At 58.4% G+C, this 56,163-nt stretch carries 57 protein-coding genes, 1 tRNA gene and 1 pseudogene (2 of these 59 only partly in view); 27 read left to right on the top strand and 32 right to left on the bottom strand.

Annotated elements, in window-relative coordinates; genetic code table 11:
* The 4 genes in view from MKS85_RS08985 to MKS85_RS08970 are tightly spaced (each overlapping or abutting the next) and all read left to right on the top strand, a layout consistent with a single transcriptional unit that may run on beyond the window.
* Window positions 1–71 carry the end of a metal ABC transporter substrate-binding protein gene (locus tag MKS85_RS08985; RefSeq protein ID WP_047228285.1) on the top strand. The gene continues 856 nt to the left of window position 1, outside the view, so the window shows 71 of its 927 coding nt (coding positions 857–927); its start codon lies off the left edge, out of view; the stop codon is at window positions 69–71.
* The gene (locus MKS85_RS08980; RefSeq protein ID WP_107322051.1) at window positions 68–820 is read left to right on the top strand and encodes a metal ABC transporter ATP-binding protein; all 753 of its coding nucleotides are present in this window, start codon (window positions 68–70) and stop codon (window positions 818–820) included. Before MKS85_RS08985 ends, MKS85_RS08980 begins: the two co-directional genes overlap by 4 nt.
* Window positions 820–1,719 carry a metal ABC transporter permease gene (locus MKS85_RS08975; protein WP_139049502.1) on the top strand — a complete coding sequence of 300 codons (900 nt, stop codon included), beginning with the start codon at window positions 820–822 and terminating at the stop codon, window positions 1,717–1,719. Before MKS85_RS08980 ends, MKS85_RS08975 begins: the two co-directional genes overlap by 1 nt.
* Window positions 1,720–2,619 (top strand): metal ABC transporter solute-binding protein, Zn/Mn family, encoded by a 900-nt coding sequence (locus MKS85_RS08970; protein WP_173406719.1) that lies wholly within the window; start codon window positions 1,720–1,722, stop codon window positions 2,617–2,619. It abuts the gene before it with no gap.
* A gap of 305 nt (window positions 2,620–2,924) precedes the next feature.
* Here the strand turns inward: MKS85_RS08970 and prpF are convergent, their stop codons facing one another.
* The 5 genes from prpF to MKS85_RS08945 all read right to left on the bottom strand — a co-directional run bounded on the left by prpF (window position 2,925) and on the right by MKS85_RS08945 (window position 9,714).
* Window positions 2,925–4,118, bottom strand: coding sequence for a 2-methylaconitate cis-trans isomerase PrpF (gene prpF, locus MKS85_RS08965; protein WP_076383863.1), 1,194 nt, complete (start codon window positions 4,116–4,118; stop codon window positions 2,925–2,927).
* Window positions 4,119–4,161: 43 nt separating this feature from the next.
* Window positions 4,162–6,753, bottom strand: coding sequence for a Fe/S-dependent 2-methylisocitrate dehydratase AcnD (gene acnD, locus MKS85_RS08960; protein ID WP_107322048.1), 2,592 nt, complete (start codon window positions 6,751–6,753; stop codon window positions 4,162–4,164).
* A gap of 196 nt (window positions 6,754–6,949) precedes the next feature.
* Window positions 6,950–8,077, bottom strand: a complete 1,128-nt coding sequence (prpC, locus tag MKS85_RS08955) for a 2-methylcitrate synthase (protein WP_047228279.1) — start codon at window positions 8,075–8,077, stop codon at window positions 6,950–6,952.
* A 42-nt stretch (window positions 8,078–8,119) separates the two neighbouring features.
* Entirely contained in the window at window positions 8,120–9,004 is an 885-nt protein-coding gene (gene prpB / locus MKS85_RS08950) for a methylisocitrate lyase (RefSeq protein ID WP_047228278.1), read from the bottom strand.
* Entirely contained in the window at window positions 9,001–9,714 is a 714-nt protein-coding gene (locus MKS85_RS08945; protein ID WP_139049499.1) for a GntR family transcriptional regulator, read from the bottom strand. Before MKS85_RS08945 ends, prpB begins: the two co-directional genes overlap by 4 nt.
* A gap of 284 nt (window positions 9,715–9,998) precedes the next feature.
* Between MKS85_RS08945 and MKS85_RS08940 the strand changes: the two genes are divergently transcribed.
* From MKS85_RS08940 to pabB, 4 genes are all read left to right on the top strand, one after another.
* Complete coding sequence (locus tag MKS85_RS08940; protein ID WP_047228276.1) at window positions 9,999–10,535, top strand: ATP-dependent zinc protease; 537 nt, start codon at window positions 9,999–10,001, stop codon at window positions 10,533–10,535.
* Between the two features lie 5 nt (window positions 10,536–10,540).
* Window positions 10,541–12,073: an inactive transglutaminase family protein gene (locus tag MKS85_RS08935; protein WP_047228275.1), complete on the top strand. Its 1,533-nt coding sequence runs from the start codon at window positions 10,541–10,543 to the stop codon at window positions 12,071–12,073.
* Entirely contained in the window at window positions 12,073–13,059 is a 987-nt protein-coding gene (locus MKS85_RS08930; protein ID WP_047228274.1) for an alpha-L-glutamate ligase-like protein, read from the top strand. Before MKS85_RS08935 ends, MKS85_RS08930 begins: the two co-directional genes overlap by 1 nt.
* Window positions 13,060–13,221: 162 nt before the next feature.
* The gene (gene pabB / locus MKS85_RS08925; protein WP_188252070.1) at window positions 13,222–14,565 is read left to right on the top strand and encodes an aminodeoxychorismate synthase component I; all 1,344 of its coding nucleotides are present in this window, start codon (window positions 13,222–13,224) and stop codon (window positions 14,563–14,565) included.
* Between the two features lie 138 nt (window positions 14,566–14,703).
* Here pabB and thrH read toward each other — a convergent pair whose 3' ends face one another.
* A complete protein-coding gene (gene thrH / locus MKS85_RS08920; protein ID WP_047228272.1) occupies window positions 14,704–15,321 on the bottom strand; it encodes a bifunctional phosphoserine phosphatase/homoserine phosphotransferase ThrH in 618 nt (205 codons plus the stop codon).
* A gap of 173 nt (window positions 15,322–15,494) precedes the next feature.
* On the opposite strand from thrH, the gene MKS85_RS08915 reads away from it, so the two are divergent.
* From MKS85_RS08915 to MKS85_RS08905, 3 genes are all read left to right on the top strand, one after another.
* Entirely contained in the window at window positions 15,495–16,238 is a 744-nt protein-coding gene (locus tag MKS85_RS08915; RefSeq protein WP_139049498.1) for a phosphoadenylyl-sulfate reductase, read from the top strand.
* 453 nt (window positions 16,239–16,691) lie between these two features.
* Window positions 16,692–18,221: an NCS1 family nucleobase:cation symporter-1 gene (locus MKS85_RS08910; protein WP_139049497.1), complete on the top strand. Its 1,530-nt coding sequence runs from the start codon at window positions 16,692–16,694 to the stop codon at window positions 18,219–18,221.
* 62 nt (window positions 18,222–18,283) lie between these two features.
* Window positions 18,284–19,012 carry an aspartate/glutamate racemase family protein gene (locus tag MKS85_RS08905; protein WP_139049496.1) on the top strand — a complete coding sequence of 243 codons (729 nt, stop codon included), beginning with the start codon at window positions 18,284–18,286 and terminating at the stop codon, window positions 19,010–19,012.
* A gap of 208 nt (window positions 19,013–19,220) precedes the next feature.
* Here MKS85_RS08905 and MKS85_RS08900 read toward each other — a convergent pair whose 3' ends face one another.
* The 6 genes from MKS85_RS08900 to MKS85_RS08870 form a co-directional block, all read right to left on the bottom strand.
* Window positions 19,221–19,916, bottom strand: a complete 696-nt coding sequence (locus MKS85_RS08900; protein ID WP_047228267.1) for an HAD-IA family hydrolase — start codon at window positions 19,914–19,916, stop codon at window positions 19,221–19,223.
* 196 nt (window positions 19,917–20,112) lie between these two features.
* Entirely contained in the window at window positions 20,113–20,472 is a 360-nt protein-coding gene (locus tag MKS85_RS08895; protein ID WP_139049495.1) for a hypothetical protein, read from the bottom strand.
* A 90-nt stretch (window positions 20,473–20,562) separates the two neighbouring features.
* Entirely contained in the window at window positions 20,563–20,766 is a 204-nt protein-coding gene (locus MKS85_RS08890; protein ID WP_076383858.1) for a hypothetical protein, read from the bottom strand.
* 69 nt (window positions 20,767–20,835) lie between these two features.
* Window positions 20,836–21,003 carry a hypothetical protein gene (locus tag MKS85_RS08885; RefSeq protein ID WP_171061338.1) on the bottom strand — a complete coding sequence of 56 codons (168 nt, stop codon included), beginning with the start codon at window positions 21,001–21,003 and terminating at the stop codon, window positions 20,836–20,838.
* Window positions 21,004–21,196: 193 nt separating this feature from the next.
* Window positions 21,197–21,613, bottom strand: a complete 417-nt coding sequence (locus MKS85_RS08880; protein WP_047228264.1) for a glycine zipper domain-containing protein — start codon at window positions 21,611–21,613, stop codon at window positions 21,197–21,199.
* Between the two features lie 681 nt (window positions 21,614–22,294).
* Window positions 22,295–24,487, bottom strand: a complete 2,193-nt coding sequence (locus MKS85_RS08870; RefSeq protein ID WP_310662816.1) for a response regulator — start codon at window positions 24,485–24,487, stop codon at window positions 22,295–22,297.
* 392 nt (window positions 24,488–24,879) lie between these two features.
* Between MKS85_RS08870 and MKS85_RS08865 the strand changes: the two genes are divergently transcribed.
* From MKS85_RS08865 to MKS85_RS08855, 3 genes are all read left to right on the top strand, one after another.
* Entirely contained in the window at window positions 24,880–25,140 is a 261-nt protein-coding gene (locus MKS85_RS08865) for a hypothetical protein (RefSeq protein ID WP_139049492.1), read from the top strand.
* Complete coding sequence (locus MKS85_RS08860) at window positions 25,137–25,901, top strand: Fic family protein (RefSeq protein WP_188252068.1); 765 nt, start codon at window positions 25,137–25,139, stop codon at window positions 25,899–25,901. Before MKS85_RS08865 ends, MKS85_RS08860 begins: the two co-directional genes overlap by 4 nt.
* A 264-nt stretch (window positions 25,902–26,165) precedes the next feature.
* Window positions 26,166–26,444 (top strand): short-chain dehydrogenase, encoded by a 279-nt coding sequence (locus MKS85_RS08855; protein WP_139049490.1) that lies wholly within the window; start codon window positions 26,166–26,168, stop codon window positions 26,442–26,444.
* 139 nt (window positions 26,445–26,583) lie between these two features.
* On the opposite strand, the gene MKS85_RS08850 is transcribed toward MKS85_RS08855, so the two are convergent.
* The 6 genes from MKS85_RS08850 to glcD form a co-directional block, all read right to left on the bottom strand.
* Entirely contained in the window at window positions 26,584–28,281 is a 1,698-nt protein-coding gene (locus MKS85_RS08850) for an L-lactate permease (protein WP_188252067.1), read from the bottom strand.
* Window positions 28,282–28,530: 249 nt separating this feature from the next.
* Complete coding sequence (locus MKS85_RS08845; protein WP_188252066.1) at window positions 28,531–30,708, bottom strand: malate synthase G; 2,178 nt, start codon at window positions 30,706–30,708, stop codon at window positions 28,531–28,533.
* Between the two features lie 78 nt (window positions 30,709–30,786).
* A complete protein-coding gene (locus tag MKS85_RS08840) occupies window positions 30,787–31,188 on the bottom strand; it encodes a heme-binding protein (RefSeq protein WP_047228253.1) in 402 nt (133 codons plus the stop codon).
* A 12-nt stretch (window positions 31,189–31,200) separates the two neighbouring features.
* Window positions 31,201–32,418 (bottom strand): glycolate oxidase subunit GlcF, encoded by a 1,218-nt coding sequence (gene glcF / locus MKS85_RS08835; RefSeq protein WP_047228252.1) that lies wholly within the window; start codon window positions 32,416–32,418, stop codon window positions 31,201–31,203.
* A gap of 2 nt (window positions 32,419–32,420) precedes the next feature.
* A complete protein-coding gene (gene glcE / locus MKS85_RS08830; RefSeq protein WP_047228306.1) occupies window positions 32,421–33,479 on the bottom strand; it encodes a glycolate oxidase subunit GlcE in 1,059 nt (352 codons plus the stop codon).
* Window positions 33,480–33,484: 5 nt separating this feature from the next.
* On the bottom strand, window positions 33,485–34,984 hold the full coding sequence (glcD, locus tag MKS85_RS08825) for a glycolate oxidase subunit GlcD (protein WP_188252065.1): 1,500 nt from the start codon (window positions 34,982–34,984) through the stop codon (window positions 33,485–33,487).
* Between the two features lie 251 nt (window positions 34,985–35,235).
* Here glcD and glcC point away from each other — a divergent pair, with 251 nt between their 5' ends.
* On the top strand, window positions 35,236–36,009 hold the full coding sequence (glcC, locus tag MKS85_RS08820; protein ID WP_047228250.1) for a transcriptional regulator GlcC: 774 nt from the start codon (window positions 35,236–35,238) through the stop codon (window positions 36,007–36,009).
* A gap of 101 nt (window positions 36,010–36,110) precedes the next feature.
* Window positions 36,111–36,272, top strand: coding sequence for a DUF2986 domain-containing protein (locus MKS85_RS08815; protein ID WP_076383854.1), 162 nt, complete (start codon window positions 36,111–36,113; stop codon window positions 36,270–36,272).
* 146 nt (window positions 36,273–36,418) lie between these two features.
* On the opposite strand, the gene MKS85_RS08810 is transcribed toward MKS85_RS08815, so the two are convergent.
* Entirely contained in the window at window positions 36,419–37,717 is a 1,299-nt protein-coding gene (locus MKS85_RS08810) for an SLC13 family permease (RefSeq protein WP_188252064.1), read from the bottom strand.
* Window positions 37,718–37,751: 34 nt separating this feature from the next.
* Complete coding sequence (locus MKS85_RS08805) at window positions 37,752–38,576, bottom strand: amidohydrolase (protein WP_188252063.1); 825 nt, start codon at window positions 38,574–38,576, stop codon at window positions 37,752–37,754.
* A gap of 167 nt (window positions 38,577–38,743) precedes the next feature.
* On the opposite strand from MKS85_RS08805, the gene MKS85_RS08800 reads away from it, so the two are divergent.
* On the top strand, window positions 38,744–39,481 hold the full coding sequence (locus MKS85_RS08800) for a GntR family transcriptional regulator (protein ID WP_107322040.1): 738 nt from the start codon (window positions 38,744–38,746) through the stop codon (window positions 39,479–39,481).
* Between the two features lie 56 nt (window positions 39,482–39,537).
* Here the strand turns inward: MKS85_RS08800 and MKS85_RS08795 are convergent, their stop codons facing one another.
* The 4 genes and pseudogenes from MKS85_RS08795 to MKS85_RS08780 form a co-directional block, all read right to left on the bottom strand.
* Window positions 39,538–39,903: a VOC family protein gene (locus tag MKS85_RS08795; protein WP_139049483.1), complete on the bottom strand. Its 366-nt coding sequence runs from the start codon at window positions 39,901–39,903 to the stop codon at window positions 39,538–39,540.
* Window positions 39,904–40,009: 106 nt separating this feature from the next.
* Complete coding sequence (locus MKS85_RS08790) at window positions 40,010–40,411, bottom strand: PaaI family thioesterase (protein ID WP_188252062.1); 402 nt, start codon at window positions 40,409–40,411, stop codon at window positions 40,010–40,012.
* A 75-nt stretch (window positions 40,412–40,486) separates the two neighbouring features.
* Window positions 40,487–41,062: a GNAT family N-acetyltransferase gene (locus MKS85_RS08785; RefSeq protein WP_223194535.1), complete on the bottom strand. Its 576-nt coding sequence runs from the start codon at window positions 41,060–41,062 to the stop codon at window positions 40,487–40,489.
* 48 nt (window positions 41,063–41,110) lie between these two features.
* A pseudogene (locus MKS85_RS08780) lies at window positions 41,111–41,509 on the bottom strand (GNAT family N-acetyltransferase); the annotation flags it as partial.
* A gap of 170 nt (window positions 41,510–41,679) precedes the next feature.
* On the opposite strand from MKS85_RS08780, the gene MKS85_RS08775 reads away from it, so the two are divergent.
* The 3 genes from MKS85_RS08775 (at window position 41,680) to MKS85_RS08765 (ending at window position 43,858) form a co-directional block, all read left to right on the top strand.
* On the top strand, window positions 41,680–42,030 hold the full coding sequence (locus MKS85_RS08775; RefSeq protein ID WP_047228245.1) for a hypothetical protein: 351 nt from the start codon (window positions 41,680–41,682) through the stop codon (window positions 42,028–42,030).
* A 104-nt stretch (window positions 42,031–42,134) separates the two neighbouring features.
* Window positions 42,135–42,611 carry a GNAT family N-acetyltransferase gene (locus MKS85_RS08770; protein ID WP_188252060.1) on the top strand — a complete coding sequence of 159 codons (477 nt, stop codon included), beginning with the start codon at window positions 42,135–42,137 and terminating at the stop codon, window positions 42,609–42,611.
* 179 nt (window positions 42,612–42,790) lie between these two features.
* Window positions 42,791–43,858 carry an alpha/beta fold hydrolase gene (locus tag MKS85_RS08765; protein WP_160893044.1) on the top strand — a complete coding sequence of 356 codons (1,068 nt, stop codon included), beginning with the start codon at window positions 42,791–42,793 and terminating at the stop codon, window positions 43,856–43,858.
* Between the two features lie 77 nt (window positions 43,859–43,935).
* Here MKS85_RS08765 and MKS85_RS08760 read toward each other — a convergent pair whose 3' ends face one another.
* The gene (locus MKS85_RS08760; RefSeq protein WP_223194527.1) at window positions 43,936–44,436 is read right to left on the bottom strand and encodes a nuclear transport factor 2 family protein; all 501 of its coding nucleotides are present in this window, start codon (window positions 44,434–44,436) and stop codon (window positions 43,936–43,938) included.
* Between the two features lie 395 nt (window positions 44,437–44,831).
* Between MKS85_RS08760 and MKS85_RS08755 the strand changes: the two genes are divergently transcribed.
* Together MKS85_RS08755 and MKS85_RS08750 are read left to right on the top strand one after the other, a co-directional pair.
* Entirely contained in the window at window positions 44,832–45,542 is a 711-nt protein-coding gene (locus MKS85_RS08755) for a ribonuclease T2 family protein (protein ID WP_188252059.1), read from the top strand.
* Between the two features lie 315 nt (window positions 45,543–45,857).
* Window positions 45,858–47,315 carry a site-specific integrase gene (locus tag MKS85_RS08750; protein ID WP_310662815.1) on the top strand — a complete coding sequence of 486 codons (1,458 nt, stop codon included), beginning with the start codon at window positions 45,858–45,860 and terminating at the stop codon, window positions 47,313–47,315.
* Window positions 47,316–47,482: 167 nt separating this feature from the next.
* Here MKS85_RS08750 and MKS85_RS08745 read toward each other — a convergent pair whose 3' ends face one another.
* From MKS85_RS08745 to MKS85_RS08735, 3 genes are all read right to left on the bottom strand, one after another.
* Window positions 47,483–48,100: a recombinase family protein gene (locus tag MKS85_RS08745; protein ID WP_310662814.1), complete on the bottom strand. Its 618-nt coding sequence runs from the start codon at window positions 48,098–48,100 to the stop codon at window positions 47,483–47,485.
* A gap of 242 nt (window positions 48,101–48,342) precedes the next feature.
* Complete coding sequence (locus MKS85_RS08740; protein WP_310662813.1) at window positions 48,343–48,561, bottom strand: hypothetical protein; 219 nt, start codon at window positions 48,559–48,561, stop codon at window positions 48,343–48,345.
* 32 nt (window positions 48,562–48,593) lie between these two features.
* Window positions 48,594–48,842: a helix-turn-helix transcriptional regulator gene (locus MKS85_RS08735; RefSeq protein ID WP_310662812.1), complete on the bottom strand. Its 249-nt coding sequence runs from the start codon at window positions 48,840–48,842 to the stop codon at window positions 48,594–48,596.
* 124 nt (window positions 48,843–48,966) lie between these two features.
* On the opposite strand from MKS85_RS08735, the gene MKS85_RS08730 reads away from it, so the two are divergent.
* Together MKS85_RS08730 and MKS85_RS08725 are read left to right on the top strand one after the other, a co-directional pair.
* The gene (locus MKS85_RS08730) at window positions 48,967–49,203 is read left to right on the top strand and encodes a hypothetical protein (protein WP_310662811.1); all 237 of its coding nucleotides are present in this window, start codon (window positions 48,967–48,969) and stop codon (window positions 49,201–49,203) included.
* A 2-nt stretch (window positions 49,204–49,205) separates the two neighbouring features.
* Window positions 49,206–50,063 carry a TonB family protein gene (locus tag MKS85_RS08725; RefSeq protein ID WP_310662810.1) on the top strand — a complete coding sequence of 286 codons (858 nt, stop codon included), beginning with the start codon at window positions 49,206–49,208 and terminating at the stop codon, window positions 50,061–50,063.
* 172 nt (window positions 50,064–50,235) lie between these two features.
* Here MKS85_RS08725 and MKS85_RS08720 read toward each other — a convergent pair whose 3' ends face one another.
* The 4 genes from MKS85_RS08720 to MKS85_RS08705 form a co-directional block, all read right to left on the bottom strand.
* Window positions 50,236–50,880 (bottom strand): inovirus-type Gp2 protein, encoded by a 645-nt coding sequence (locus MKS85_RS08720; RefSeq protein WP_310662809.1) that lies wholly within the window; start codon window positions 50,878–50,880, stop codon window positions 50,236–50,238.
* A 441-nt stretch (window positions 50,881–51,321) separates the two neighbouring features.
* Window positions 51,322–51,894, bottom strand: a complete 573-nt coding sequence (locus MKS85_RS08715; protein WP_310662808.1) for a hypothetical protein — start codon at window positions 51,892–51,894, stop codon at window positions 51,322–51,324.
* Window positions 51,895–53,118, bottom strand: coding sequence for a hypothetical protein (locus MKS85_RS08710; RefSeq protein WP_310662807.1), 1,224 nt, complete (start codon window positions 53,116–53,118; stop codon window positions 51,895–51,897).
* Window positions 53,119–53,446: 328 nt separating this feature from the next.
* A tRNA-Ser gene (locus tag MKS85_RS08705) sits at window positions 53,447–53,536 on the bottom strand.
* A gap of 307 nt (window positions 53,537–53,843) precedes the next feature.
* Here MKS85_RS08705 and MKS85_RS08700 point away from each other — a divergent pair.
* The 3 genes from MKS85_RS08700 to MKS85_RS08690 all read left to right on the top strand — a co-directional run.
* On the top strand, window positions 53,844–54,533 hold the full coding sequence (locus MKS85_RS08700) for a crotonase/enoyl-CoA hydratase family protein (protein ID WP_047228241.1): 690 nt from the start codon (window positions 53,844–53,846) through the stop codon (window positions 54,531–54,533).
* A gap of 214 nt (window positions 54,534–54,747) precedes the next feature.
* Window positions 54,748–55,470 carry a 1-acyl-sn-glycerol-3-phosphate acyltransferase gene (locus MKS85_RS08695; RefSeq protein WP_076383849.1) on the top strand — a complete coding sequence of 241 codons (723 nt, stop codon included), beginning with the start codon at window positions 54,748–54,750 and terminating at the stop codon, window positions 55,468–55,470.
* Between the two features lie 213 nt (window positions 55,471–55,683).
* Window positions 55,684–56,163, top strand: the 5' portion of a protein-coding gene (locus MKS85_RS08690) for a magnesium and cobalt transport protein CorA (RefSeq protein ID WP_047228239.1). It continues 492 nt past the right edge of the window; only the first 480 of its 972 coding nucleotides appear in the window; it begins with the start codon at window positions 55,684–55,686; its stop codon lies off the right edge, out of view.

The raw sequence follows: 56,163 nt of genomic DNA, 5'->3' as shown, positions 1-56,163 counted from the left end.
AGAAGTACGAAAAGGAAATGACCGGCAACCTCGACACCGTGGTCCGGGCCATTCAGGAGTCCGGCGCATGACTGTCCAGGAAACGCTCACCTTGCAACACGTCGGCCCTTTGATCGAGTTCGACGATGTCAGCCTGAACCTGGGCCGCACCACGATTCTCGACGCGGTGGCCTTCCAGGTGCAGCCGGGCAGCATTCATGCGCTGGTGGGTCCGAACGGCGGAGGCAAGAGTTCGCTGATCAAGACCTTGCTCGGGCAGATGCCCCACCAGGGACGCTTGAGCCTGCAATGGCCGGGGGAGCCCGGTGTCATCGGCTATGTGCCCCAAGCCTTGGAATTCGACCGCGGCCTGCCTATGACCGTGGATGATTTCATGGCAGCGATGTGCCAACGCCGGCCGGCCTTTCTCGGCCTGAGCAAGCATTACGTCGGCGCTATCGGCCAGGCCCTGGAACGGGTCGGCATGCAGGACAAACGCAAGCGTCGCATGGGCGCGCTGTCCGGCGGTGAACGCCAGCGGGTGTTGTTGGCCCAGGGGCTGATTCCTGCGCCGCAACTGCTGGTGCTGGATGAACCGATGTCGGCGCTGGACGAGGCCGGCATCCAGGTGTTTGAACAACTGCTGCGAGACTGGCGCCAGGCCGGCATCACGGTGCTGTGGATCGAACATGACCTGGAAGCCGTCGGGCGCCTGGCTGACCGCGTCACCGGCCTGAACCGCCGCGTGCTGTTCGATGGCCCGCCGCGTCAGACCCTGACGCCGGAGCGCTTGCTGACGCTGTTTTCCACCCATCCACGCCCGAACGGGAGCGCCGCCTGATGAGTTACGAAGCCTTTCGTTTGATGGTCCAGGGTTGGGCGTCGTCCGGCTATCTGCCCGAAGCGCTGGCTTACGGGTTTGTGGTCAATGCGTTGCTGGCCGGGCTGCTGATCGGCCCGGTGCTGGGTGGCCTCGGCACCCTGGTGGTGGTCAAGCGCTTCGCGTTTTTCTCTGAAGCCGTGGGCCACGCGGCGCTGACCGGCGTGGCGGTCGGCATCCTGCTCGGCGAACCCTACACCGGGCCCTACGGCAGCCTGTTCGGCTATTGCCTGCTGTTCGGCATCCTGCTCAATTACCTGCGCAACCGCACCGGCCTGGCACCGGACACGCTGATCGGCGTTTTCCTCTCGGTGTCCCTGGCCCTGGGCGCCAGCCTGCTGCTGATCCTGGCGGGCAAGATCAACGTGCACATCCTTGAAAACGTGCTGTTCGGCTCGGTGCTGACGGTCAATGGCAATGACCTGCTGGTGCTGGCGGTGGTCGGCTCACTGGTGATGGCTTTGGCGTTGCCGCTGTACAACCGCATCATGCTCGCCAGTTTCAACCCCCAACTGGCGGCGGTGCGCGGGGTGGCGGTCAAGACGCTGGATTACCTGTTCGTGGTGTTGGTGACGCTGATCACCGTGGCGGCGGTAAAGGTCATCGGCGCGATTCTGGTGGGGGCCTTGCTGGTGATTCCGGCAGCAGCGGCGCGTCTGCTCAGCCAGTCGTTGAAAGGTTTTTTCTGGTGCTCCGTGCTGATCGCAACCATCAGCACCCTGTGCGGGATTCTCGCACCGATTGTCTTCGACCTGCCGATCCCATCCGGTGCCGCGATCATTCTGGTGGCCGGCATCGCATTTGCCCTGGCCGCCATTGCCCGGGGTGTTGTCCCCAGCCTCAAAGGGAATCTTGGATAAATGGTTTTTTCATTGCGACAACTGGCATTGGCCGTAGCCTTGTGCGGTCTGGTAAACAGCCCTTCTTTCGCCGCCGAAGGCACACCGGTGCGCCTGCTTGCTTCGTTGCCGGTCACCTACGGCTTGGGTGAAGCGTTGCTCAAGGGCACCGATGTCAGCCTGGAGCGCGCCGCGCCGGCCAATCTGCCCGGTACGCGCCAGAATGCCTACTTCAGCGGCCGTGGCGCGCCGGCCCTGAGCAAGCTGGCCAGCGATGCCGACGCGGTGATCGGGCTGCGCTCGTTGTGGCCGGATGATCCGCTGTACCCCATGGCCCGCCGCAGCAACATCCGCATCGTCGAAGTCGATGCCGCCCGCCCGGTGGACGGCGCCCTGCCCGGTATCGCCGTGCAATCGGGATCGGCCGATGGCCTGGCGAGCCAACCGTGGATGGCCAGCCATAACCTGGGACGGATGGCCGATGTCATCGCCGCCGACCTGGTGCGCCTGGCACCGACGGCCAAACCGAAGATCGACGCCAACCTGGCGGCGCTCAAGCAGCGCCTGCTCAAGCTCAGCGCCGAGAGTGAAAAGCGCCTGGCCAGTGCCGACAACCTGAGCGTTGTCAGCCTGAGCGAGCATTTCGGCTACTTGATCAGCGGTTTGAATCTGGACGGGATCAGCACCGATGCCCGGCCCGACGCCGAATGGACACCCGAAGCCCTCAAGCAATTGACCGCCACGTTGAAAGACAACGACGTGAAGCGGGTGCTGCATCATCGTCAGCCCGCGGATGCCGTGAAAGCGGCCATCACTGAGGGCGGCAGTCAGTTACTGGTCCTGAGCACCGACGCCGCCGACCCGGTGGCGGAGCTGGAGAGCAATGTGAACCTGGTCGTCACGGCGTTGACAGGGGGCTGACTGCAGGAATGCGCGCCCCTGTGGGAGCGGGCTTGCTCGCGATAGCGGTGGATCAGGCGACATCAATGCTGACTGTGCCGGCCTCATCGCGAGCAGGCTCGCTCCCACAGGTTCAATCGCGGATGTTCGCAGATTCTGTGCTCACCACAAATCCACTGTGGGAGCGAGCCTGCTCGCGATGAGGCCGGCACATCCAACCTCTTTGCGGGCTGTACCATCGCTATCGCGAGCAGGCTCGCTCCCACAGTTTTGATCGCGGATGCTCGCAGACGCCGCGTTCACCACGGGTTTGCCTGGGTCAAGTGTCAGTTCAGAACATCCCCCGGTACCCGCACAAACCCTTCCATCAATACCCGCGCGCTGCGGCTCATGATGGCTTTTTTCACGGTCCATTCGCCATTGACCTGGCTGGCCTCAGCGCCGACGCGCAGGGTGCCGGAGGGATGGCCGAAGCGCACAGCGGTGCGGTCGATGCCGCCGGCCGCCAGGTTCACCAGCGTGCCGCTGATCGCCGCCGCCGTGCCGATGGCGACCGCCGCGGTGCCCATCATCGCGTGGTGCAGTTTGCCCATGGACAGTGCTCGCACCAGCAAGTCGACGTCCCGCGTCGTCACGGCTTTACCGCTGGAGGAGAGGTAGTCCGCCGGCGGTGCGACAAACGCCACCTTCGGCGTGTGCTGGCGCTGGGCGGCTTCGTCCAGATGCTGAATCAGGCCCATGCGCAAGGCGCCGTGGGCACGGATGGTTTCGAACATGGCCAGGGCCTTGGGATCGCCATTGATGGCGCCCTGCAATTCGGTGCCGGTATAACCAACGTCCCGGGCATTGATGAAGATCGTCGGGATGCCGGCGTTGATCAGGGTCGCCTTGAAGGTACCAACACCAGGCACCTCAAGGTCGTCCACCAGGTTGCCGGTGGGAAACATCGAGCCACCACCGCCCTCCTCCTCGGCCGCCGGGTCCATGAATTCCAGTTGCACTTCAGCCGCCGGAAAGGTCACGCCGTCGAGCTCGAAGTCACCGGTTTCCTGCACCGCGCCGTCGGTGATCGGCACATGGGCGATGATGGTCTTGCTGATATTGGCTTGCCAGATCCGCACCACGGCCACGCCGTTTTGTGGGATGCGACTGGCGTCCACCAAACCACTGCTGATGGCGAATGAACCGACCGCCGCCGACAGGTTGCCGCAGTTGCCGCTCCAGTCCACGAACGGCTTGTCGATGGACACTTGGCCGAACAGGTAATCGACATCGTGATCGGCTCGGGTGCTCTTGGACAGGATCACGGTCTTGCTGGTGCTCGACGTCGCGCCGCCCATGCCATCGATCTGCTTCTCGTATGGATCGGGGCTGCCGATCACTCGCAGCAGTAAAGCATCCCGGACCGAGCCGGGAACGCGGGCCGCTTCGGGCAGGTCCTGCAAGCTGAAGAACACGCCTTTGCTGGTGCCACCACGCATGTAAGTGGCGGGGATTCTGATTTGCGGTGCGTGAGCCATGATGCTCCTCAAGCGGGCCCGCAAGGGTGCCCGCAGCTGTGATTTAGACGGCAACCGCCGATTCCAGGAAATCCTGGGCAAAGCGCTGCAATACGCCGCCGGCTTCGTAGATCGACACTTCTTCGGCGGTATCGAGACGGCAGGTCACCGGCACTTCGACGCGCTCGCCGTTCTTGCGGGTGATGACCAGGGTCAGCGTCGCACGCGGGGTGCGCTCGCCGATCACGTCATAGACCTCGCTGCCGTCGATGCCCAGGGTCTTGCGATCGGTGCCCGGCTGGAACTCCAGCGGCAACACCCCCATCCCCACCAGATTGGTGCGGTGGATACGCTCGAAACCTTCAGCGGCAATCGCCTCGACACCGGCCAGACGCACGCCCTTGGCCGCCCAGTCCCGGGACGAACCCTGGCCGTAGTCGGCACCGGCGATGATGATCAGCGGCTGCTTGCGCTCCATGTAGGTTTCGATGGCTTCCCACATGCGCATGACCTGGCCTTCCGGCTCGACCCGGGCCAGAGAACCCTGCTTGACCTTGCCGTTTTCCTGGACCATCTCGTTGAACAGTTTCGGGTTGGCGAAGGTCGCACGCTGGGCGGTCAAATGGTCGCCCCGATGGGTTGCGTAAGAGTTGAAATCTTCTTCCGGCAGGCCCATTTTCGCCAGGTATTCGCCAGCGGCACTGTCGAGCATGATGGCGTTGGACGGCGACAGGTGGTCGGTGGTGATGTTGTCCGGCAGCACCGCCAGCGGACGCATGCCCTTGAGCGGCCGCGCACCGGCCAGCGCTCCTTCCCAATACGGCGGGCGACGGATATAGGTGCTTTGCGGGCGCCAGTCATACAGCGGCGTCACTTTTGGCCCGGTGTCCTCCTGGATGGCGAACATCGGGATGTACACCTGACGGAACTGCTCCGGCTTCACCGAGGCCTTGACCACCGCATCGATTTCTTCGTCGCTCGGCCAGATGTCCTTGAGGCGGATCTCGCGACCGTCCACCACGCCCAGCACATCCTTCTCGATGTCGAAGCGGATGGTCCCGGCGATGGCATAGGCCACCACCAGCGGCGGCGAGGCAAGGAACGCCTGTTTGGCGTACGGATGGATGCGCCCATCGAAGTTGCGGTTGCCCGATAACACAGCGGTGGCGTACAAGTCGCGGTCGATGATTTCCTGCTGGATCAGTGGGTCCAGCGCACCGGACATGCCATTGCAGGTGGTGCAGGCGAAGGCCACGACACCAAAACCCAATTGTTCCAGCTCTTTGGTCAGACCGGCTTCATCCAGGTACAGCGCCACGGTTTTCGACCCCGGCGCCAGGGACGACTTGACCCATGGCTTGCGGGTCAGGCCCAGGCGGTTGGCGTTGCGCGCCAGCAGGCCGGCAGCGATCACGTTGCGCGGGTTGCTGGTGTTGGTGCAACTGGTGATGGCGGCGATGATCACCGCGCCGTCGGGCATTTGCCCGGGCACATCGTCCCACTGACCGGAGATACCTTTGGCGGCCAGATCCGACACCGCGACGCGGGCGTGGGGGTTGCTGGGACCTGCCATGTTGCGCACCACCGACGACAGATCAAAGGTCAAGCCGCGCTCGTATTGCGCGCCCTTGAGCGTGTCGGCCCACAGGCCTGCCTGCTTGGCGTAGGTCTCGACCAGTTGAACCTGCTGGTCTTCGCGGCCGGTGAGCTTCAGGTAATCGATAGTCTGTTGGTCGATGTAGAACATCGCCGCCGTGGCGCCGTATTCCGGAGCCATGTTGGAAATGGTCGCGCGGTCGCCCAAGGTCAGGGCGCTGGCGCCTTCACCGAAAAACTCCAGCCAGGCACCGACGACTTTTTGTTTGCGCAGGAATTCGGTCAGCGCCAACACCATGTCGGTGGCGGTGATGCCCGGTTGCAGCTTGCCGGTCAGCTCGACGCCAATGATTTCCGGCAGGCGCATCCATGAGGCACGTCCCAGCATCACGCTTTCGGCTTCCAGGCCGCCAACGCCGATGGCGATCACACCCAAGGCATCGACGTGGGGGGTGTGGCTGTCAGTGCCCACGCAGGTATCGGGGAACGCCACGCCGTCACGCTGCTGGATCACCGGTGACATTTTTTCCAGGTTGATCTGGTGCATGATGCCGTTGCCCGGCGGAATCACGTCGACGTTCTTGAAGGCTTTCTTGGTCCAGTTGATGAAGTGAAAGCGGTCTTCGTTGCGCCGGTCTTCGATGGCGCGGTTCTTGGCGAACGCCTGGGGGTCGGAACCGCCGCTTTCCACCGCCAGGGAGTGGTCGACGATCAGTTGGGTCGGCACCACCGGATTGACCTGCGCCGGATCGCCGCCCTGCAGGGCAATGGCGTCGCGCAGGCCGGCCAGGTCTACCAGGGCGGTCTGGCCAAGGATGTCATGGCACACTACCCGGGCCGGAAACCATGGGAAGTCCAGATCGCGCTTGCGCTCGATCAGTTGCAGCAGCGACTCGCCCAGCGTCGCCGGATCGCAGCGACGCACCAGGTTTTCCGCCAGCACCCTGGAGGTATACGGCAGGCCATCGTAAGCGCCAGGCCGGATGGCATCCACGGCCCCGCGAACGTCGAAATAATCCAGCGAAGTGCCGGGCAGCGGTTTGCGAAATTCTGTGTTCATCGTCAGCACTCGGGTCACGGTGGTTTCAGAAGGTTGACGCCAGCCTCAAAGCCCCCCCGGCCACTGTGGGAGCGAGCTTGCTCGCGATAGCGGTGTATCCGTCCACATTAATGTTGAATATCAGTACGCAATCGCGAGCAAGCTCGCTCCCACAGGGTTTCGGGGTAATCAGTTCCGGCGGCTAAAACCCTCCAGTTCAGCGTTGTTCGATTGGCACGAACTTGCGCTGTTCGACGCCGGTGTATTCGGCGCTCGGTCGGATGATGCGGTTGTTGGCACGTTGTTCGTAGACGTGGGCGGCCCAGCCGGTCAGGCGCGAGCAAACGAAGATCGGCGTGAACAGCTTGGTCGGAATGCCCATGAAGTGGTACGCCGAGGCATGGTAGAAGTCGGCGTTGGGGAACAGTTTTTTCTGCTCCCACATGGTCTTGTCGATGGCCTCGGAAACCGGGAACAACACCGTGTCACCCACCTCGTCGGCGAGTTTTTTCGACCAACCCTTGATCACCTCGTTGCGCGGGTCGTTGTCCTTATAGATCGCGTGGCCGAAGCCCATGATCTTGTCCTTGCGCTCGAGCATCCCGAGGGTGCCCTTGATCGCCTCCTCCGGCGACTGGAAGCGTTGGATCATCTCCATCGCCGCTTCGTTGGCCCCACCATGCAACGGGCCGCGCAGCGAACCGATGGCGGCGGTGATGCAGGAAAACAGGTCAGACAGGGTCGAGGCACACACCCGTGCCGTGAAGGTCGAGGCGTTGAACTCGTGCTCGGCATACAGAATCAGCGAGACGTTCATCACCTTGACGTGCAGCTCGCTCGGCTTCTTGCCATGCAACAGGTGCAGGAAATGGCCGCCGATGGAGGTCTCGTCGGTCACACACTCGATGCGCTGGCCTTCGTGGCTGAAGCGATACCAGTAGCACATGATCGCCGGGAACGCGGCCAACAGGCGGTCGGTCTTGTCATGCTGTTCGGAGAAATTCAGCTCCGGTTCCAGGTTGCCCAGGAACGAGCAGCCGGTGCGCATCACGTCCATTGGGTGGGCGTCGGCGGGAATGCGCTCCAACACCTCTTTCAAGGCCTGGGGCAAGTCCCGCAATTGGCTCAGTTTGCCTGTGTAGGCGTCCAGTTGCGCCTGGGTCGGCAGCTCGCCGTACAGCAGCAGGTAAGCCACTTCTTCAAATTGCGCGTCAGCCGCCAGTTCGCGGACGTCGTAACCGCGATAGGTCAGGCCGGCACCTGACTGGCCTACGGTGGACAATGCGGTTTGCCCGGCCACCTGGCCACGGAGCCCGGCGCCACTGAGTACTTTTGCTTCGGCCATTTGCTGTCTCCATTTTTTAGATTTGTAGAGGCTGCGCTCTGTTCATTTTTTTGCCGCGAACAACGCATCGAGCTTTTGCTCGAAGGTGTGGTAGTCGATGCGATCGTAAAGCTCCATGCGAGTCTGCATGGTGTCGATGACGTTCTGTTGCGTACCGTCGCGGCGGATTGCGGTATAGACGTTCTCGGCCGCTTTGTTCATGGCGCGGAAGGCCGACAGGGGGTACAGCACCAGGGACACGTCGGCGCCCGCCAGTTGTTCGGTGGTGTACAGCGGTGTCGCGCCGAATTCAGTGATGTTGGCCAGAATCGGCGCTTTCACGCGGCTGGCGAACAGCTTGTACATCTCAAGTTCGGTGATGGCTTCCGGAAAGATCATGTCGGCACCGGCCTCGATGCACGCGGCGGCGCGGTCCAGGGCCGATTCCAAGCCCTCCACGGCCAGGGCGTCGGTACGGGCCATGATCACGAAGCTGTCATCGGTGCGCGCGTCGACGGCGGCTTTGATGCGGTCGACCATTTCTTGTTGCGAGACGATCTCTTTGTTCGGACGGTGGCCGCAACGCTTGGCGCCGACCTGGTCTTCAATATGAATGGCCGCCGCGCCGAACTTGATCATCGACTTGACCGTGCGGGCCACATTGAACGCCGAGGAGCCAAACCCGGTATCCACGTCCACCAGCAACGGCAGGTCGCAGACGTCGGTGATACGGCGCACATCGGTCAGCACGTCATCCAGGCCGGTGATGCCCAGGTCTGGCACGCCGAGGGAGCCGGCCGCCACGCCGCCGCCCGACAGGTAGATCGCCTTGAAACCGGCGCGTTTGGCCAGCAGCGCGTGGTTGGCGTTGATCGTGCCCACCACTTGCAGCGGATGCTCGTTGGCGACCGCATCGCGAAAACGCTGGCCTGGAGTGCTGTTGCTCATGACTCACCTCGTTCAGTGGCGGCGCTGTCCTGGAAATGACGCGCGATGTTGCGTTTGGAAGCGCCGATGTGCCGGCGCATCAATAATTCAGCCAGTTCACCGTCACGGTCGGCGATGGCATCGAGAATCCTGTGGTGCTCGGCAAAGGCCTGGCGCGGACGGTTGGGCGTGGTGGAAAACTGGATGCGGTACATGCGCACCAACTGATACAGCTCGCCGCAGAGCATTTGCGTCAGGGTGCGGTTGCCGCTGCCCTGGATGATCCGGTAATGGAAATCGAAGTCGCCTTCCTGCTGGTAATAGCCGACACCGGCCTGGAACGCCGCGTCGCGCTCATGGGTTTCCAGGACCCGGCGCAGCTCGTCGATTTCTTCCAGGGTCATGCGCTCGGCCGCCAGTCGGCAGGCCATGCCTTCCAGGGACTCGCGGATTTCATAGAGTTCCAGCAACTCGGCGTGGCTCAGGGATACCACCCTGGCGCCCACGTGAGGCACCCGCACCAGCAGGCGCTGGCCTTCCAGGCGATGGATGGCCTCGCGCAGCGGGCCGCGGCTGATGCCGTAGGTGCGTGCCAGTTCGGGCTCGGAGATCTTGCTGCCAGGCGCGATATCGCCTCGCACGATTGCGGCCTGGATACGCCGGAAGACGTTCTCGGAAAGGGTTTCCGATTCCTCTTGGGCCAAGACCGGTGATTCGAGCTGATCGAGCATATTGTCGACACCTTATAAATCTATAAGGCAAAAACTAACCAATCACTGCGCTTTCGTCAAAGTAAAATTAGATATTGTCGACAATTGTCTAATAAGGGCCTCCTCCATAACCAAGTGCGTCGGATAAGCGGTTGCGTCCGGGCGGCGGTGGCGTCAGAAAACCACCGTGCTAGAATGCCGCCGCAATTTGCCGCTCTGCATCTATTAAGAGAAGGCAACCCAGGGAGCTTGTGCAGCAATGCCAGGGCCTGAACCGACGAACGGAACACTGTGCATCAGGATTTATGACACTCAAGCCCTTAACTGCTGTCCTTTGTTTCACGTGCCTGCCGGGGCTTGTCCTGGCGGGTGAAAAGACCGTGTACGGCCTCAATGAATACGCCGCCCTGCAGGGCATCGACCTGGAGGTTGCCGCCAAGTTGGACACCGGGGCCAAAACCGCTTCGCTCAGCGCCCGGGACATCAAGCGCTTCAAACGCGATGGCGAATCCTGGGTGCGTTTTTACCTGGCCATCGACGCGGCGCATTCGCACCCTATCGAACGTCCGCTGGCCCGGGTCAGCAAGATCAAACGCCGCGCCGGTGACTATGACCCCGAAGAAGGCAAGAACTACACGGCTCGGCCGGTCATCGAGCTGGACATCTGCATGGGCTCGGCCCTGCGCAGCATCGAAGTGAACCTCACCGACCGCAGCGCTTTCCAATACCCGCTACTGATCGGCTCCGAAGCCCTCAAACGCTTCGACGCGCTGGTCGACCCCAGTCTCAAATACGCTGCCGGCAAACCCGCCTGCGCCAATGCCGCTCAAACCGCAGAGTAATTCCAATGCGCTCTCTTACCCTCCATTTGAAAATGCTGATCGCCATCCTGGTGGTGCTGGGCCTGTCGGTGACGGCCTATCAGATTTTCGTGCTCGGCATCCCGGTGACCGAAGACGCCACCGACGACTTGTGGAACATCGACGCCAAGATCGAGTTCGTCCCCAATGCCAAGGATCCGGTGAAGATCCAGATGTTCGTGCCGCCGCTGAGCATGGACTACGTCAGCCTCAACGAGAGCTTCATTTCCAATAACTACGGTGTGGCGGTGAACCGGGTGGACGGGAACCGCAAGGTCACGTGGTCGGCCCGTCGGGCCAAGGGCAACCAGACCCTGTACTACCGCCTGGTGCTGACCAAGCGCTACACCTCGGAAAAATCCAAGATCAAGGGCCCGACCTTCCGCGACAGCATCGCCGTCGAGGGCCCCGAGAAGCTGGCCGCCGAAGCCCTGCTCGCGCCGATCCGCCAGCACTCGGCCGACGTCGAGACCTTCATCAGTGAAGCGATCAAACGGGTCAACAACCCCAACGACGACAACGTCAAGTTGCTGCTGGCTGGCGATCCGTCCATAGCCAGCAAGGCCAGAGTCGTCGAACTGGTGCTGTCTATCGCCCACGTGCCGGTGGAGAAGGTCCATACCATCCGCCTGGTTGCCGACCAACCGCAGTCGCCTGAACTGTGGCTGCGCAGTTTCAACGGCACCGACTGGCTGTATTTCAACCCTGATACCGCTGAGCGGGGCCTGCCCAGCGACCGTCTGCTGTGGTGGACCGGTGATGAAAACCTGATCACCGTCGATGGCGGCAAAAAAGCCACCGTCACCTTCACCATGAACAACAGCGAAATGAACGCCATTCGCCTGGCCAAGCTGACGGACGAAAACACCGACGCCAACTTCCTCGAATACTCGCTCTACGGCCTGCCGCTGCAAACCCAGCAGACGTTCATGATCATGGTGATGATCCCGATCGGCGTGCTGGTGATTCTGGTGCTGCGCAACCTGATCGGCCTGCAGACCCTGGGCACGTTCACACCGGTGTTGATCGCCCTGGCCTTCCGCGAAACCCAGCTGGGCTTCGGCATCATCCTGTTCACGGTGATCACGACGCTGGGCCTGTCCCTGCGCTCCTATCTGGAACATCTCAAGCTGCAAATGCTGCCAAGGCTTTCGGTGGTGCTGACGTTCGTGGTGGTGCTGATCGCCGCCATCAGCCTGTTCAGCCACAAGCTGGGCCTGGAACGCGGGCTGTCGGTCGCGCTGTTCCCGATGGTGATTCTGACCATGACCATCGAACGCCTGTCCATTACCTGGGAAGAACGCGGCGCCAGCCACGCCATGAAGGTGGCCATCGGCACCCTGTTCGCCGCCGCCCTGGCGCACCTGATCATGAGCGTGCCGGAGCTGGTGTACTTCGTGTTCACCTTCCCGGCCATCCTGCTGATTCTGGTAGGTTTCATGCTGGCCATGGGTCGCTACCGCGGCTACCGCCTGACCGAGCTGGTACGGTTCAAGGCCTTCGTCAAGGCTGACTCATAATGTTCGGCCTGTGGAAGACCTGGAAGGCCCTGGAGGCCCGGGGCATCATGGGCATCAATCGGCGTAACGCCGACTATGTGCTCAAATACAACAAGCGCAGCCTGTACCCGATCGTCGATGACAAGATCATCACCAAGGAACGGGCCATCGCTGCCGGCATCCATGTACCGGAGCTATACGGGGTGATCTCCACCGAGAAGGAAATCGACAAGCTCGACGAGATCATCGGCGGGCGCACCGACTTCGTGATCAAGCCGGCCCAGGGCGCGGGTGGCGACGGCATCATCGTCATTGCCGACCGCTTCGAGGGCCGCTATCGCACGGTGTCCGGCAAGATCATCAGCCATGAAGAAATCGAACACCATGTGTCCAGCATCCTTACCGGTCTCTACTCCTTGGGTGGCCACCGGGACCGGGCGCTGATCGAATATCGCGTGACCCCGGACCAGATCTTCAAGAGCATCAGCTATGAAGGCGTACCGGACATTCGCATCATCGTCCTGATGGGCTATCCGGTGATGGCCATGCTGCGCTTGCCGACCCGCCAGTCCGGCGGCAAGGCCAACCTGCACCAGGGCGCCATCGGCGTGGGTGTCGACCTTGCCACCGGCCTGACCCTGCGCGGTACCTGGCTGAACAACATCATCACCAAACACCCTGACACCACCAACGCGGTGGACGGCGTGCAGCTGCCCTACTGGGACGGCTTCATGAAACTGGCCGCCGGTTGCTATGAACTGTGCGGGCTGGGCTACATCGGCGTGGACATGGTGCTGGACCAGGAAAAAGGTCCGTTGATCCTGGAGCTCAACGCCCGACCGGGGCTGAACATCCAGATCGCCAACGACTGCGGCCTGACCCTGCGCACCCACGCGGTGGAAGCCCGCCTGGAAGAACTCAAGGCCCGTGGCGTGGTGGAAACCGTCGAGGAACGCGTGGCGTTTGCCCAGGAGTTGTTTGGGCATATTCCGCCGGTTGAGGGTTGAATCCCCCCCTGTGGCGAGGGGACTTATCCCCTCACCACAAGGTGTTCACAGCCAAATGTTTCGATGGCCCCATACTTACTCATCTCCGACATCCCTCTAGGAGCAAATCCTACAGAGGGATTACAATCGCCACCCCGCCTGAACGGCTGACCCACCCCGCCCATGTCAACCTGCTCTGTACACCCGCTGCCTTACCGCGCCAACCCCGCCGAGTATTTCGCGGTGATCCGCCATGCCCCGGGCAGTGTGTTGCTCGACAGCGGCCGGCCGAGTGCCGAACGCGGGCGTTATGATTTGCTCAGTGCCTGGCCGCTGGAGCAGTTGGCGGTGCTGTCAGATGAGAGCGGTGCCGATTTCCTGCAACGCTTGCGTATTCATCTGACGCAACTGGGGCGAGCTGTACTGCCGGCCTCGGTGCAATTGCCTTTCGCTGGCGGCCTGATCGGCTACCTGAGCTACGACTTCGGCCGACATCTCGAAACCCTGCCGTCCCACGCCAAAGACGATCTGCACCTACCCGACGCGCGGTTCGGTGTGTACGACTGGGCGCTGGTCACCGATCATCAGGCCGGAACCAGCCAGTTGGTGTTTCACCCTCACTGCGCCGACAGCGAACGCCAACGCCTGATTGCGCTCTTCAACCAGCCGACCTCAGCGCCTGTGACCGCCTTCAGCCTCGAAGCGCCCATGGCGCCCGACCTCAATAGCGATGCCTATCGACTGGCCTTCGAGCGGATCCAGGCGTATATCCAGGCCGGCGACTGCTACCAGGTCAACTTTGCCCAGCGCTTCCGCGCCCCGTGCCAAGGCGATGCCTGGGCCGCCTATCAGGCGCTGCGGGCGGCTTGCCCGACGCCGTTTTCCGGCTTCCAGAGCTTGCCCGACGGCGGCGCGGTGCTGAGTCTGTCACCCGAGCGTTTCGTCAAGGTCAGCGAAGGTCATGTGGAGACCCGTCCGATCAAGGGCACCCGTCCACGCGGCGCAACCCCTGACGAAGACGCCGCACACGCCGCCGAGTTGCTGGCCAGCCCCAAGGACCGGGCGGAAAACCTGATGATTGTCGATCTGCTGCGCAACGACCTGGGCCGTACCTGCCGCATCGGCTCGGTGCGCGTGCCGGAGTTGTTCAGCCTGGAAAGCTACCCCAACGTCCACCATCTGGTCAGCAGCGTGACCGGCGAGCTGGCCGACGCCAAGGATGCGCTGGACTTGATCGCGGGCAGCTTCCCCGGCGGCTCGATCACCGGCGCACCGAAAATCCGCGCCATGCAGATCATCGACGAACTCGAACCGACCCGCCGCGGGCTGTATTGCGGCTCGTTGCTGTACCTGGACGTACGCGGAGAGATGGACAGTTCCATCGCCATCCGCAGCTTGCTGGTCAAGGATGGACAGGTGTGTTGCTGGGGCGGCGGCGGGATTGTCGCGGATTCGGATTGGCAGGCGGAGTATCAGGAGTCGATTACCAAGGTGCGGGTGTTGCTCGAAACTTTGCAGAACCTTTAAAAGCATCGTGGGCAAGCCCCTGACCAGGCCCAGAACCCTGTGGGAGCGAGCCTGCTCGCGATAGCGGTGTGCCAGTTGGCTCAAATGCTGCTGACCAACGCTATCGCGAGCAGGCTCGCTCCCCCAGGGGGATTGGGTTTACAAGCTTAGATTACGGTTCGAAGCCTTGATGAACTCCTGCTTCAACTCAGCAAAACTGTGCACCGCCGGGAACTGCGGGAACTCTTGAATCACATTGTCCGGCGCATGGAACAGAATCCCGGCATCGGCTTCACCCAGCATCGTGGTGTCATTGTAGGAATCCCCCGCCGCAATCACCCGGTAGTACAGGCTCTTGAAGGCCAATACCGACTGGCGCTTGGGATCTTTCTGACGCAGCTGGTATCCGGTTACCCGTCCGCTGTCATCGGTAATCAGACGATGGCAGAGCAACGTCGGGAAACCCAGCTGGCGCATCAGGGGTTGGGAGAATTCGTAGAAGGTGTCGGAAAGAATCACCACCTGGAAACGCTCGCGCAGCCAGTCGACGAACTCGATGGCGCCGTCCAGCGGCTTGAGGGTGGCGATGACTTCCTGAATATCGGAGAGCTTGAGGCCATGCTCATCGAGGATGCGCAACCGTTGTTTCATCAACACGTCGTAGTCGGGAATGTCCCGCGTGGTCGCCCTGAGGGATTCAATACCGGTTTTTTCAGCGAAGGCGATCCAGATTTCCGGGACCAGCACACCTTCCAGGTCGAGACAGGCAATTTCCACAAGACACTCCCATTTTTTTGATGTTTATCGGTTGAGCGAACAAAAGGACTGCCGACTCTAGCCATTCGCCGATGCCTGCGCAACGCACAGGAGCGCGCCAGCCCCGACAGCTTTTGTTACCATCAGCCCCATATAGAGCGCCCAGCGCCACCGACCTGTAGGAAGCCGCCCTGATGAGCCCATCGTTTGACGTCGTGGAACTCGCCACGACCTATGCCAACAAGTCCCCACAGGACATCCTCAAACTGGCCTTCGCCGAATTCGGCGATGACCTGTGGATATCTTTCAGCGGCGCCGAAGACGTGGTGCTGGTGGACATGGCCTGGAAGCTGAACAAGAACGTCAAGGTGTTCAGCCTCGACACCGGTCGCCTGCACCCGGAAACCTATCGGTTCATCGAACAGGTGCGCGAACACTACAAGATCGATATCGAACTGATCTCGCCGGACCCTGCGAAACTCGAGCCTTTCGTGAAGGAAAAAGGCCTGTTCAGCTTCTACAAGGACGGTCACGGTGAGTGCTGCGGCATTCGCAAGATCGAACCGCTGCGGCGCAAGCTGTCCGATGTCCGCGCCTGGGCCACCGGCCAGCGTCGCGATCAGAGCCCCGGCACCCGCAGCCAGGTGGCCGCACTGGAAATCGACACGGCATTTTCCACTCCAGAACGCACCCTGTACAAATTCAACCCGCTGTCGCAGATGACCAGCGAAGAAGTCTGGGGCTACATCCGCATGCTGGAATTGCCCTACAACAGCCTGCATGAACGCGGCTTCATCAGCATCGGCTGCGAACCCTGCACCCGCCCGGTGCTGCCGAACCAGCACGAACGCGAAGGCCGCTGGTGGTGGGAAGAAGCCACGCAGAAAGAATGCGGGCTGCACGCCGGCAATATCATCACTAAAACCAAGGCGCTGTAGAGCCGCCCCTGTCCTGTACACAAAAATGTCACCTCAGGTGCCATTTTTGTGTGCAGTTACTCCTCCAATGCCCTGAAAAGTTACACGCTGGTTCCCCCTCCTGCTATCCCCCTCCTTTTCAACGCCCAGCCTAAAAAATAAATACCTGTTCAAACGGTCAATTTATAACGGCGATTTTTCAGTCACTTACTAAATCCACATAACAAAAGGAAATTAGGTGCCCAGGGATTAGTTAAGAAACTGGCATAAATCTGGCTTTAGTCGACAAGTGTTTTGTATACAACCTAAATAAAACATACACACACTTTTAGATCCGCAAGCCTGAAGCGCCCTATCCCGTACAGGCTGCAGATGCCCCGTAACCAATGATGCTCACCTCGCCGCGACGAAGATTTGTCGAGCCCTTCGCTCATGCACAGTCATCGCGGCATCGAGAATCAGGAGCCTGCCGGAATGCGTACAAGTCTCTCCAATAACATTGCGCTGGATCTGCCCTCCTCACCCACTGCCGTTGATGGCGCACCCGCCGCCACGCTGACCTTGAGTCCAAGACTGCACAACAAGGACCTGGCGCCGACCAAGGCCGAGGGGCGGCGCTGGGGTCGCTACAGCATCTTTGCCCTGTGGACCAACGACGTACACAACATCGCCAACTATTCCTTTGCCATTGGCCTGTATGCCTTGGGCCTCGGTGGCTGGCAGATTCTGTTGTCCCTGGGGATCGGCGCAGCGTTGGTCTACGGCTTTATGAATCTGTCCGGCTACATGGGGCAGAAAACCGGGGTACCGTTCCCGGTGATCAGCCGGATCAGTTTCGGTATTCACGGCGCGCAGATTCCTGCATTGATCAGGGCCGTCATCGCCATCGCCTGGTTTGGCATTCAGACCTATCTGGCGTCCGTGGTTTTGCGCGTGCTGCTGATCGCGATACACCCAGGCTTCGCCGACTACGACCGCGACGCGATCCTGGGCCTGTCGAGCCTGGGCTGGGTGTGTTTCGTGGCGATCTGGTTCGTGCAACTGATGATCCTGGCCTACGGCATGGAAATGGTGCGCCGTTACGAAGGTTTTGCCGGACCGGTGATTCTGGTCACTGTCGCAGCGCTGGCCGGCTGGATGTACACCCAGGCTGGTGCAAACATCGCCTGGTCGATTCGCGAGCCACTGACCGGTGGCGAAATGTGGCGCAACATCTTTGCCGGCGGCGCGTTGTGGCTGGCGATCTACGGCACGCTGGTGCTCAACTTCTGCGACTTCGCTCGCTCCTCGCCGTGTCGCCGGACCATCGTCGTGGGCAATTTCTGGGGGCTGCCGGTCAATATTCTGGTGTTTGCCGGGATTACCATCCTGCTCTGCGGTGCGCAGTTCCAGATCAACGGGCAAATCATCGAAAGCCCGACCCAAGTCATCGCCTCGATCCCCAACACCTTTTTCCTGGTGCTTGGCTGCCTGGCATTTTTGATTGTCACGGTGGCGGTGAACATCATGGCTAATTTCGTCGCCCCAGCCTTTGTGCTCAGCAACCTGGCGCCCAAGTACCTGACCTTCCGCCGCGCCGGGTTGATCAGCGCCGCCATTGCCGTGCTGATTCTGCCGTGGAATCTCTACAACAGCCCGCTGGTGATTGTGTATTTCCTTTCCGGCCTCGGCGCCCTGCTCGGGCCCTTGTACGGCGTCATCATGGTCGACTACTGGCTGTTGCGAAAAGGTTGTATCAACGTGCCGCAGTTGTACAGCGAAGACCCTAATGGTGCGTATTACTACAGCAACGGGGTCAATCTGCGTGCCGTGGCGGCGTTTATTCCCGCAGCGCTGATCGCGATTGTCCTGGCGCTGGTGCCCGGTTTCGACAGCGTTTCCCCGTTCTCCTGGCTGATTGGCGCTTCGATTGCAGGGCTGCTGTACCTGATCATCGCCAAGCGCCAGCCCTTTTACGAAGACGTCAGCGGTGAGTCCATCGCCGTGGATAACGTCAGTCATTGATGATTCAAAACGGCCCGCCCGGTGCGGGCCGCTTATTTACTCTGCGTTAAGGAGGACAGCTCATGCGAATTCTTGTGGTCAACGTCAACACCACCGAATCCATCACCCGGGCCATCACCCAACAAGCCCAGGCCGTGGCCGCGCCGGGCACCGAGATCGTCGGGCTCACGCCGTACTTCGGCGCCGACTCCATCGAAGGCAATTTCGAAAGCTACCTGGCCGCCATCGCGGTGATGGATCGGGTGATGGCCTACGATCAGCCGTTTGATGCGGTGATCCAGGCCGGTTACGGCGAACATGGGCGCGAAGGCTTGCAGGAACTGCTCAATGTACCGGTGGTGGACATCACCGACGCGGGCGCCAGCACCGCGATGTTCCTGGGCCACGCCTATTCGGTGGTCACCACCCTGGACCGCACCGTGCCGCTGATCGAGGACCGCCTAAAGCTCTCCGGCCTGTTCGATCGCTGCGCCTCGGTACGCGCCAGTGGCCTGGCAGTGCTGGAGCTTGAGCAAGATCCGCAACGGGCGGTGGAAGCCATCGTGCAGCAGGCAGAACTGGCAGTCAGTCAGGACAAGGCCGAAGTGATCTGCCTGGGTTGCGGCGGCATGGCCGGGCTCGATGAGCAGATCCGCCAGCGCACCGGGGTGCCAGTGGTCGATGGCGTGACGGCGGCGGTGACCATTGCCGAAGCCCTGGTGCGGTTGGGCTTGTCCACCTCGAAAGTGCGCACCTATGCCACGCCTCGGCCCAAGACCATTATTGGCTGGCCGGGGCGGTTTGGGCGGTGAATTCACAGTTCTGAATCACATCGCCTCCATCGCGAGCAGGCTCGCTCCCACAGGGATTTTGGGTGGTCGCAACATGTGCGGTCGCCACAAAACCAATGTGGGAGCGAGCCTGCTCGCGATGGGGGGTTCGGCGCCTGATCCAGGCCATAAAAAAACGCCGTTCATGGGTAATACCATGAACGGCGTTCTGTTGTGCCGCGATGTGTCGTCAGGCCCACTCCAGCTCTGGCAAACCGCACAGGCCTGGCTGGAAGATCTTCAGGGAACGAATGATCGCGTCGGCATGGGCGTATTTTTCGTCGGCCATGGCCGAATCCGGAATGGCAATGGCAGTCATTCCCGCCGCTTTCGCCGCAGTCACCCCGAACGGTGAATCTTCGAACACCAGGCAATCGCGGGGTGCAACGCCCAGGCGTCGGGCGGCAGTGAGGAATATATCCGGTGCCGGTTTCGCCGCGCCGACCTCCGGATCATCCGCTGTGACGATGAAATCGAACAACGCGAACCAGTCTCGGTGCAGCGTGGTTTTCAGTGCAAACGACTGGCTCGACGAACTGGTGCCCACCGCAATCGGAACGTCATGGGCCTTCAAATGCCGCACCAGCTCTTCAGCGCCGGGCATTGCCAGGGCGTGCGGAAAGCGTTCGCGCATCAAGGGCTCGCGGATCACCAGGAATTCTTCCGGGGTGATCGGCAACTCCAGCGCCTGAACGACATAGCGGGCCAGATCCCCGGCCCCACGTCCGATGATGTTCTGCTTGACGCTCCAATCAAACGTGCGCCCGTAACGCTCGGCGATGATGGAGGTCACCTCGGTGTAAATGCCCTCGGTGTCCAGCAACAGCCCATCCATGTCGAATATCACAGCTTTGATCGGGCCAAGCTCTTGCAGCGGTGCTTTCATCGCATCTGATCCGTTATCACAAGGTTCCAGAGATGGCTCAGGTTTGGCCAGAGCAACGTGTTCACCTTAAAGGATTCAGCAGGATAACGAGAGTGGCTTGGCACAGGCAACGGGAAATCTGTGTGGGCGACTGTTGCAGCGAGGGCACTTGCCCCCTCGCCGCAACAAGGATCAGGTTCAGATGATGAGCAATGCGTTATTGGCTGGAACCACTCGAACCGCCGTCATCGGAGCTACCACCGCTGTCGCTGGTTCCGGCCCCGGTTCCACTGCTGGAGGCATCGCCCCCCATGGAACTGCCGCCGCTCATTGAGCCGCTGCCCGTACCGGGACTGGTGCTGCTGCCACTGGCGTCGCTGCCATTACCGCCCTCCACGGAACCCGGCGGCAAAGCGCCTCCCGTGCCCGATGGCGTGCCGGCTTCCATCTCGGTGGAAGGTGGCATCCCGCCCTTATCTACGGGGGGATTGCCGCCCGAAGACTGGGCGAAAACCGCCATGGAGCTGACCGACAGAATCCCGGCCAGGGTCAGCGCGGTCACATTTGATTTCATCATGGTGAGTCTCCCTTTTTAAGGTTACCTACCTGATGTGTGGCAATCGTGAATGGCCGATGGTGCCGATAAATCGACGGGCGGAACCGGCAATCAGCTCGGTTCGCCGGAGGCGTCGTTACCGGCAATGTCCGGATCGTCCGGGCTCGCCTCGATATCCTCATCCTCACTCGGCACCTGCTCTACCCCGGCGTCGTCGTCAGGCGGGCGCTGGTCCCGGCTCAGCGAGTCGGTTGGCGAGGGCAGCGGGTATTCCGGGGTTTCATCGTCGTCAGGGACAGGCGAATCGGCAGTCATGGCAACCTCCTGATGACGGGACAACACGTCATGCAGTTTTGAGAACACGGGCGGTCAGCTTGAGCGACTTCAATCGTAGGACTCGTCCTCGATCTCAGCGTCTTCCACCTCTTCACCCTCGATCAAGGGCACCTGGGCATCGTCCATCAGCGAGCCGGGGTCTTCATTGCCCGGATCATTGACGAAAGGAACGCCCGACGGGCCTTTTTCTTCCGTACCTTCGGTTTCCGGCGTCATGACGCACCTCGCAATTGCTGATGGATGTATGAGTTCGAGGTGCGCAGAGGGGAAACGTTCCGGGTAAATAACCCGGTAAAGAAAACGCCGGACAGCCCTGTGGCCAGACAACCCTGTGAGCAGATAAACCGCAAACCCATGGCGAACAAAAAACCCGGCTCACAGGCCGGGTCTTTCTCATCCAAACATGCGCTTAGCGATGTTTGTTCTTATGTTTGTGCTTGTGCTTCTTACCACCCGAATGACCATCGTTGTCATTGGACAGGTTGCTACCCAATGCACCACCCGCCGCGCCACCAATACCTGCGCCGATGGTGGAGCCCGTCGAGCCGCCCAGGCTGTTACCGACAATCGAACCGCCGGCCGACCCCAAACCACCGCCAATGGCCGCTTCCGTACGGCTGCCCTTACGCGCCCCCACCGCACTGCCGGCTGCACCACCGACACCGGCGCCAATGGCCGCGCCTGTGCTGCCGCCCATCTGTTGGCCGACTACGTTACCCAACGCACCGCCCAGACCACCGCCAACCGCAGCAGTACCGTCACCGGCAGCCATCGCGCCTTGAGCAACCACAAGCCCAAGCACCAAGGTGGATAAAGTCAAACGCATGATAGAAACCTCAAGAATGCCGCATCGGGGAAAGATGGCCGGTACGCGCGGGCGTCAGTCTACGCCAGATAGCGTCGGGCCATGTCACTTGGACAACAAACGGAGGGGTAGTTTTATGACAGGCAAAAAAAAGCCCGCTGGGGAAACGGGCAGGTACTGCGGTTACTGCTTTCTAACGGATGAGCCAAGATTACGCGTCCGCTTGTGAAAGAAACGTGAAAGAAACCGTCGTGAGAAAAAAGATGAAAAATATTTATGCCAGAGGCTGGAATGGTGTCGTGGCGGGGAGCTTGCTCCCTCGCCACGATGACAGGGCTGAATTGTAGAGTTGCAACGTTACTTCCTGACCGGGACCCTGGGCAGGAACTTGGCCTTTTCCCCTCGCGGCACTTTGGACACCTTGGTCCTGATGGATTTGATCGGTTCGTCGCCAAAGTCCGCCCTATAGGCCGATTGCCCACACTGCAAACCTTCATTGATCGGATATGCGGCTCCGTTATCCTCGCTGTACGGTGCTCCCATCGCCTTTCCCCTTTTCGTCGAGGCCCACACCGGCAACAACCCGTTGCCTGAAAAATATAGGCCTTCACGACTTTCAGACTAGTCGGTCATCAAAGGACTGATTATTCAGGCAAGCGTCTGGCCGACGAATGGAGCTGCGTGACTTGCCCACGGACCGCTTTATTCAATCCGCCCCGCCATCGCGCGGCTCAAGATCCGGGAAACCTGATCGACCGAATAGGGCTTGGATAGAAACTCGAAATCTTCATGGCCACGGTGGGCCAGCTCCTCGCTATAACCCGACGTCAGGACCACCGGCAGATCCGGGCGGCGCCGGCGCAGTGCCTTGGCCAGGGCAATGCCGCTGATGCCGGGCATGACGACGTCGGAAAATACCGCGTCGAACGCCATCGCATCCGGGCCAACCATGTCCAGAGCCTCCTCGGCGTTGGTCGCCCAGGCCGTTTCGTAGCCCAGATCCTGCAGGATCTGATTGGCAAAACGCCCGACCTCCAGGTTGTCCTCCACGATCAACACCCGACGCTTGCCCTTTTCCAGCAGCAGGGGCGTTGTTTCCTCCCGGTTGGGCTCATCAATCTCTTCGGGCTCGACTTCCGGCAGGTACAAGGTAAACACCGTCCCCTCCCCGACCACGGTCGAAACATCCACGTTGCCGCCAGACTGTTTGGCAAAGCCGAACACCTGGGACAACCCCAGCCCGGTGCCCTTGCCCACTTCCTTGGTGGTAAAGAACGGCTCGAAAATTTGCTCCAGGACTTCTGCCGCAATACCGGTGCCGGTGTCCGCCAGGGCAATGGCGGCAAAAGACTGCCCGGCTCCCGCGTGACCTCGGATCGGCGGCATGCCAGCACCGCCAATGAGCCGCAGCGACAACGTGCCTTGCCCATCCATGGCATCCCTGGCATTGAGGGCCATGTTGATCAGCGCCGTTTCAAACTGGCTCAAGTCAGCGCGGATGTAACAAGGCCGGTCGCTCAGCTCGACCTTGACCTGAATCCGCGCCCCCGTGACGGTCTGCAGCATGTCGCCGAGGCTTTGCACCTGCTTGCCCACATCGATGACTTGCGGTTTCAACGGCTGACGCCGGGCGAAGGCGAGCAACTGGCTGGTCAGCTTGGCGGCACGCTCCACCGTCTCGGAAACCGCCGTCATGTAGCGGTTGCGCCGCTCATCGGAGAGGTTAGGCATGCGCAGAAAGTCGACGGAGGAACGAATGATCGTCAGCAGGTTGTTGAAGTCGTGGGCCACCCCGCCGGTGAGCTGGCCGATGGCTTCCAATTTCTGCGACTGGCGCAGGGCCGCTTCGGTCTGTTTCAGGCGCGTGGTGCGTTCCTCGACCCGCTCCTCCAGTGTCGCGTTCAGTTCCGCCAGGGCCGCGAGCCCCTCACGCACGGCGGCGTCCGCGCGGGTCCGCTCGATGTGAGCCCAGGATCGTTCGGTCACTTCCATCAGCAGCGCCAGATCGTTGCTGGACCAGACCCGCGGCGTTTTGTCGTGGATGGCCATCAATGCGGTCAAACGTCCGTTCTTGATCAGCGGCACGCAAATGGTCGCGGCGATACCGATCGCCTGGAACGTCGCCGCTTCCTCGGGCGCCAGCTCCTTGAGGTTATCGTTGACCACCAGGGGTTTGCCAGCGCGCAGGTTGGCAACCGCCAGCCGACCGAAATCCGCCAGTCGGTAATGCCCGACAATACTGGGTGACCCCGCCCGAGCCCAATCACCGCGAATGGTGAAGCCATCCTCGTCCTCATCCATATCCGCATAGGCGCAATTGGACAGGTTCAGGTGCGCCGCCAGAATTCGCGTGGTGGTGGCCATGATGGCCTGCGGGTCGGTGGCATTCGCCACGGCATTGCCAATGGCATCCAGCACCGCCAGGCGCTGGGTCATGAACACCGTGGAAGTGGTCTCGGTGACGGTGTCCAGCATGCCCACGACCTTGCCGAACTGATCACGGATGGGGCTGTAGCAGAACGTGAAATACGCCTGTTCCAGGCCGCCGCCACGCTCGATGATCAGGGGGAAATTCTCGATATAAGTCGCCTGCCCCTCGAAGGCCGCCCGCACAATCGGGCCGATGTCGCTCCAGACTTCCTTCCACACCTCATCGAACCGCCGACCCAGCGCTTGGGGTTTATTGCCGAGGATGGGCACGAAGGCATCGTTGTACAACGTGATCAGTTCCGGCCCCCACACGATGGCCTGGGGGAAATGCGAGGCGAGGCTCAACGCTACGGTGGTCTTCAGCACATCGGGCCACTGTTTCGGCGGCCCGAGCGGGCTGGCGTCCCAATCGTGGCCGCGCACCCGTTCAGCCATCTCTCCATAGCTTTGCAGCCAGTCTGTCATTGCGATCGATCCTTCTCAGCCGCCAATACAATCAGGGGGAAGCGGTTGTGACCCCAAGCCGGGCCGTATTATCCCGCGCCGGAGGGGAATGCGCGATTGGATTGTGGGACGTGTAGGGCTGTAAATGGGGGTGGAATGGCGGAATTGGCTGATTGAGCTACGGAAATATCCCACATGTGATTGGGAAACCTCTCGCCAAGGCGCTCGCACGAATTGTGCCGGTGTCTTTCCACATGAATTCCGAGCGGTTGTGAGTGAGACGGGGCCCGGCGGATCCTCGGCAACATTAATGCAATCGACATGGCGGATTCGGTTTGATATTGGCTTGGCGGCCGGTGAAGACAGAAAAACCACTCCATGCTATGGTTTGGCTGTAAGTAGAGGACTTTCCGATGATCCAAACAACTGCTGACAGCGTCGCAAATCAGGTCCGTAGGCTTGCTAAAGCCCATAAGGTCACGACTGAAATTGATGGCATCAGTCGTATGGCCGTGACTATCACCCGCTTGGCTGGGGATGGCGTCACGCTCGACGCAATTGAACAGTTGCTCGTCAATCTAAAGAGAAAGGGTATTCTGAGCAAATCTGAGATATTGACGCTCCAAGGACGCTATCTTCAAGAGAAGAGGCGTTCCAAGAAACTGAGCGCATGAGTTTTGATCCGTTTGGCGACTTCGAAACGGCTGGATATCTGCGAAACTCGCTACAGCTCAAGGATCCCCTTGAAGTAAAAGAATCCGAACATCTTTCGTTTGAGTCGAGTATCGAAGACGCCCTTGCCTATTTGGCGAAGAAAAGGCCCATCGACTACAAGTCAGTACTCAACGTTCACAAGATCCTCTTCTCGGGCTTTTACCCGTGGGCAGGGCAAGATAGGTACGAGCTTGTACCTCACCTTGCAGTCTTCAAGGGGTCACACCACGATCCCCGCAGCACCGCCTTCGAGCGCCCGGACCTCATCAAAATGTCCGTTGACTATGCGCTGAAGCTGGCAGCCGATACAAAGCGCTTTAGAGATCGCCCTGGCGAGGTGATGGGCCAGCTGGCTTTCGCACACCCCTTCCTGGACGGCAACGGCCGCACGATTCTATTGGTCTTTATGGAACTCTCCTATCGAGCCAAATTTGCCATCGACTGGTCAAATACAAGCAAGGATGACTACCTGCGGGCACTCAGCGACGAAATTCGAGAGCCTTTCAAGGGGCATCTCGATCACTATCTGAAGCCGTTCATAATGGAAATATCCAGTCGTGATGAGTGGCCAGAAACGATCAACGGCATCAGAGGCTTGGATGGCCTGGATAAGGAAGACATCACTTACGCAAGCCTCGACAACCCGCAAGTCCAGCAGATCTACAAGACGTACCGGGCACAGCCAATCAATTCTCAGGCCTCTCCTGACTCGGATGACTGAAAAAACCGCAAACCGACTCGGGCATAGTTGCTTTCACAGATCCAGGCAGCCGGAGCGATTGCTTCGATTAGGGGCTGAGTTGTAAGACGTGTAGCCCAGACACATACAACCAAGGCACCGTCCTACAAATGATTGGGAATCCCCTTCCCTATCAATCCCTTGCGTAGTTTTTGCGGTGGCACCTATAGTCTGGGCGTCGCCCAAATGGCGACCGGGTTTGGCGACTCGATTGACACAATTCCTTCACCAACACAGGGAATTGATATGAACCAATACATGAGCCTTACCAGCAACGCCGACGACCAACCCCTCTACGTCGATACTTGCGCCCCGCTACACATCCTGCTCGATGCAGCCGCCTACCGAATCCGTGCCGCTACTCAGTTCCTTGAGAACTTTGCGATGCGCGATGAGCAGAGCGTCGACCCTGCGACTCTTCAGGATTTGGCACAGCTTTGCTGCATTCCGCTGCGTGACGGTTGCGACGTGATGGATGTGATTGCCAGGCGGCTGGATGCGGCGCCGGCGGGTACCCTTCTATAAAACGCCAGACACTACAAAGCCCCTGATCCATCACGAATCAGGGGCTTTCATTTACACCTGTCAACAGATGCGCTGGTTTAGCTCAGGCGGACTCGCCTGACCGAAGCTGCCCGCCCCATCGGCGGGCAGCCTGCAGGTTTCAGGACTTCGTCAGCGGATCGCTGATACCCAGCAGATAGAAGCCGATCATGCCGATGATACCGGCCAGGACGATGTAGTACAGCGTCGGCAGCATGGTCTTGCGCAGGGTGATGCCTTCGCGCCCCAGCAGGCCGACTGTCGCCGACGCCGCCACCACGTTGTGGATGGCGATCATGTTACCGGCCGCCGCACCTACCGATTGCAACGCCACCATCAGCGCGCCGGAGATGCCCAACAGTTGCGCGGTGTTGAACTGGAACTGCGCCAGCATCAGGTTGGACACGGTGTTGGAGCCGGCGATGAATGCGCCCAGTGCGCCCACCGCCGGGGCGAAGAACGGGTACACGCTGCCGACACTGTCTGCGACCAGACGCGCCATTGCCACCGGCATCGACACCAGGTCCGATCCGTTCACCCCTGAGTTGATCAGGATACGCACCATCGGGATGGTGAAGATCAACACGAAACCGGCGCCCAGCAAGGTTTTACTCGATTCGCTCACGGCCGCTACCAATTCGCTGGCGCGCATGCGGTGCAAGAAGAATGTCATCAGCGCAACCACGCAGAGCAAACCACCTGGCAGGTAGAGCAGTTCCAGGCTGGCGGACACGCCCGTCTCCCCCAGAATGTCTTTGGCCCCGAAGCTCAGGGACAGCAGCCAGGCCTTGAGCGGTGGAATGTTGCGCGACAGCACCAACAACACGGCCAGCAGCACATAGGGTGCCCAGGCCATGGGGACGGAAATCGCTTTTTTGCCGGCCATGTCGTCGAGCTTCATCTCGATCTTGCCCATCCACTCCGCTGGCCACTCGCTGGCCGGGGCAAAATCCCAGGTGGTCTTGGGCAACAGGAAGCGCGCTTTGGCAGCCGGGATCACAATGCTCAGGCCCACCAGGGCACCAATCATCGAGGGGAATTCCGGACCGAGAAACACCCCAGCGGCGGCGTAAGGGATGACGAAGGCGAGGCCGGTGAAGACCGCGAACGGTGCCATGACCAGGCCTTCGCGCCAGGATTGGTTCTTGCCGAAGAAGCGCGTCATGATGCTGATCATGATCAGCGGCATGAGAATCCCGCAAAGGGCATGGATGATCGCCACCCGCGAGACGATCAAATGGAAGAACACGTCCCAGTTGCTGCCCACAGCAGCCAGTTGCGCGCCAAGACCGGTCTGGTCAAGGCCGCCTGTGACCCCGACCACCATGGGCGTACCGACGGCACCAAAAGACACCGGCGTGGACTGCACCAGCATGCCGAGTACCACCGCGGCCATGGCCGGGAAGCCCAACGCGACCATCAACGGCGCGACTACCGCCGCAGGTGTGCCAAAGCCCGAAGCGCCCTCGATGAAGCAGCCGAACAGCCAGGCCACGATCAGCGCCTGGACCCGACGGTCCGGGCTGATATTGGCAAAGCCACGGCGAATGGAGCTGATGCCGCCGGAATGCTTGAGGGTGTTGAGCAACAGAATAGCACCGAAAACAATCCACAGAATCGCCGCCGTCAGGACGAGGCCCTGCAGCGAGGACGCCAGGACCCGATTCAACGTCATGTCCCAGGCCCCGAGGCCGATCAACGCCGTCAGTACGAAGACCACGGGCATGGCGTATTTGGCTGGCCAGCGAAAGCCGATCAGTAACACGCCCGCCAGTACCAGCGGCACGAAGGCCAGGATGGACAGCAGTGTTTGACTCATGGTTTTGGTTCCTTTTTATTGTTGTGAACCACAGTTTGCCGGGGGTATCCGGCGCCACGCATCCAGAGCACAGATGCTCCGCGAACCGCGTCGACAGGGGATCACCCGTCGCCGCGCTCATGCTCAAGGGCCCCGGCAGCCATGGGCTGTCGGGGCCTGTTGTATTGCGCCCCCGCTAAAGCAGGGGCTTTCGGGGTTGCGATCACGATGCACACCGCAGCCCCTCGACGATTGCAGAGCGTGTCTCCCTCAGGCCTGTTGCTTGAACCGCAGACGCCAGGCGTGCAGCAGCGGTTCGGTGTAGCCGCTGGGTTGCTCGCGGCCCTTGAACACCAGGTCGCAGGCGGCCTGGAACGCCATCGAGGCGGCATAGTCATCGGCCATGGGGCGATACAGCGGATCACCGGCGTTCTGCTGATCGACCACCTTGGCCATGCGCTCAAGGCTTGCGCGCACCTGAGCTTGGCTAACGACGTTGTGGTGCAGCCAGTTAGCAATGTGTTGGCTGGAAATACGCAGGGTGGCGCGGTCTTCCATCAGGCCGACGTTGTGGATATCCGGCACCTTGGAGCAACCCACGCCTTGCTCGACCCAGCGCACCACATAACCGAGGATGCCCTGGCAGTTGTTGTCCAGCTCTTGCTGGATCTGGCTGGCGTTCCAGTCAGGCTCGGCCACCACCGGCACGCTGAGCAGGCCATTGAGCAGGTCGTCGCGCTGACTGTTGAGGTCGATGGCTTCCAGCTCGCGCTGCACCGCCTGCACATCCACTTGGTGGTAGTGCAAGGCATGCAAGGTGGCGGCGGTCGGCGACGGGACCCAGGCCGTGTTGGCGCCGGCCTGGGGATGGGCGATCTTCTGCTCGAGCATGGCGGCCATCAGGTCCGGCATGGCCCACATCCCCTTGCCAATCTGCGCCCGACCACGCAGACCGCAGCTCAAGCCAACCAGCACGTTGTTGCGCTCGTAGGCCTGGATCCAGGCGCTGCTCTTCATGTCGCCCTTGCGCAGCATCGCGCCGGCCTCCATGGCGGTGTGCATCTCATCACCGGTGCGATCGAGGAAGCCGGTGTTGATGAAGGCCACCCGCGCCGCCGCGCTGGCGATACACGCCTTGAGGTTGATACTGGTGCGGCGCTCTTCGTCCATGATCCCCATCTTCAGGGTGTGCCGGGGCAAGTGCAGCAGGTCTTCGATGCGCGTGAACAACTGATCGGCAAAGGCCACTTCAGCCGGGCCGTGCATCTTCGGTTTGACGATATAGATACTGCCGGTACGCGAGTTACCGTGGCGCTGAAGGTCATGCAGAGCGATCAAGCTGGTCATCACCCCGTCGAGGATGCCTTCGGGGATCTCGTGGCCTTCGCCGTCGAGGATCGCCGGGTTGCTCATCAGGTGCCCGACGTTGCGCACAAACAGCAACGAACGGCCGTGCAGCTTCAAAGCACCACCAGCGGCAGCGGTGTACTCGCGGTCCGGGTTGAGACGGCGCACGATGGATTTGCCGCCCTTTTCCAGCGCTTCGCTGAGGTCGCCTTTCATCAGGCCGAGCCAGTTGCGGTAGATCAGCACTTTATCGGCCGCATCGACCGCCGCGACGGAGTCTTCGCAGTCGAGAATGGTCGACAGCGCGGACTCCACCAGCAGATCCTTGACCCCTGCGCCATCGCTGGCGCCGATCGGGCTGCCGGCATCGATCTGGATTTCCACGTGCAGGCCGTTGTTTTTCAGCAGCACCGCTGTCGGCGCGCTGGCCTGGCCCTGATAACCGACGAACTTGTCGGCCTGGGCCAAACCGGTCTGGGTGCCGTCAGCCAGGGTCACCTGCAGTTGCCCCTCACTGACTCGGTAATTGACCGAGTCGGCATGCGAGCCCATGCGTAAAGGCGCGGCCTGATCGAGAAACGCACGGGCGAAGGCGATGACTTTGTCACCACGCACCTGGTTGTAACCCGGGCCCTTTTGAGCACCACCGTCTTCAGCGATGGCATCGGTGCCGTACAACGCATCGTACAAAGAGCCCCAGCGCGCATTGGCGGCGTTCAACGCGTAGCGGGCATTCATCATCGGCACCACCAGCTGTGGACCGGCCTGGTGGGTGATCTCGCTGTCGACGTTGGCGGTGCTGACCCGCACCGTGTCTGGCTGCGGCAACAGGTAGCCGATGGACTCGAGAAAATCGCGATAGGCCGACATGTCGCTGATCGGGCCTGGGTGCGCGCGGTGCCAGCTGTCCAGCTTCGCCTGCAGCGCATCGCGCTCGGCCAGCAGCGCACGATTGTGCGGCGCCAGGTCATGCACCAGGGCGTCGAAGCCGGCCCAGAACGCCTCGCGTTCAATCCCGGTGCCGGGCAGCACTTGCTCGTCGACGAAACGTTGCAGGTTGATGGCCACTTGCAGGCGCTGGCAGTTCACGCGATCAGTCATTTTCACTCTCCAAAAAACAGTAGGTGGCCGGCGTCAGATGTCAGCGCGGCTCACTGAACAGGCGCCTAGCCCTTGTAATCAGCCCAATGCGGCGATACCGGCTTTGGCCACTTGGGCGTCCTGATCGGCCTTGACCCCGGAAACGCCCACCGCGCCAATCACCTGGCCGTCGACAATCACCGGCACACCACCTTCCAGCGAAGTCAGCAGCGGCGCGGACAGGAACGCGCTACGCCCGCCATTGACCATGTCTTCATAACCTTTGGTTTCACGACGCCCGATGGCGGCGCTGCGGGCCTTCTCGGCGGCGATGTAGGCGGCGATCGGTGAGCAGCCATCCAGGCGTTCCAGGGCCAGCGGATGCCCGCCGTCGTCGACCACGCTGATGCTCACGGCCCAGTGATTTTTCTCCGCTTCACTGCGGGCAGCGGCGAGGATTTTGCTGACTTCGGTCTGGCTCAATACGGCTTTGCTAAGCATGCTGTTCTCCGGTTAATTCAGGGCTTCTTCGACCAGTTCGATCCAATGTCGCACAGGGGTACGACCGGCGCCGTCGAGGTGGGTCTGGCAGCCGATGTTGGCGGTGACAATCGCCTGCGGCTTACCGCTTTCCAGGGCATTGAGTTTGTTGTCGCGCAACTGCCTGGACAGCTGCGGCTGGGTTAACGAATAGGTCCCGGCGGAGCCGCAACACAGGTGACTGTCGGGCACAGCCGTCAAACCGAACCCGAGGCGAGCGAGCACGCTTTCCACGGCGCCCCCCAGCTTCTGCGCATGCTGCAGAGTGCAGGGGCAATGGAAAGCCACGCGCTTGTCGGCATGCACACCCAGTTGCTCCAGAGGTTCGACGCTGAGCACTTCAACCAGGTCTTTGGCCAGCGTACTGACGCGCCTGGCTTTCTCGGCGTAGGCCGGGTCCTGCGCCAACAGATGGCCGTAATCCTTGACGAAGGCGCCGCAGCCGCTGGCGGTCTGCACAATGGCCTCGGCGCCCTGCTCGATGGCGGGCCACCAGGCATCGATGTTGCGCCGCGCACGCTGCAAGCCTTGCTCTTGGGCGTCGAGGTGGTAGTCCACTGCGCCGCAGCAACCGGCTTCATTGATCGGCGTGACGCTGATGCCGAGGCGATCGAGCACCCGCGCCGTGGCGGCATTGGTGTTAGGTGCCAGGCCAGGCTGCACACAGCCCTCAAGCATCAGCACACGGCGTGCATGGCGTGGCTCGGGGCGGGGTTTGGCGGCACTGGCGGTGCGCGGCAATTTGGCCTTGAGGCTGGCCGGCAACAGCGGACGGAAAACCTGGCCAACCTCAATCAGCCCTTTGAACAGCCGCGCATGGGGCACCACGGCACGCAGGCTTTGACGCAATACGCGCTGAGCCAGCGGGCGCGGAACGGCGGCATCGACTACCGCGCGGCCGATATCCAGCAGATTGTGGTACTGCACGCCCGACGGACAGGTGGTCTCACAGTTGCGACAGCTCAGACAGCGATCCAGGTGCAGTTGGGTCTTGGCCGTGACTTCGTTGCCTTCCAGCACTTGCTTGATCAGGTAAATGCGCCCGCGCGGGCCGTCCAGCTCATCACCGATAAGCTGGTAGGTCGGGCAGGTGGCGTTGCAAAAGCCGCAATGCACACAGCTGCGCAGGACGCGTTCGGCTTCCTCGGCGCGCGGCAGGTGCTTGGCCTGTTCACTCAGATGGGTCTGCACAACTACACCTCGCGATACATACGGCCAGGGTTGAAAATGCCCTGGGGGTCAAGCTGGGTTTTGAGCTGTCGGTGGTAGCGCAGCAACGGGGTGGCCAGCGGATGGAATGGACTGTCGCAGTGGCCGGCGGTGAAACAGGTGGCGTGGCCACCGGCTTGGGCGGCGATCTGGCGGATCAACGCGACATCGGCATCGGACTTGAGCCAGCGTTGGGCGCCTCCCCAGTCGATCAGTTGCTCACCGGGCAGCGCCAACACGCCGGTGTTGGTCGGCACCGACAATCGCCAGAGCGGGCGCGGGTCCGCGAAGAAATCCAGGCGCTGCTCGCGCAGGTCAACCCAGTACGAGCTCTCAAGCAGCTCACCGCCGAGACGCTCACGGGCCGCTGCGACCGAGCCTTCACCACCTTCCAGGCGCAGGTGCAAAGCCTGACCATCATGGCTGGCGGCGCTCAGCGAAATGGGTTGCTGACCCCACTCGGCCAGTTTGCGCAAGGCCAGCGCGGCGTCCATCTCCAGCCGCAGACTCAGGCACTGGCGCGGCTTGGGCAGCACTTTGAGCGACACCTCGGTAATCACTCCCAGGCAGCCAAAGCTCCCGGCCAGCAGCCGCGACAGGTCGTAGCCGGCGACGTTCTTCATCACCTCGCCGCCAAAGCGCAGGTGCTTGCCCGTTCCGGTGATCAAGCGGGTGCCCAGGACCAGGTCACGAACCGCGCCGGACCAAGGCCGGCGCGGGCCCGAAAGACCTGCCGCAACCATCCCGCCGAGGGTCGCGGCGCCACCAAATTGCGCAGGCTCGCAGGTGAGCATCTGTCCGGCCGCGTCCAGCGCCGCCTCCAGCTCAACCAGCGGCGTGCCGGCGCGGGCGGTGATCACCAACTCGGTCGGGTCGTAGCTGACGATGCCGCGGTGGGCACGGGTATCGAGCACTTCGCCTTCGACCTTGCGACCGAGAAACGCCTTGCTGTTACCTCCCTGAATGCGCAACGCCGTAGTACTGTTGAGGGCGTGATTGACTTGTTCCAGCAACGCCTCGCTGGCGTCGCAGTCGTGCTGCATCACCATCAGAAGCGCTCCAGTTCAGGAAAGGGCAGTTGGCCGTGGTGCACGTGCATGGCGCCGAATTCGGCGCAGCGGTGCAGGGTCGGAATGTTCTTGCCGGGGTTGAGCAGGCCACGCGGGTCGAATGCTGCCTTCACCGCGTGAAACAGGGTCAGTTCGTCACTGTTGAACTGAACGCACATCTGATTGATCTTCTCGCGCCCCACCCCGTGTTCGCCGGTGATGCTGCCGCCCACCTTGACGCAGAGTTCGAGAATCTTGCCGCCCAGGGACTCGGCCCGCTCCAGCTCGCCGGGTTGGTTGGCATCAAACAGAATCAATGGGTGCATATTGCCATCACCGGCATGGAACACGTTGGCCACACGCAGGCCGAACGCCTCGGACAGCTCACTGATGCCCTTGAGCACCCCGGGCAGTTCGCGACGTGGAATGGTGCCGTCCATGCAGTAATAGTCCGGCGAGATACGCCCGACGGCCGGGAAGGCATTCTTGCGCCCGGCCCAAAACTTGACCCGTTCAACCTCATCGCGGGCCATGCGCACTTCGGTGGCGCCGGCCTCGCCCAGCACCGAGCGGACACGCTCGCAGTCGTCGTGCACGTCGGCCTCCACACCGTCCAGTTCGCACAGCAGGATGGCCTCGGCGTCCACCGGATAACCGGCGTGTATAAAGTCCTCGGCGGCGCGAATGGCCAGGTTGTCCATCATCTCCAGGCCGCCGGGGATGATGCCGGCCGCAATGATTTCACCCACCGCGCGCCCGGCTTTCTCCACCGAATCAAAGCTGGCCAGCAACACCTTGGCCACCTGCGGCTTGGGCAGCAGCTTGACCGTGACTTCAGTGATGATCCCCAGCATGCCTTCGGAGCCGGTGAACAAGGCGAGCAGGTCGAAGCCGGGCGAATCCAGGGCCTCGCTGCCCAAGGTCATGCGCTCGCCTTCAACTGTGAGGATTTCCACCTTGAGCAGGTTGTGCACGGTCAGGCCATATTTGAGGCAGTGCACGCCTCCGGCGTTCTCGGCGACGTTACCGCCAATCGAACAGGCGATCTGCGAGGATGGGTCCGGTGCGTAATACAGGTCGTAAGGGGCGGCAGCCTGGGAGATGGCAAGGTTGCGAACGCCCGGTTGAACACGAGCGAAACGCCCTTCTGGATTGACTTCAAGGATGTGTTTGAAGCGCGCCATCACCAGCAAAATCCCCTGGACCAACGGCAGCGCACCACCGGACAAGCCCGTCCCTGCCCCGCGTGCCACCACAGGCACACCGCGTTGGTAACAGAGTTTGAGCAGGCGTTCGACTTGTTCGATGCGCTCAGGCAATACCACCAGCATCGGCGTGGTGGTGTAGGCAGAGAGCCCGTCGCACTCGTAGGGTTTGAGGTCTTCCTGGGTGTGCAGCACTTCCAGGTCAGGAAGCTGCTGGCGCAGTTCCGCCAGCAGCGCTGACTTGTCCACTTCAGGCAGCGCCCCATCAACGCGCTCGTCGTACAAAATACTCATGGCAGGCTTTCTCGCTTTATTGTTCTTTTGTGCCGCGCCGGTAGCGAGCCGGGCTGCTTGTTATGCGCTATATGTAGAGCCTTGCAGGGTAGTCGTCTATCACCGGATGAACTGGTATGACCAGTTTATTCAAGCCAACCTCTAACCCGTCTTTGCCAAGAGCCTTACTTATAAAGGGGTTAGTGGCTATATTGGGCGCAGCGTGAATGACCATTTAAAACTGGTACTACCAGTTAGCCGAGGCTCTTGACATGCTCGAAGAAACATCCGCCGTTCGCCGCCAGGTCAGTGATGTGGTCGCCGAGCGGATCGAACGATTGATCGTCGATGGCGTGCTCAAGGTGGGCCAGGCGCTGCCCTCGGAGCGCCGCCTGTGCGAAAAACTGGGAATATCCCGCTCGGCCCTGCGTGAAGGGCTGAAAGTGCTACGCGGGCGCGGCATTATCGAGACCGCCCAAGGCCGTGACTCACGGGTGGCCACGCTGAACGGGAACCGCGATGCCAGCCCACTGATGCACCTGTTCAATTCGCAGCCGCGCACCCTGTTTGATCTTCTGGAAGTGCGCGCACTGCTGGAAGCCGAATCAGCACGCCTGGCCGCCTTGCGCGGCACCGATGCAGACTTTGTCCTGCTCACCCGGCGCTACGAAGAAATGCTCGCCGCCCACAGCCAGCCCGTACCTGCCGAACCGCGCGAACATGCCCGCCTCGACCACGCCTTCCACCTGGCGATCTGCGAGGCCTCGCACAATCCGGTGTTGCTGCACACCCTGCAGTCGTTGACCGATTTGATGCTCAGTACGGTGTTCGCCTCGGTCAACAACCTCTACCATCGCCCCATGCAAAAACGCCAGATCGACCGCCAGCACACCCGGCTCTATCACGCCGTCATCGAGCGCCTGCCAGAACAAGCTCAGCGCGCTGCGCGCGAACACATCCACAGCATCCGCGACAACCTCAAGGAGATCGAACAGGAAGAGCAACGCCTGGTACGTGCGACCATGCGGCTTGAGGGTTGGGGGTAGGTTTCTGGGTAGCGGGGCCGGCTGGGAAGCGCAAAATCAATGCGTGGTTTCACACCAAACTGTCACCATCATCCAAGACTTTGCAAACCGAGTAGAAAAGTATGAATCGTCGTAAAAAAATAAATCAGTTACTGAAAGCTCACGCAAAAAAGGCGAGTGCCAAACTGGCCCCGCCGAAGAAATCCAAATACATCAGTAAGGCTGACCGGTTAAAACTGGCTGCCGAGCCCGCTCCAGAGTCAGTCATAACCCCTGAGAGCTGAGTCTTCGATCTTAAGCGCCAGTCGCATCAGCAATGGCGGTGAAAGTGGGGCTGCTGCGCAGCCCAGCGGGAGCAAGCTCCCTCGCCACAGTGGTTCAGGCAGGTCTTGAGTGAATTGCACCTCCCAGACCTGCCAAAGCAAACTCTTCAGATAAAAGTCAGCGCAAGGTTAAACAGCATCGCCGCGACGAAGCCGATGGGCGCGGCACGCAGCAGCAATTGGGGAAACAGCCGGGTTCGGCTCTGCTCATCGGCGCAGGAGCTCAGGATCAGGCTGCCGCCGGAGGAGAACGGCGAGATAGAGGTGGCTTGGGCGCCAACCACGATGCTGATGAACAGCACCATGGGGTCGATCGACATGGCGGCGGCCAGCGGCGGCACCATGGGGAACAGTGCGGGTGTAACCACTCCCAAGGTGCTGGCGAAAATCGACATCAGCGCAGCGACGACACCGAACACCAGGGCTACCAGCACCGGTGGGATATTGCCGCCAATCCACGATGCCAAAGCGTCGATAGCGCCGGCCTTGATCGCCACCGAAATCAGCATGCCCACACCACAAATCATGATCAGTGTGCCCCAAGGCAGCGAGGCGATGGCTTTGCGCTCGTCGCCCAGCTTGAGCATCAGCGCAATCACCGAGAACACGCTGGCGATCAGGCCGATGTCCACCTTCGAGTTGACGAACGTCACCGTAGCATTGTCCGGGAACAGGATGTGCGCGATAGGACCGGCCAACACAATCAGCATCATCAGCAAGGTCAGCCACAAGGTGATTTTCTGCTCACGGTTGAGCGGGCTCGGCGTCTCGATCGCGACCGCCGCGCTCTTCAGCGCACGGCCGTGGCCGGCGAAGAATACGAACGCGGTGATGACCACCAGCGGAATGACCATGGTACTGGCAAAGATGGCCAGGCCATTGATGAAGGCTTCACTTTCAGGAACACCCAGGCCGGTCATCAGGCCTCGGAAAATGATACCGCTCTGGCTGGACACGAAGTTGGCACCGCCCAGGGCCCCGTAGTTCACCGCCATGCCACCGAGTATCAGGCTCATGCCCGTGCGCTGGCACAGCAGCAGCGTCAGCGGGGCCATGAAAGCGAGCACCGTGTAGTAACCCGCACCGAGCCCGGCAATCAGGCAAGCGGTCAGGAACACCGCATAAGGCAGCAGGTGCGGCACGTTACGACAGAGATAGAGCAGGTGTTCGGCCAGTTTCTCCAGCGTGCCGTTGACGATGGCGAAGCTGTAGAACAGGCAGACCGAGAAGATGATGAAGAAAATCTTCAGCGGCCACATGGCGATGATTTCGGAAGGACTCAAGCCCATGCCGAAACAGCCCAGTAGATAGGCAAAGGCGATGGCGAACAGGCCGATGTTGATTTTGGTGGTGTATCCCAGCGCGACAGCAAGAACGATCGCGGCGACGACGTACAGGCTCATCATGATGTGTGTTCCGTATTATTTTGTTATGGGGAGTTCAACGCGTCGACGCAGCAAAGCCGAACAGGGTTGTGGGGTTATCCACCAACACCTGCCGGCGCTCCACCGGGTCGGGAAACAAGGCATGCACAAAGGCCAATTGCGCGTCATAGCCGGTGCGCGACTCGAACTGGGTATGGGGCCAATCGCTGCCCCAGACAAAACGATCGATACCGCCACATGCCTGGCGCAATTGCGCCAACACGCAAGCCGCGCGGGGCAGGTCTGACTGACTGCGATAGGCGGCAGACAACTTGACCCACAGCCGGTCCTCGCCGAGCAAGGCCAGGAAGCCCTGATGGGCGAGGTTACTCGGGTCGATACCGTTGGACGGAAGACCGAAGTGATCCACGACCACCGTGACGCCGCTCGCCAGAACGAACGGTACAACCAGGACCAAGGCGTCGAAGCCGCACTGGATTTCAACCTGCCAGCCAAGTCGGGCCAGTCGCTGGTAAAACGTCTGCCAGCGTACATCGATGTAGTCCTGCGGCGCCTTGCCGATCAGATTCAAGCGAATGCCTACCACGCCAGCGTTGGCCAAAGCTTGGAGCTGTGCATCCTCGATGTCCGGTTCGACCACCGCGATGCCTCGCAAACGTTGCGGATAACGTTGCAGGGCCTCGACCATGAAGCGGTTGTCGGTTCCCAGGAAGCTCGGCTGGATGAGCACGCCCTGGGCAAGGCTGCAGCGATCCAGATGCCCCAGATAGTGCTCGGCCAAGGCGTCGTAATCAGGGCTGTAGCGACGATCACTCGCCATGGGCAAGTCATGTCGGAATATGTGGGCGTGAGTATCTATGCCTTCGAACGACAGGGACATCAGGAAGCTGCCTTTGTTGATTTTTTGTGGGAGCCCGCCAGGCATGTAAGGTGATTACAGACCTGAAATTCATATAGATGACTGGATGACCATATCTATAAACAACCATCCCTGTCAACGCGCCCAGTGAGGTAAAGTGGCGCATTGCTTGGATTTGGATTGACGGTATGGCCCTTACACACCTTGGACATGACGAGCGACTGCCGCTCTATCAACGACTGCGTGAAGAGATGCTGGCGAAAATCGCCGCAGGCGAATGGCTGCCCGGTGAAGCCATTCCCACCGAGGCAGAACTGACCCGCCACTACGGCGTTGCGGTAGGCACGGTACGCAAAGCGGTGGAAACGCTGGTCGGGGAAGGGTTACTGCTGCGCGTCCAGGGCCGTGGCACGTTCGTGCGCCGGCCCAACTTCGACGGTTCACTGTTTCGTTTCTTTCGACAGGTCGATGCCAGCGGTCAATCGCAAGTGCCGCAAAGCCGCATCCTGAGTCGCACCCAGGAGACCCCGGACGCCCACGTGCGCCAGGCGCTGAATCTGACCGAGCACGACGCCACCATCCGCTTGGAGCGCCTGCGCCTCATGAACGGCCGGCCGCTGTTCCACGAGCAGATCTGGCTACCGGCCGCTCAATTCGGCGCCCTGCTCGACACCGACCTGAACGACTTCGGCACCCTGCTCTACCCCTTCTACGAAGAACGCTGCGGCATGCGCGTCGCATCAGCCCGGGAAACCCTCACCGTCACCTCGGCCGATGAGCCACTGGCCGCCACGCTGGGAGTCTCCGCCGGCAGCCCAGTGGTGGTAGTTGAACGGGTGGCCCTGGGCTACGACCGTCAACCCCTGGAATACCGACTGTCGCGCGGCGCAGCCGACACTTTTCGCTATCAGGTGGAGATTTGCTGAGTTTCGCGCGTCCACGACAACAAAATCATCGCCGTTGGCGTGCATTTTGTGAAAGTTCAGCGGCATGCAAACGCTCTACTGGAAATAGAGATGGTGTTGCCATCAGGGTCTTTGGCATTGGCGAATGAATAGCCGTCGGCCTTGTGGGTGGCGCCAAACTTCAAGCCTTGGGCCATGCACTTCTCCTTGAAGCCCTCAACATCCCGGGTATCAAAAACCAGCTTGACTGTGACTTGTCCCGTTTTAACGCTCTTCCCTGCCGCATGAACCATCAGAATCGCGCCACCGTTTGCAGGCTTCAATTCCGTGACGCGATCATCGGCATGCTTTTCACTGAAAAAGCCGAAATGTTGCTCATAAAAAGCGCAGGTTGCCGGGACGTTCCGTACGTACAGCATGATTCGATTAAGTGTCGGTTCCATGTGTTCTTCCTTGATCACTGCTGACGGTGAAACTAAGCACGCTGTGCATCATCGCAGCGGGGCTTGGATGCAAAGCTCGACGTTTGTAGTGCGTCTCCAGATGCTTTCAACCAACCACAAGAAAAGACGCACTGGCTCGTACCACGCGCTCCTCCCCAGCGCTTATATAGGTATTGGCGAAAACCAGTCGGCTACCGGACTTTTGAATATCGACAGCCGCCTCCAACCAATCACCGACCTTAGCGGAGCCTGCGAAATCAGTGGTCATTGTGGTCGTCACGAGCTTGAGGGGCGGATCTTTCGCGAAGGCAGCGCTGTAGCCCAAAGCAATGTCAGCCAGCGCCATGAACAACCCTCCGTGAGCGAGTCCACGCGCATTGGTGTGTTTCTCCTCGACCCGAATCCCAACGGTGAATCCTTCGGCGTTTTCCCGATAGTAGAAAGGGCCCAGTAGATCAAGAAAAGGACTGCTCCGAAATAACGGTTTGAAATCCTGTGGAATATCCATTTCTTTCACTCCTTTACCCTGTAGGCATATTCAGGTCCGGCGACTGTAATTAATGGTCGTCAAAAGCGACCAGACTCATTGCTCCCTGCTCAATGGCCCCAAAGCCGCTTTTTTCTCAAGCCATGCTTCCCGCGTCATTTCCCAAACTTCCTTTAGCAACGACCCACAGACAAAATCACCCTGCCGCGTTGCAATCATGCGCATGCCTTCGTGTTCCGAAACTTTACGCGAAGCATGATTGCCCACCGCCTTGGGGACTTGCATGTCGGGACGCCCCAGGGTTTCAAACCAATAGGCGTTGATAACCTCACAGGCCTCGCGCATGTAGCCCTTTCCCTGCCATTGAGGCGCCAGCCAAAAGCCTCGGTTGTTGCCCGGTTGATCGTACAGGCTGATGCTGCCGATGCAATGTGCCGGATCTTCGCAAGTGCGGATCATCCAATGCCACTCGCGCCCGGCCGCAATGGCGGGAAGCGCATGGTCGCGAACGTACGTCAGCGCGCCGTCTTCCGGATAGGGCCATGGCACGCGACTGTCGAGATAACGCACCACTTCCCAATGAGGAAACAGCTGTTGGATAGCCGGTGCATCGGCCAGTTGTAAAGGCGTGAGGATAAGACGGCGGGTCTGAATCGTGGGGGTGGTTTCCATCATGGATTTACGCATGATGATCGTGCGTTCAGCACCGTCAAATTCGTCACGTACCTTCTGAAATCCCAGCTCTGTGTAAAAGCTCTCTGCCGTGATGGAGGATGGCACATGCAAAGTGACCAGACCCATGTCGAGAGCGGCTGAACAAATGACCGACATTAGCCGTCTGCCAAGGCCTGCTCTTTGATACCGCGGCGCGACAAAAACACTTCTGATCACATCTCCATCGAGGCTGGCAGTCGCGACGACACGCTGATCGACAGATGCCACATACATCCGACGCCGCGCCATCAATCGCTCAATCGCCAGTGGAGAAAAGTTCTGCTCTACCCGGGCGATTACATCGGCCGGATAATCTTTCGTATTGGACTGACGCAGAGCGCTGATCACAACGTTGCTTATTGCTTGCGCGTCCTCGACTGTTGCGAGGCGAATGTAGGCATCCATTTCAAGTTCTCGCTCCGGGTGATCAGTGATCATAGACGCATGACAATGGACAGAAACCACGACAGAAAGATAGTTTCAAGACGTCCAGGCCGAAGGCTGAACCACGGATGCTATTGCCGATTACTCAAACGAACACGCCCAGCCTTGCCATCAACAAAAAGAGTCAAAGCATGAAAACCGCTGACCCCAATCGCCTGAAAATCTGGCAAGCCCTTTCATCACTGTTTCTCGACACCGAGATCGACGAATTAACCTACGACTACATCGCTCGCGTGATCCTTGAAACCGGCTATTCACCTAAGGTAATCCACAGCATCCTATGGAATGAAGTGTTCCCGGTCCTGGAAGCCAACCTCAGGTCCGTCGCAGGCGAATGGGCGGGATGGACGGATGAGTGGCTGCTGGAGCAGCTCACGATAAATGATCAACTCGAGGTCCGAAAACCCAGCGGCAGTATTGCCGTGGAGATCGCCAGATGCTGGAACCATGTGGCGACCCGGCTTCCACCGGGATATGCCTGATCCCGGTTTTTATCCGGCCCCTCGCGCGCCCAGGGTGCCGCACCCGGCAGGCAACAATCTCACACTGATCAACGTCTTTCGGCAAAATGATAGAGCACGAAATAATGCCCCTCACACCCCATTCGCTTGTCACCCTGGTCCCCGCTCAAAACAGCGACCTGGACGATCTGGTAGCCGTCAGAATCGAAGCCATGCGCGAAAGTCTTGAGCGTGTCGGACGATTTGATCCCGTGCGCGCACGCGAGCGATTTCTAGGCGGTTTTGAACCAGACTGCACACGCCACATCGTGGTAACAGGACAGAGGGTGGGGTTCGTAGTCATCAAACGTCACGACAATGAACTCTTGCTTGACCACTTGTACGTGCGCCCTGACGCGCAGGGATCAGGAATAGGCTCTGCTGTTCTCAGCCAAATATTCAAAGAGGCGGATGCCGCTGCGCTGCCATTACGAGTGGGCGCTCTCAAAGAAAGCGCGTCGAATCGCTTCTACATTCGCCACGGTTTCCAACTCATCGAAAGCGGCGAGTTCGACAATTATTATCTGCGACAGAATGGTCCTGCAGCCGGCCAAAATCGTTAGCCGCCGGCAATCTTGCTGCGATGTATCCTCGTGTATCCCGAGGATACATCGCTACATAACCTTGCACTTTTACCTCCCACTCGACACAGCCCGGATACGTTGCCCCGTTCAAATGCACCCAAGGTTTCAAGGGCATCAACCAGAGCCCCTGACCCATGGCTCGCAATGGAGGCATCTTCATGAAAACGGCACTGCAGCACAGCAAAACCGGTAAAACCCATCGCCGCCTGCTCGGCTCATCCATCCTCGCTCTCAGTCTGTTCGGCGCGCTCGGGGTAGCCCACGGGCAATCCACCAGCGCCGCGCAGCCAACCGCGAACAAGTCCGGCGTCACGCATACAACGCCCTCCCCGTTCGGTGCGCTGAAGCATATCAAGGCCGGTCTGCTGGACGTGGCGTACGCCGAAACCGGCCCCGCCGATGGGCCGGTGGTGATTCTGTTGCACGGCTGGCCGTACGACATTCATAGCTATGACGAAGTCGCGCCCTTGCTGGCAGCGAAGGGATACCGCGTGCTGATGCCGTATGCCCGGGGCTACGGCGATACGCATTTCCTGTCCGAAAAAACGCTTCGCAACGGTCAACCAGCCGCGTTGGCCAGTGACGTGATCGACTTCATGGATGCACTGAAAATCAAGCAAGCCGTGCTCGGTGGCTATGATTGGGGCGCACGTTCGGCGGACATCGTCGCGGCCCTATGGCCGGAGCGGGTCAAGGCGCTGGTCGCGGTCAGCGGCTATCTGATCGGCAACCAGGCCGCCGGCCAGAACCCGCTGCCACCCAAGGCCGAGTTGCAATGGTGGTATCAGTTTTATTTCGCCACCGACCGTGGCCGCGCCGGGTACGAGAAAAATACCCACGACTTCGCCAAGTTGATCTGGCAACTGGCGTCGCCAAAATGGGCATTCGATGACGCCACCTTCGACCGCAGCGCCAAGGCGCTGGAAAACCCCGACCACGTCGAGATCACCGTATTCAACTACCGTTGGCGTCTCGGCTTGGTCCAGGGCGAGACCCGATACGACGCGCTGGAACAGAAACTGGCGACGGCGCCCTCCATCAGCGTGCCGACCATCACCCTTGAAGGCGATGCCAACGGCGCGCCGCACCCAGCCCCCGAGGATTACGCCAAGCGCTTCACCGGCAAATACGAATTCCGGTTGATCAGCGGCGGCATCGGCCACAACTTGCCGCAGGAAGATCCGCAAGCGTTTGCCAAGGCTGTGATTGATGCGGATCATCTTTGATAGTCAGCCCCTTGCCTTGATAACACCGGCATAAAAAAACGGCTCGTTTATTCAACGAGCCGTCTTTTTGCGGGCTATTACCGAACAGGATCAACCCGACGCATAAGGTCATTCAACATGTAGGTGTCCAGAAAGGCTGTTACCTCTGTGATCTGGCCATCCTTGAGTGTCATGTGCCACAGGTAAGTGTTGTTGTAGGGCTTGCGGTCAAGCGCCATGGCCTCTCCCTTCCAGAGAACCACTACGACATCGCCCTCAGCCACAATGCTTTGCACGGTAGGGGAAATGGGCGTTGCCAGCCGAGCGGTAATCGGTCGTACGGCTCGTTCGATTAAATCCGTCTTGCTGTTATACACACCAGAAACCGGGCTTGATCCAGATACGGTCCACGTTGCGTCGGGCGCCAGCAGATCGAAAACCGTGCCTTGGCCTTGTTGCCAGTGGGTAAATGCTTGGCGCACCAGGTCGGTATTGATGTTTTGGTCAGCGGCTTGCGACGCTGAAACCGTGTTCGTTGAAAGCACCAAACACAGCGCGACAGCCTGAAGGCGCACAGCCAAACTCATCCATGGGGTCATGATCTTTCTCTCACAACAATACGTTGATAGGAACCTCTTCAAGAGGAACCTTAACGGCATGGGCTCGGAAGCTTTTGCTCGATACTGCTGTGAGATTGCCCGATGCTGTTTGGTAATTTTCCTCCCTTTGACTTGCCGTGTTATCGCCACATGACGGTTCATGGAGTGCCGCCACCGCCAGGCTCTTGCCATTCGTCTGCAGCATGATGCAAGAACGGCCCAAGAACGTCAGCGCCGACTCGTTGGTTCAGCGATTCACATCAGAAATGCTGGAGGCGCGGCCATCCGGCTCGATGCACTCGTCCAGCGCAGACGTCATTACCTGTTAGTTCTGACAGTAGCTTTAGATGCTGCTACGGCTAACCATAAGGGCGTTCACTTCAGAGGTATGCCTCATGAAAAACTCATATGGCAACATATTCGCTATTGCTTTCGCTCTGATCAGCAATGGCACCCTAGCCCTTGATGCCAACGAAGAAATCACTTCCAGTGATATAGGCTTTCAATATTGGGTTTATTCAGTTACCTGGCAACCCAGCTTCTGCCTGCTAAAACCGGAGACGGCAGGTTGCGCTCAACCGCCGAATAAGTTCCTGACCCATGGCATCTGGCCTTATAACAATAGCACCGCAGAAAAAACCAACCGTCACCCTGCTTTCTGCAACAGTGCCCCCAGTTGCGAGCAAAAAACAGAGTGCGCGATCGATGAGAAGACACTGAAACAAATTACTCATAAACCCGAGATAATCGAACTGGTGACAGCTAGCCCGGAAGCCATGTTCAGGCACGAATGGAAAAAACATGGGACCTGCGCAGGAAAAACCGAGACGAATTATTTCAATGACATCGTTAAACTAAGAAAGGTGGTTAATTATGACGAGTCAATGTTTAACTCGTGGATAGGCGGTAGCGTAACGTTTGAAAAACTCAGAACAGCCTTCCCCTCTAACGCTTCGTTCCGCTGCTTTGTTAAAGATGGGAAACAGTACTTACACGAGGTGTTTTATCGCATCACTCCTGAGGGCGAGCCATATCAAGAAGACGCGACGCTTCAGATAGGGATCCCTTGCCTGGCGGAAGAGACCTATATCCCCACTGGATCCTGAACAGAGTCGCAGCCAGCGAACGACCTCGTATCGCACCGCTGGGCGCCGGGGTTCCTGAAATATGGCGATTGGGGAAGGATTCAAAATCCAACGGCATTCCCACCTCACCCTTTTCCAGACACCAAAAACCACAAACCCCCGACTTTCTCTAGGAAAATCAGGGGTTTGTGTTTGCAGAATGTGGCGGTGAAGGAGAGATTCGAAATAAATGACCTTATCGGCTAATAACCGCCGTATTACGCGGCTTTCGTCGATAATAGTAGTACACTCAAGTAGTACAATCCGCAATACCAATGTCCTCTCCACGGCGTTCACATGGCAGACAATTTGATTCAGAAATCGGGCGAATCCACATGGTACGTCCGGCTGCAAGTCCCTTCTGATGTACAGCACAAGCTTGGCGCTAAGGTGTTGATCAAGTCGCTGAAGACCGGACTACGCAGAGAAGCCATGGAACGACGCCTTCCAATCCTTGCCACATGGAAGGCTCAGATCAAGGCGGCCCGACAAGGTACTCCACTGCCCGAAGGCTGGCAGCACGACGTGATCTCCCTCAATGCCGACATTGGGCAGATGTTCGAGAACCAGAAACTTGCATTGGTTGGAATATCTGCCCCGCCTCCCGTGCTGGTTGATCCAACGGTTGAAGCTCGGATGAAGAGTAATCCAAGACTCGTTGCTGCCTTCGAGAAATTCGTAAAGGATCACTTGAAGGACGGCATGGCGGGTAACGTGCGCTTAATGGATGAAATGAGTAAGGATTTCCAATCGTTAATCCCGAAGTTGCTTTCCCGCCGGTTCAACTTACCTGCCGATCAGCAGGTAGAAGTGAATGATGTGCTTGCAAACCCTTCAAGATACAAGGCCAGATCACCAATCACCACAGCCCGATTGAAGACCTACCGTGAGTTCCGGGATAGCCGTGGCGGCGCCCCGAAACATGTCGATCAGCAAGTGGGCAAGATGGAACGCCTGTCAGACTTTCTGAAGAATGAAGGGCTGCCGCTTAATTTCGATGCAGTGGATGCATGGCTGAATTCAATGAATCGTTCCCCGGCAACATTAAGTCAATACCTCATGGCGGGCACTTCGTTCTGGAATTGGGCGATGAAATATGACGGTACGTGGCGAGTGGAATACAAGGACAAGGTAAACCCGTTCAAAGGGCACGATCTGCCACAAGGTGGGGGATCGGAGACAGCCGGACAGGAACGCCAAATCTACACGCAAGACGACACGCTCAAGCTGCGTCAAGCCGCACTGGACAACAAGGATAAACCGCTGGCGGATCTCATAGCACTGGGCTGGTACACCGGGGCCAGGATCGAAGAACTATGCCAGCTCCGAAAAGACAGCGTGATCACCGTCGATGGCATCCGGTGCTTCGACTTCCCAAAGAGCAAGAGCAAAGCCAGCAAGCGTGTGGTGCCAATCCATCCGGGCCTGCTAACTACCATTGACCGTCTGTGCGAAGAAAGCACCGACAGCTTCCTAATCCCCACCAGCTCCCACGACCACTACGGCAAACGCTCTCACGCGATATCCAAGGCGTTTGGCAGATTGCGTACCGCAGCGGGTTTCAGCAAGCTCTACGTCTTCCACAGCTTCCGCCACACCGTAGTAACGAAGTTGATCCGGGCCGACGTGCCAGATGCTTTAGCGAAGGAGTTGGTCGGACACGAAACGGGCTCAGTGACACACGACGTTTATTCGAAAGGTGCAAGTACAGCTCAGAAGCTAGCAGCGATTTCGAAGCTACCCGCACTGCACTAGACGTCAGTCAGCGCACGACACCAGTAGTTTCGGCACTGGTTAAGGGAGAATGGTTTCAGGCGTCCTGCGCCGGTTATTTCTTCAACAACAGATAGAGGTAGATGTACCCACTAGCCGCTACCTGTGCATATGGAACCAGCTTTTTACTACCCCCCGGGGTACGGGGGTTAGGCCCCACGCTTGATTCGGTAAACCGTTGCAACACCCACCTCTGCGAGTTTGGCAATGTCTTCCGCAGACATTGTTGGGTGCTTAGCCATAAGCGTTTGTACTTTCGTCCATTTTTCGACGTTCTTGCTTTTACCCTTTGGAGTCCAGTCTGGGTCAGCAAGACGTTTGTTTTCCAATCCTTGCTTGATTCGCTCAACTCGTTTTTCTTGATCAAGGCGAGCCATCGTCGCCATGAGATCCAATAGCATGCTGTTGATGACTTCCATGATCTGACCGGTCATTCCCTTGTCTTCGATCAACATGTGAGTTGTAGGTAAATCTGCAATCACAAGGCGTAAACCCTTTGCTTTGATCTTGGCTTTCAGTGTCTCCCAATCCAGCTGGGACAGACGGCTTAGCCGGTCAACGCTTTCACACACAATACATTCGCCGGGCTGGGCGGCATCCAGCAAACGCATTAGTTCTGGGCGATCTAATGTCGTCCCGCTGACGTGTTCCGAATAGACACCAACAACGACAAGTCCTTTGTCGTTTACAAATGCCTCCAAGCTAGCTTTCGCTCTTAAGGCGTCTTGATCTTTGGTGCTCGCTCTAAGGTATAGATGTGCGTTCAATGGTTGTTATCCTTTAATGTTTAATTTGATAGACCTATGATAATTCGATCATATACCTATCCGCAATAGATTTTTGATAGGGCGAAAGCGAGGACTATCGAGCTACCAGAAAAGTAGACTCTTCTGATAGCGCTGGAAGCCAACACATAAGCTGTAACGAAGGGGTAATTCGCGAATCAACGGCTATCGGAATTCAGTGATTCAGCCAGCAACTTGACTGGCGTGAATCCGGGGGGGGGCATTTATTCGCTCTGTTCCCGACGTAGTATCCTAATTGCACTAGCAATGCCTTCAGCATTCAGATCAAGTGCTTGCAGAGCTGTGACCGTGCTATCGGCAACGTCCACCGAGCCTCGTTCGGAAACCCATTTGGCAAGCTCTTCAACGGCAGCACCAATCCCATTCTGATTCATCACCAGCAGCTCTATAGCATTAGCTAGAGCTTCGTCACGATCAGACATGTAGTCCCTCCTTGCTAGTCGGTATCAGGTCATTAGTGTGTTCGAATGCCTGAAACAAAGTCTTGAACAAGCTCGACCAGATCGCATCCTAGCACCTTACACAGATCGTGCATTTGAATGATGTCCAGACGGCGTGTGCCCCTCTCGACATCACTCATGAATGATTGTGGACGACCCATAGCCTTTGAACACTCCACTTGCGTCAGCCCAGCAGTTGCCCGTCGACTCCGCAAAAGGGTCAGAAAAACATCGTACTCGGATCGGTATATCGCTTTTGGCATAGGGGCTGTCCAGTATGAGCAGCCTCGAAACCTATATCTGATTTTCGGATATCTGAATTTCAGATATCCTATTGAACCGTACCACGCCTCACTCAGTTGGTTTTAATTGGCTAAGGGAATAGATATGAAGCTTTACCTCTCAATGTTTCTCGCAGCGCTCTGTATGCCACTCGCAAGCTTGGCCGGGATATTTGCCATGGAGCTTGGATACGTAATGGGCTTCCGCCAAGCAATAGGTGTCGGCGTCCTCGTCGGTACTGTGATCCTGATCCTCGCAGTCATCTTTTTTGTGATCAGCATACCTTCCACTATGCAGCGTTTGCAGACTTCCACGCGCACGGCCACCAAGAACCAAGGATGAACATGAACAAACCTTCGAAGCTCCTATGGTTAGTGATGTCAGCCATTGCAAGCGCATCAACCCCAGCCGCGGCTAGCCAACCAAACGATGCGAACTCAGTGGCATCTGGCCTTTACACTGAACGTCTACGAGAAATGCTAGCGACCACTGGTTGGCGTTTTGAATCCGCTACTGACACGAAGCAGATCGCGAGAGTATTTCGGTCGAATCAAGCAAAGGCCCAGATTCAGTTCAGCTCACCGGGTATCTACCATGGGAGGGTCAGCAAAGTCATAGTTGATAACCAAGGGACATCTTTTATCGTTGACCAAGGCCTCGACACCGCTGTGACCGTGCTTTTGGACAAGTATCAAGCGTGGCCATGGAAAACTCTGTCATCCAAGGCTGAAGTCGGTGGAATTCAATCAGCTTCAGAATTTGCGGCGAACTTCAATCCGAATCAGGAACTTTATTTTCAATGTCGACGAGTGGAATTCGGATTGGGTGTGTACCTGACTAACTGCCTCGCTTTCCCAGCTGCGGTAGCCGCAACCAAGTCCGTTCAGGAACTGATCAGTAACAATGATGTTTCCGAAAGCTTCGAAGACTTAATCAAAACAAGAGCTTCAGAAGGTTGGGCACGCCCCAACTCGATACAAAACCTTCTGAAAGTAACGCTGCAAGTTGACATTGATGTCGACGGGGGCATTAAATCCGTAAACATTGTCAAATCAAGTGGCAGTAATGCTTACGACAATTCCGTAATTGCAGCAATCAAAAACATTGGCAGTTTACCCGAAATAAAAACCTTGAGTGAAAGTGAAGCATCCCGGTATCGCTCAATTAGATTGTCGCTTACACCAAATGACTTGTCTTTTTAATTGACTCAATGGTAGATTGGCGAGAACAAAACATCTCGCCACATACTGCACGCCCACCAACCCCCTCACAAGCGATTACAGGCACTTCAAACAGTAAGTGCTACCATCGCAACGCCACGAAGTTTAAATTAACTCAGCGCGCTCACAAGTGGCTTGCCGAGCCTGCGAAATTCTAGGCCACCATCAGTTCTTCCAAAACACTTAATGCTTTGGCTTTGATCGGCAACCTCGAAGATCCGAAACGACGATATGGCTCACCGGTGCCGAAGTGTTTATCCCGAATTTTTGCAAGATAGCTCAGATGATAAAAGCATTCTTCGAACAATTTCTTGTTATCGCGCATCAAGAAGTGCGGCTTGGAGAAATGCACAGAACCGCCTGTAATCTGTTTCCAACGCCGCTCAAACATTTCCCACATCCCTGTATGACCATCATACGAAATCAGTCCTAACTTACGATGCTGAGTTTTGAATCCAAAAAACAAATGGTAGTGAGATTTGCCCGTACTTCCGACTTCTTTCACCCACCCATGCACCAATCGTTTGTGGCTATCCCACACACTTGAACCAAGATCAGCCTTGCACGTTTTGATGTATTGACTGAGCCAGGAATTTTCCAGCTTATTATCAGTTACGTGCCCATCAGGAAAATGCAGATCGATACGAACGACTGTGATACGGGAATAATAGCTTTGCAGATTAGTGATCTGATCATAAATCCTTTCAAGGATCATTGGATACAGGCCGTACCCCCTATCCTCATTGACGTTCACGTTTATACCCTTATAAGAAACTTCAAAACTTTTCTTCAACTTCATTTTGTAAACTCTCGAAACATTTCAACCGACAACACATTTGTATAATATAATTCACACAGACAAGCATCCGCGACTAAAACGGTTATTGGTTGGATTGGTTGGATTGGTTGGATTGGTTGGATTGGTTGGATTGGATGGATTGGATAATAAAATATTGCATGCAACAAAAATCCGTCCAGAGCGCCGTGAATATGGCGTTTGGGTGGATTTTCAACCAGACAAAAGAGATCGCTGGGAGACGGAACCGCTTTGTCTCCAACTCAAGATAGCCCAACTATCGTCACGGATAAACATTCAGACAAAATATTTCTTATTGGCCATTATCCAGCCCGCACATGCTAGCCCATCTAGCTGACAGGCCATCTATAACGATGGGATAACGTGGATGCAGGTTTCAGCGTAGACACACAAGACCCAGCTGAAGCAAATACCCATTAGACATTAACCGCCACTAACCACTTTTATGATCTTATCCTTGCCAAATGCAACAGAGTTCTCTGCCTTAGGATCGTAAAACCAAAGCAAGTCAGCACTTCGTCCAACTGCACATAAACCGGAACTCGTCCCACTTTCGAGCTTCACACTAGTCAATGTACACTGTGCTTTTAAGTGCGAAGCAAGCTTTGCCCCCATAGTGCGCCCCTGCCCAAACGAATCAACAGTAACGTCATAAATCAACCACAACACCATAAAATACCCAACAACCGCCAAACACTTAATCAGTACAGCACCATTTGTAACAACCCTACGACGAACCCATTTAAAGAGACATGCCAATGCGACCAAAGCAAACAACCCGGAAATGTACGGAATCAGAAGTTTAAAATCTTTCGCCAACTCTGAAAACACCAGCAAGCCACCATCATAAAGGGCCTTTTGAAAATCAATAGAAACCAACTCAGGTTCAACACCAAGCTCTCTGTACAACTCTTTACTCTGAACAACTCCGGCCGCGTAAGCCGCCGCGGTCAGCATAAATGTCGCGCTTATGGTTTCCAGCAGCTTAGTTACCATCTACCGCTCCTCGAAAACCTTGATTGCCGGGATTCCAAATTCAAAGTTTTCGAGAGAACGGGTATCAACTGCGGGTAAGTTCAATGCTAAGGAATTTTTGATTTTCTTTGAATGGCGGCGCGCGCTTGCCTCATCTAGCTTGTCCGCATTATATTCAACGGAACGTACCGCTTTTTTCTGTTTTGCCTCTTTTTTCTTTGGTGAACGAAAAATATCGCTGACCATTTCATCTGGCGATATAGTCTCAACCTTTGGTGCTGAATCCGGCGCCTGCACACTAAAATCATCTGCCTTAGCGTATCCCGCCATGATCAGTGTAAGAGCTATGCAAAGTATTGCCCCTTGAGCTTTGTCACCGAATCCTTCAAGCGGTATTCGATTCCATAAATCTCCGGGAGACATGAATTCAGCTTTAGTTGTAGCTGAAAAATCGCCCAAACCGATTTCAAAATTAAGCAGCCGAACAATTGATTCAAGATCGATAGTTCCGGTTTCATCAATCTCTCGTGCAAAAAGCTGCATCAGAGAAATATTTTGCAGTAACCCACCGATGAATAAGTTATTAACCGCCCCGGCACTTGCGATCTTGTTCGAAATATAAAGATAATTTTCATCAACGAAGAATGGATAAACCAAGTGATAAAACTTATCCCAATGTTTTTGAAGATCGATAATTGTTTGCTGACCCTGAAGGGTTTTCTTGATCGCACCGGGCAAGTTGAAGCGAGAGATTCTTGGCCCCCAGACAACGTCGCGTCGGAGCCGGTGATTCATCTTAGGAGGCGTGTATTCAGGCTCGGCATTTTCAGGAATTTCAATCACAATGGGATCTGAACTGAAATAGGCTGGCCCGTTGCATATCCCAATCACCAAAGCATCACCATCAGTGGAGACAATAATATCTCCAACTTTGATCTTCTCGTTGAAACTGGTGATTTGACGTAGTTTCCGGGTGCCTTTTCCATTCAGCTTTCGAGCTGATCGCTTCGTACCTTCGACAGTTGTCGTATACTCTGGCTTTCGAAGTAACATCGATTGGATATCATTGAAGCTTGGAATTGCAGCATCTACAGCACTACGATGATCGTACGTATCATCAAGATGCGCGATAGCAGCAACCCCCCCCTGCCTGAAATGCTCTAGAAACTTGCCGCCCGTAGCCCTAACCAACCAAATGTTAGTTTTGCTGTTTCGATACGCCAGCTTCAGTCGATCTAATTCCATATAACCCCCTACCCTTGATCATCTGACCATAGCTTAGGATGCCTTGTAATAGCAATGCGCCTGCAAAGGCATATTCCACAGATGGATAGGTCAACACATGACTGAATTGCTTATCGAATACCATCTTCGATAGCCGCTCCACTTCGTGAAAGCGGATGATCGTATGCTTGCTTACCGAAACGGCGATGCCGCGCCTTAGCACTGATCAAAAAACACGTGGTTGGTGGATTGCTGGCTGGGGGGGGGGGACGAGAGTGGTACAGCGAAGTGGTACAACAGAAAACGAAAAAGCCCCGTAACTCATTGAATTACAGGGCTTTTTTAAAATTGGCGGTGAAGGAGAGATTCGAACTCTCGATACAGTTTCCTGTATACACACTTTCCAGGCGTGCTCCTTAAGCCACTCGGACACTTCACCGTGTCTCGGCAAACTGTTCAGTCTGTCGAGGCGCGCTAATGTAGTCGAAAGCTTTTCCGATGGCAAAGGTTTTTTTCAGAATTTTCATGCGGTTAAGGTGGTCGGGCATTTCAAACGCGTCCGGGCATGGCAAACCGGCCAATCTTCGGGTTTGTGTGTGCAGTGTTCCATGGAGCAAGGCGCGGGCGATGGGGCGGTCAGGCGGTTTGTCGGGGCTGGGGGCTGACCGGTGAGTCAGTCACAGCGCTTTACCTGGCCTGCGGCGGTGGGTAACGTCTGCGTCACTTCTCTTACAAGGAATAGCGCCATGAGCGACCTGATTGCCTACCATCTCGAAGACGGTATCGCGACCCTGACCTTGAACAACGGCAAGGTCAATGCCATCTCGCCGGATGTGATTGCCGCGTTCAACACTGCGCTGGATCAAGCTGTGACGGATCGGGCGGTGGTGATCATTACCGGGCAACCGGGGATTCTGTCCGGTGGTTATGATTTGAAGGTGATGACCGCCGGTCCCAAGGAAGCGGTGAGTCTGGTCACGGCCGGCTCGACCCTGGCCCGTCGTCTGTTGTCGCACCCCTTCCCCGTCGTTGTCGCGTGCCCAGGGCATGCGGTGGCCAAGGGAGCGTTCCTGCTGCTGTCGGCGGATTATCGCATCGGTGTCGATGGGCCGTTCAGCATTGGCCTGAACGAAGTGCAGATCGGCATGACCATGCACCACGCCGGTATCGAGCTGGCCCGCGATCGCCTGCGCAAATCCGCGTTTCATCGCTCGGTGATCAATGGCGAGATGTTCAACCCGCAGAGCGCGGTGGACGCCGGCTTCCTCGACAAGGTGGTGTCGACCGATGAGCTGCAGGGTGCGGCGCTGGAGGCCGCGCGTCAGTTGAAGAAAATCAACATGACCGCCCACAAGAACACCAAGCTGAAAGTGCGCAAGGCCCTGCTGGAGACGCTGGACAGTGCAATTCTGCTGGATCAGGAGCACATGGGTTAACTTGCCTCAGCGCAAAACGAAAAGCCCGACCGCTGTGTCGGGCTTTTTCTTACATGCTCCGTTTAAAAACCGACAACCGCTCTAGCCTGCTTCTGACACGTTAATCGGAAACATGCGCTCAAACATCGCCCATCTCCTACCTCTATAGCGGCAATTGCCGAAAACAGTGCACATCCGTACACTGCGCCACCTTTTGTCCCGACGGGGCCTGTAGATGCTGTTTTTATTGCGTATGTTGTTGATGGGTGTGCATTTTGTGCTGGCGGGTGTGCTCGGGGTGATCCTGGGGTTGTGTCGGCCGTTCAATCCAGACAACAGCCGTTTATGCGCCAGGTTGTATGCGTGGCCCGCCATGTGCATTTTGCGTCTGCGGGTGAAAGCCGAGGTCGACACGCTGGTAAACAAGTCCCAGAGCTGCGTGATCATTGCCAACCACCAGTCCAACTATGACCTGTTCGTGTTCGGTAACGTGGTGCCCTACCGCACCGTGTGCATCGGTAAGAAGAGCCTGAAGTGGGTGCCGTTGTTCGGGCAATTGTTCTGGCTGGCGGGCAATGTGCTGATTGACCGGGGTAACGCGATCAAGGCGCGCCAGTCGATGTTGACCACCACTCACACGTTGCAGCACGAGGACACATCGATCTGGGTATTCCCGGAAGGCACGCGCAATCTTGGCGAGGATCTGCTGCCCTTCAAGAAAGGCGCGTTCCAGATGGCGATCGCCGCCGGGGTGCCGATTGTTCCGGTGTGCGTCAGCAGCTACATCAAGCACATGCGCCTCAATCGCTGGCGAGGCGGCGACATCCTCATACGCTCGCTACCGGCCATTCCCACGGCGGGGTTGAGCCTGGATGACATGCCCCAGCTCATCGCCCAGTGCCGTGAGCAAATGCGCGAGTGCATCGCGGTGATGGACCGGCAGGTGCAGGCTGTTTAACGAGCCTGTTAAACAATAGCCAGCCGGGCACATAACCTTGTGGCGAGGGGGTTTATCCCCTCACCACAAAAGCCCGCACGATTCTGATTCCACCTGTGGGCATTTGACTCTACCGGCGAACTCGGTGGATTTTGCTGACTCTCAAGCAGCAGGGCACACTAAGCTACAGATTGCCTGCCACTGCCATTTTCCAAGAAGAAGTGAACCACCATCATGGGTAGAGTCGTTGCTGCTGCGGTTTACAGCGCCGGTAAGAAAGTCACCAACATCACCCTCGACGAAGGCAGCGCCTGGGCAGCCAAACCGGGCCACTTTGTATGGATCGGCCTGGAAGAGCCCAGTGCCCAGGAACTGACCAACCTGCAGCGTCAATTCAACCTGCATGAATTGGCGATTGAAGACGCGATGGAGAAGCACAGTCGCCCCAAGTTGGAGACCTTTGGCGATGCACTGTTTATCGTCACGTATTCGCCGGTGCGCAAGGACGGCAAGCTACAGTTCATCGAGACTCATATCTTCGCCGGCAACGGCTACATCATCACCGCCCGCAATGGCCACTCGGCGTCCTACGCCCACGTGCGACAACGCTGTGAGGCGCGGCCTATTCTGCTGGAGCACGGGGAAGACTTCGTTCTCTATGCCATCCTGGATTTCGTCATTGAAAATTACCAGCCGGTGGGTGAAGCCATTCAC

The organism is Pseudomonas sp. JL2, from assembly GCF_031570495.1.
Classification (GTDB): Bacteria; Pseudomonadota; Gammaproteobacteria; order Pseudomonadales; family Pseudomonadaceae; genus Aquipseudomonas; species Aquipseudomonas rhizophila.
The sequence above is the reverse complement of the archived record's forward strand: the minus strand, read 5'-3'. Positions and strand labels throughout refer to the sequence as shown.

Coding starts and splice junctions, on each gene's coding strand:
- glcC (WP_047228250.1), top strand. CDS start 35,236: ATGCTCGAAGAAACATCCGCCGTTCGCCGCCAGGTCAGTGATGTGGTC.
- MKS85_RS08945 (WP_139049499.1), bottom strand. CDS start 9,714: ATGCTCGATCAGCTCGAATCACCGGTCTTGGCCCAAGAGGAATCGGAA.
- glcE (WP_047228306.1), bottom strand. CDS start 33,479: ATGCAGCACGACTGCGACGCCAGCGAGGCGTTGCTGGAACAAGTCAAT.
- MKS85_RS08970 (WP_173406719.1), top strand. CDS start 1,720: ATGGTTTTTTCATTGCGACAACTGGCATTGGCCGTAGCCTTGTGCGGT.
- MKS85_RS08715 (WP_310662808.1), bottom strand. CDS start 51,894: ATGGTAACTAAGCTGCTGGAAACCATAAGCGCGACATTTATGCTGACC.
- MKS85_RS08845 (WP_188252066.1), bottom strand. CDS start 30,708: ATGACTGATCGCGTGAACTGCCAGCGCCTGCAAGTGGCCATCAACCTG.
- MKS85_RS08870 (WP_310662816.1), bottom strand. CDS start 24,487: ATGACAGACTGGCTGCAAAGCTATGGAGAGATGGCTGAACGGGTGCGC.
- MKS85_RS08855 (WP_139049490.1), top strand. CDS start 26,166: ATGAACCAATACATGAGCCTTACCAGCAACGCCGACGACCAACCCCTC.
- MKS85_RS08765 (WP_160893044.1), top strand. CDS start 42,791: ATGAAAACGGCACTGCAGCACAGCAAAACCGGTAAAACCCATCGCCGC.
- MKS85_RS08770 (WP_188252060.1), top strand. CDS start 42,135: ATGCCCCTCACACCCCATTCGCTTGTCACCCTGGTCCCCGCTCAAAAC.
- MKS85_RS08915 (WP_139049498.1), top strand. CDS start 15,495: ATGAGCCCATCGTTTGACGTCGTGGAACTCGCCACGACCTATGCCAAC.
- MKS85_RS08730 (WP_310662811.1), top strand. CDS start 48,967: ATGAAGCTTTACCTCTCAATGTTTCTCGCAGCGCTCTGTATGCCACTC.
- MKS85_RS08695 (WP_076383849.1), top strand. CDS start 54,748: ATGCTGTTTTTATTGCGTATGTTGTTGATGGGTGTGCATTTTGTGCTG.
- prpB (WP_047228278.1), bottom strand. CDS start 9,004: ATGAGCAACAGCACTCCAGGCCAGCGTTTTCGCGATGCGGTCGCCAAC.
- MKS85_RS08865 (WP_139049492.1), top strand. CDS start 24,880: ATGATCCAAACAACTGCTGACAGCGTCGCAAATCAGGTCCGTAGGCTT.
- MKS85_RS08910 (WP_139049497.1), top strand. CDS start 16,692: ATGCGTACAAGTCTCTCCAATAACATTGCGCTGGATCTGCCCTCCTCA.
- pabB (WP_188252070.1), top strand. CDS start 13,222: ATGTCAACCTGCTCTGTACACCCGCTGCCTTACCGCGCCAACCCCGCC.
- MKS85_RS08895 (WP_139049495.1), bottom strand. CDS start 20,472: ATGATGAAATCAAATGTGACCGCGCTGACCCTGGCCGGGATTCTGTCG.
- MKS85_RS08775 (WP_047228245.1), top strand. CDS start 41,680: ATGAAAACCGCTGACCCCAATCGCCTGAAAATCTGGCAAGCCCTTTCA.
- MKS85_RS08980 (WP_107322051.1), top strand. CDS start 68: ATGACTGTCCAGGAAACGCTCACCTTGCAACACGTCGGCCCTTTGATC.
- MKS85_RS08795 (WP_139049483.1), bottom strand. CDS start 39,903: ATGGAACCGACACTTAATCGAATCATGCTGTACGTACGGAACGTCCCG.
- MKS85_RS08700 (WP_047228241.1), top strand. CDS start 53,844: ATGAGCGACCTGATTGCCTACCATCTCGAAGACGGTATCGCGACCCTG.
- MKS85_RS08975 (WP_139049502.1), top strand. CDS start 820: ATGAGTTACGAAGCCTTTCGTTTGATGGTCCAGGGTTGGGCGTCGTCC.
- prpC (WP_047228279.1), bottom strand. CDS start 8,077: ATGGCCGAAGCAAAAGTACTCAGTGGCGCCGGGCTCCGTGGCCAGGTG.
- MKS85_RS08710 (WP_310662807.1), bottom strand. CDS start 53,118: ATGGAATTAGATCGACTGAAGCTGGCGTATCGAAACAGCAAAACTAAC.
- MKS85_RS08785 (WP_223194535.1), bottom strand. CDS start 41,062: ATGGAAACCACCCCCACGATTCAGACCCGCCGTCTTATCCTCACGCCT.
- MKS85_RS08755 (WP_188252059.1), top strand. CDS start 44,832: ATGAAAAACTCATATGGCAACATATTCGCTATTGCTTTCGCTCTGATC.
- MKS85_RS08750 (WP_310662815.1), top strand. CDS start 45,858: ATGGCAGACAATTTGATTCAGAAATCGGGCGAATCCACATGGTACGTC.
- MKS85_RS08740 (WP_310662813.1), bottom strand. CDS start 48,561: ATGTCTGATCGTGACGAAGCTCTAGCTAATGCTATAGAGCTGCTGGTG.
- MKS85_RS08900 (WP_047228267.1), bottom strand. CDS start 19,916: ATGAAAGCACCGCTGCAAGAGCTTGGCCCGATCAAAGCTGTGATATTC.
- MKS85_RS08815 (WP_076383854.1), top strand. CDS start 36,111: ATGAATCGTCGTAAAAAAATAAATCAGTTACTGAAAGCTCACGCAAAA.
- MKS85_RS08810 (WP_188252064.1), bottom strand. CDS start 37,717: ATGATGAGCCTGTACGTCGTCGCCGCGATCGTTCTTGCTGTCGCGCTG.
- MKS85_RS08940 (WP_047228276.1), top strand. CDS start 9,999: ATGACACTCAAGCCCTTAACTGCTGTCCTTTGTTTCACGTGCCTGCCG.
- MKS85_RS08720 (WP_310662809.1), bottom strand. CDS start 50,880: ATGAAGTTGAAGAAAAGTTTTGAAGTTTCTTATAAGGGTATAAACGTG.
- MKS85_RS08725 (WP_310662810.1), top strand. CDS start 49,206: ATGAACAAACCTTCGAAGCTCCTATGGTTAGTGATGTCAGCCATTGCA.
- MKS85_RS08805 (WP_188252063.1), bottom strand. CDS start 38,576: ATGTCCCTGTCGTTCGAAGGCATAGATACTCACGCCCACATATTCCGA.
- MKS85_RS08930 (WP_047228274.1), top strand. CDS start 12,073: ATGTTCGGCCTGTGGAAGACCTGGAAGGCCCTGGAGGCCCGGGGCATC.
- MKS85_RS08935 (WP_047228275.1), top strand. CDS start 10,541: ATGCGCTCTCTTACCCTCCATTTGAAAATGCTGATCGCCATCCTGGTG.
- MKS85_RS08760 (WP_223194527.1), bottom strand. CDS start 44,436: ATGACCCCATGGATGAGTTTGGCTGTGCGCCTTCAGGCTGTCGCGCTG.
- MKS85_RS08885 (WP_171061338.1), bottom strand. CDS start 21,003: ATGACGCCGGAAACCGAAGGTACGGAAGAAAAAGGCCCGTCGGGCGTT.
- MKS85_RS08905 (WP_139049496.1), top strand. CDS start 18,284: ATGCGAATTCTTGTGGTCAACGTCAACACCACCGAATCCATCACCCGG.
- glcD (WP_188252065.1), bottom strand. CDS start 34,984: ATGAGTATTTTGTACGACGAGCGCGTTGATGGGGCGCTGCCTGAAGTG.
- MKS85_RS08860 (WP_188252068.1), top strand. CDS start 25,137: ATGAGTTTTGATCCGTTTGGCGACTTCGAAACGGCTGGATATCTGCGA.
- MKS85_RS08735 (WP_310662812.1), bottom strand. CDS start 48,842: ATGCCAAAAGCGATATACCGATCCGAGTACGATGTTTTTCTGACCCTT.
- MKS85_RS08790 (WP_188252062.1), bottom strand. CDS start 40,411: ATGGATATTCCACAGGATTTCAAACCGTTATTTCGGAGCAGTCCTTTT.
- MKS85_RS08890 (WP_076383858.1), bottom strand. CDS start 20,766: ATGACTGCCGATTCGCCTGTCCCTGACGACGATGAAACCCCGGAATAC.
- prpF (WP_076383863.1), bottom strand. CDS start 4,118: ATGGCTCACGCACCGCAAATCAGAATCCCCGCCACTTACATGCGTGGT.
- MKS85_RS08880 (WP_047228264.1), bottom strand. CDS start 21,613: ATGCGTTTGACTTTATCCACCTTGGTGCTTGGGCTTGTGGTTGCTCAA.
- MKS85_RS08800 (WP_107322040.1), top strand. CDS start 38,744: ATGGCCCTTACACACCTTGGACATGACGAGCGACTGCCGCTCTATCAA.
- acnD (WP_107322048.1), bottom strand. CDS start 6,753: ATGAACACAGAATTTCGCAAACCGCTGCCCGGCACTTCGCTGGATTAT.
- MKS85_RS08850 (WP_188252067.1), bottom strand. CDS start 28,281: ATGAGTCAAACACTGCTGTCCATCCTGGCCTTCGTGCCGCTGGTACTG.
- MKS85_RS08840 (WP_047228253.1), bottom strand. CDS start 31,188: ATGCTTAGCAAAGCCGTATTGAGCCAGACCGAAGTCAGCAAAATCCTC.